This is a genomic window from Nocardia exalbida NBRC 100660 (assembly GCF_000308575.1).
Lineage (GTDB): Bacteria > Actinomycetota > Actinomycetes > Mycobacteriales > Mycobacteriaceae > Nocardia > Nocardia exalbida.
The window spans coordinates 112,070-167,547 of the sequence record NZ_BAFZ01000100.1 but is presented as its reverse complement, the minus strand read 5'-3'; the positions used below and the strand labels follow the sequence as shown (position 1 = coordinate 167,547).

Sequence of the window (55,478 nt, the reverse complement as noted above, 5' to 3'; positions counted from 1 at the left end):
TGGCCGGGCTGGGCGCCATGTTCAACCACTCGGCGCGCGGTTCCGCTGCCGACGGGCTCGATGCCCTGCCCGGAGCCGTCCCGCCGGCGCTGCGTGAGCAGTTCCTGGAGGCGGCGGGCTCCGGCGCCGGTCGTTCGGTGGCCGACGGGCTGCCCGCGCAGTTCCAGCCGATCGCGTCGGACCTGTCGCACATCGCGACCTCCGCGTCGATCGACGGGCTCAACTCGATGGTCGGCCTCGGCGCCGCGATCGGATGCGTCGCGGTGGTCGCCTCCGTGCTCGCTTTCGGCGTGGATCACCTGCGCGGCAAGCGGGCTCGTCCGGCCCGGGTGACGGAACCGGCCTGATCCGTCAGATCCGCACCGGATCGGCACCGCTCCCGCCGAAGTACGCGGCGGGTGTGGTGCCGATTTCGCGTCGGAACGCGGTGATGAACGCGCTCGCGGTGCCGTAGCCGACCGCGTGCGCCACCCGAGAGATCGGCTCTCCCGCACCGAGCATCGGCAGCGCGGCGTTGATTCGTGCGAAGGTGCGCCAATTCTCGAAGCTGACCCCGGTCTCGGCGCGGAACCGCCGCGACAGCGTGCGCGGCGAAGCGCCGACCTCCCGCCCCCATTCCTCCAGACCCCGCATGTCGCGGGGGTTGCGGCGCAGCGCCATGGCGACCTCGCGGGCCTGCGGATCGGTCGGCAGGATCGTCGGGATCGTGGTCACGGCCATCGGGGTGAGCAGATCCCACAGCACCGCTTGGGCGCGGCCGCGCCGCCCGGCCGTCTCGCCGGTCGCGCTCGGGTCCGCCGCGTTCGCGCCGAGCGAGGCCACTGAGCACACCGTCGGGTGCCCAGGTCAGCTGGTGCTGCGGATGGCTGTGCGTGACGATCCCGGAGGTGGCCACAAGGGGGACGACGATGCTCGGATAACTCGAATAATCCAACGCGGGATACGAATCCGCTACCACCGCGAAATGCTGGCAACAACATCGCGTGGACCGCCGCTAGGCTTGGTGATCGCGGAGTAGAACGCGCCGTTCAACTTCTCGACGAAAGCAGTGGCCCCTCCCGAATCGGGTGGGGCCACTGCGTTCAGCGGAAGATCTGTACCGCGGGAATCGCCGAGCCAGGGCAGTTGTCCGGCCCCTGGAATGACTACCGGTCGAGTCCGTGGCCCGGGTTCCGGTCCGGACTGCAATGATGTCCGCTATGAGCGCTCCCGACGAGCAAAAGGTGCTGCGTGTGACGGCCGAGCAGTTCGCCGACGGGGCGACCGCTGAGCTCGGTGACATCGAGATCGTCGACGGACGCGTGGTCCGGCTGATGGCCCAGAGCCCCGTGCACAGCCGGGTGGTCCGGCGGCTGGCCGGGATGCTGGAGGCCGCCCGGCGCGACGGCGGGCCGTGCATGGTCGTGGACTCCGACGTGGCCGCACGATTCGCTGACGCCGAATCCGCGGCGGCGGAGAGGCGGTTGAACATCCGCTACCCCGACATCTGGATCCGGGATTGCGAACCCTACGACGTCAACACCGTGCGTGAACACATTTTGCTGGTGGTCGAGGTCACTTCCGAATCGACTATCGATGCCGATATCAACGACAAACGAATCCAGTACGCGGCCGCAGGCATTCCCCGGTACCTGATCGTCCGGCTGGACCAGAAGGAAGAACGTATCGAAGAGATCGAGGAGTACCGTCTCGACTGGTCCGGCCGCCGCTATCTCGCCCACACCGTCCATCGACGTGTGTTGCTACTCGACGACCCGGTCGAAGCGACCATCCCATTCGACGTACTCGAACAGCCCTGACGACCTTCGGACGCCGTTCGTCGCGAGTGGCACAGGGTCGCGGCGAAGTGCGAGAGGACCTCTCGACCGTGTGCCACTCGCGCAGCGGTTTCAGTGGTCTTCGGTGACGGTGGTCAGGACGACGAGGAGGAAGGCCACCAGCGCGCAGGCCGTGCGGGCGAAGTGGAACGCTTCCCAGCGGCCGAGGAGGTCCGCGTAGTCGGCGGGCGGGCCGCTGACCGTCCACACCTTGATCTTCTGGTTGATCGGGACGTTGCCGAGGCGGGTGAGGAGGAACGCGGCGGCGGCGAGCACGCTCGCGGTACCGGCGAGCAGGCGTGACCGGCCGGTGGTACGGGCGGCGAGCACCAGCGTGCTCAGGATGGTCAGGCCCATCAGCGACTGCATCACCACACCGTTCACGCTCATCAGGGCGGTGTGGAAGGTGAAGCGCACATCAAGGGGGACCTCGCGGAACGCGTAGAGGACGTTGACCGCGCCATAGCCGAACGCACCGGCGAGCAATCCGCCGCAGAGCAGTGCGAATGCCCGCGCCGATGAGGGTCTTTCGGCAATCCTCACGATTCACGCCCCGCCGGGACGAGCGCGAGGAGTTCGTCGACCGACCATTGGTCGTAGACGTGCGTGCCGTGCTTGGCGGCGAGCACGCGGCCGTCGGGAGCGATCAGGAAATCGGCGGGCAGTCCGAGACTGCCGCCATCGGGTTTCGCGGGCGGGGCGACCTGCCTGCGGCGCAGGGTCGCGTAAGCGTCGTGGGCGACGCCGCGCAGGATTGCGGGCCAGCCGCGCGGGTCGAGCAGCGCGCGGGGCGAGGTCTCGACGCCGAATTCGCGGTACAGCTCGCGGTCCGGGTCGGCGACCACGTCCAGCGGCAATTCGGCGGTGTACTTGCGCAATTCCTCCGCGCCGGAATGGAAGACGACCACTTCGCGGATGCCGGCGGCGGCGATCTCGTCGCGGCGGTTGACGATCGAACGCAGGTGCAGGTTGCACACCGGGCATCCGGCGAAGCGGCGGAACTGGAGGTGGATCAGGTCATCGGGATCCGGTATCCCGACTCGAGCACCGGAGATGGTGACCAGGGTGCGACCGGAGACGGTGGTCGGCAGCGACATGGGGGCTCCTCTCGTAGGTGTACTTCGTACGCCTACGACAAGTATGCGCGTAGCTTGTACGCTGTCAATTCGTGCCCCGTCCTCGCTCGCTGACCACCGCCGATCTCGCGGCGGCGGCCCTCGCCGTGCTCGATCGCGACGGGCTGTCCGCGCTGACCATGCGCGCGGTGGCCCGGGAACTGGGCATGGCCACCATGGCCCTGTACCGCTATGTGCGCGACCGCGATGCGCTGGAGGTGCTGGTGGCCGACCACGTCTTCGCGTCGATCGACACGTCGCTCCCCGCCGGAAACGGCTGGAAAGTGCGGGTGACGGTGCTGCTCGAACACATCCGTGACGGATTCTCGGCCCATCCGGCCGCCGTGCCGATCGTGCTGCGGCATCGGCAGTCGTCGGTGGAATCGCTGCGTGTGATGGAAGCGATGCTCGCCGTGCTCACCGAAGGCGGATTCACCGGACGCGCCCGCGTCATCGCTCAGCGCACGCTGATCGCATTCCTGATCGGCTACCTCCAGAACAAGCACTACGCGCCGTTGCCCGGGCGGGGCACGATCGTGATGGCCGAGCTTCCCGCCGCGGACTATCCGCATCTGGCGCAGACCGCGGGCCAGGCCAAGGGTATGTCGGCCGACGACGAATTCCGTGGCGGCGTCGAGATCGTGCTGCGCGGCTTGGAGCCTTAGCGGGTGGCGCACCGACTCAGCCGAAAAGCGCTGCCACGTCCACTGTTTCGGCCATCGCGCGCGCACCGGCGTCATTGAGGTGCATGCCGTCGCCGCTGTCGAATTCGGGGCGGATGAAGTCGGGCCGTGCCGGATCCTCGACCGCGCGCGCCACGTCGAACACCGAATCGAAGACATCGGTGCCGCGCAGCCATTCGTTCACGCGCCGACGGGCGGGCTGCGCCTCGGCCACGTGCAGGCCTTCGTAGATGACGCCGGCGTAGGGGCCGATCGTGGCGGCGTGGACGGTGAGCCCCGCCGCGTGCGCCCGCCGCGCCAGGGCGGTGAAGCCCGCGATCAGTTCGTCCGCGGTCGCGGGCGGCTGCCCGGTCATGCCGCCGAGGGCGAGGTCGTTGATGCCGAAGTTGATCAGCACGCTGGTCACGCCGGGTACGCCGAGCGCGTCGCGGTCGAAGCGCGCCAGGCCCGCCTCGCCCACTCGATCGAGCAGCAGCCGGTTTCCCCCGATGCCCTGGTTGACCACCCAGCCTCGGTTCAGGCGCGTGTTGAGGACGTCCACCGACCGGCGATCGGCGCCCGGTGTGGTGCCGACGCCTTCGAACCAGGAATCGCCGAACGCCACGGCCACCGGCGTTTCCGCGGGCGCGAGCACGTCGACGCCGACCACGTAGAACCGTCCGGGAAACTCCTCGGCGGCCGCGAGCGCACTCTCGGAGACGACGTCGCCGTCCGCGATGTAGGCGGTTTCCCCTGATTGGTGTGAAAAGGTCGCCAGGCCGGTGGGCCCGGGCAGGTAGAGGCTCAATGCCAGGTCCGTGCCCGCCGAGACGGCGAGATCCACCGGATCGCTGAACACTTCGCCACCCACCGGCACCACTACTCGCTCGGCGCCGCCGAACCGCAGCGCGGTGTCGGTCTCGGCGACGATCTCGCGGCCCGTCTTGCGCAGGGCGACTCGCGCCGCGCCGATCGTCAGCGGCGTCTTCCCATAACGGTTGGTCAACCCGACCCGCACCCGCGCACCGCCGCCCGCCAGGTGCAGCACTTGGCGCACCGTCTGGTCGGCGAACGCGTACGAGTCCGCGAACTTGATCGGCTCGTCCGGGTCGATCACGGCGGTGCGGAATCCGGCGATCCAAGCGGTGGACGACATGGGTACCTCCATTAGTTGCTGCGAGGAATAATGCGCATGCATATTTCTACGGCTACTTATTCCTCGTGTCAACTATCCGCGGAGAAACAGTCGGGTAGGTTGCGGCCATGGACCTGAACGAGCTGTTCGACGACCCGCGCCTGACGACGATGGGTCTGCTGTTCGAGGCGCACAGCGGCGTGCTCGCCAAGTTGGAGCCGGTGTGGAACGCGCACGGCTTGTCCGGACTGGATCTGAACGCCCTGATGCGGCTGAGCCGTTCGCCGGGGCGCAGGCTGCGCATGTCGGAACTGGCGGTGCAGACCGCGCTGTCCACCAGTGGCGTCACCCGGCTGGTCGATCGCCTGGCGCGCGGCGAGCTGGTGGAGCGCGAGCTGGACCCGGGGGATCGGCGCAGTGCCTACGCGGTGCTCACCGAGGCGGGCGCGGCGCGGCTCGCGCAGGTGCTGCCGGACTATCTCGCCGCCGTCGACCGCTGGTTCGTCGGGTTGCTGACACCCGCGCAGCTGGCGGCGTTGTCCGAGGCGCTGCGCGTCATCCGGGACGTCTCGAATCCAGAGGCCACGTTCCGGATGGACTGAGCCTCACCGCGCGCTCGCGGCGAGCAGCCGTTCGAGGCCGGATCAGTTCCAGGCCGAAGCCGAAATCGGCGATGCCAGAGTGCTTTCCGTCGATCACGAGCCGGGGCAAGACGGTGATCGTCGTTTGATCCAGCGGCCGGGTCATCCGGCCAGGACCGCGCCCCGGCGCTCGGCGAGGTAGTCCGCCCAGGTCAGCTCGCCGACGTCGGCGCCATCGGTGACCAGGTTCGCGCCCGCGCGATAAACCCGGCCCGCTTTGCCCGGCACCGGCATGGTCAGCAGCGCGCGCCGCTTGCCGAGCACCGCCAGGTAGTCGCGGACCAGCTCGCGCATACCCAGCACTTCGGGTCCGACCAGGTCCGGCACCCGTCCGGCGGGCGCGCCGACCGTCAGCTCCGCCAGCCGGGCCGCCACCTCACGCACGTGCACCGGCTGGAGGCGCACCCCGCCCAGGACCGGCAGCACCGGCGATTTCAGCATCGTGTCCACCAGTTGGGGCACGAAATCGTGGAACTGAGCGGCGCGCAGGGTGGTCCAAGGGATACCCGATTCGGCGACAGCCTGTTCGGCGGCGAACTTCGCGCGGAAGTAGGTCAGCGGAAGCAGTTCGGCGGCGGTCACCGAGATGTAGACGATGTGCTCGACGCCAGCGGCGGCAGCGGCCCGCAACAGGTTCGCGGTGGCCGCCTCGTCGCTCTTGGCGTCGCCCGCCAGGTGCAGGATGGTGTCGACGCCCGCCACCGCGGCATCGATGCCCTTGTCGCGCAGCAGATCTCCGGTGACGAAGCGCACGCCGCCGTCCGGGCGATGTTCGGTGCGGCTCAGCACGCGCACGTCGGCGCCCCGCTCGCGCAGCAGCGGCAGCACCTCGCGGCCCAGGGTTCCGGTGCCACCGGTGACCAGGATCTTCGCGGTCATGACTGTCTCCGATCTCGTCGGTGCCGATGGGCGTTCCCATCGCTTCACCGAGACGACGGCGCGCGGGCCCGAACTGTGACATCGGTGGCCCGGATCACTTCCCGTGAAGGGTAGCGGCGCCTTTGCTGAAGCCGTCCCGGCCCGAGCCGGGTCAGCCGGCCGCCGCGCCGAGGCGGGCGGCGAGTTCGCGCAGGTGGGCGACGAGTTCCGGCGGTTCGTGCACCCGGAAGGGAAAGCCGAAGCCCGCGACGTAGATCGCGAGTTCGTCCAGCGAATCGGACCCGGTGCGGAGCACGCAGCTTTCGGCGTCCACCGCCTCGAGCACTCCCACCGTCGGGGCGATGCGCTCGGCGGCAACTTCCGCCGCGACCCGCAGGGTGATGCGGGCGGCGTAGCGGTACGGCGCGGTCGTCACGCCACGGGAGAGGTAACCGGTCAGGTCGGCGTCGGGCGCCTCGCGCGGGGTGAAGCGGGGGCCGGTCGGAATGCGGGGGAGCAGGCGATCCACGCGGTAGGTGCGCCAATCCGCGCGATCGACGTCCCAGCCGACGAGATACCACCGCCTGCCCGTGTGCACCAGGCGATGCGGCTCGGTGGCGCGCACGGACGTGGCACCGTCGTGGGCGCGGTAGTCGAAGCGCAGGCGGTGGTTGTCGCGGATGGCGGCCGCGACGGCGGTGAGAACGTCCGGGTCGACCGTCGGGCCGCCCGCGGGCACGGTGACCGTCGCCGCTTGGAGCATGCTCACGCGATAGCGCAGCCGTGCGGGCAGCACCTGCTCGAGTTTGGCGAGAGCGCGCAGCGAACTGTCCTCGATGCCCGCGATGGTGCCGCCCGCCGCGGTGCGCAGGCCGAGCGCCACGGCCACCGCCTCGTCGTCGTCCAGCAGCAGCGGCGGCAGCTTCGCGCCCGCGCCGAGCCGGTAACCCGCCACCCCGGGCGTCGCGTCCACCGGGTAACCCAGCGTGCGGAGCTTGTCGATATCCCGGCGGACGGTGCGCACGTCCACGTCGAGTCGTTCGGCCAGTTCCGCGCCGGTCCAGTCGCGGGGGGATTGCAGCAGCGACAGCAGACGCAGCAGGCGGGCCGACGTTTCCAACATGGGAGAAGTCTGCCCCACAGCTAGGGCAGCTTCTGTCCTGAGTCCGTCAACTCTCCCGTCGAGCGCCAGGAAGTCCGTTCGGCGGTGAAGGCTTCCGCCTGCTTCGCGCGGAATTCCTCGATGGACGCGGCGTTCTCGGCCAGGAACGCCCGGTAGTCCGCCAGACGGAACTCGCCGTCCTCGGCGCGCACCCGCGCATTGCCCGCGGCGAAATCGGCGCGCAGGTCGAGGAGTTCTTCCGCTTCGACCGGATACCACCGAATGCGATCGAAATAGCGCAACAGCCAGGGAGTTTCGTCTCCTGACGCGGTGCGGTCCGCGCCAGGGGAGACCGCGGGCGCCGCACCGGATCGGTGATTCCACACCTGCGTGGTGCGCCCGACGAACTGATAGCCGCCCGGCCCCTCCATTCCGTAGACGCACAGGTAGGCGCCGCCGATGCCGACCGCGTTCTCCGGCGTCCAGGTGCGGGCGGGATTGTATTTCGTGGTGACCAGCCGGTGCCGGGGATCGGTGGGTGTGGCGACCGGCGCGCCGAGGTAGACGTCGCCGAGGCCGAGCACCAGGTACTCGGCCCCGAACACGGTGTCGTAGACGTCGGAGACGGAAGCCAAGCCGTTCATGCGGCGAATGAACTCGATGTTCCACGGGCACCAGGGCGCGTCGGAGCGCACGCCGTGCATGTAGCGGGTGATCGCCTCGCGCGTGGACGGATCGTCCCAGGACAGCGGCAGATGGACGACCCGGCTCGGCACGACCAGCTGATCGGCGGCGGGCAACCGCGCTTCTGTCTCGGCGAGCAGGCCGAGCAGCGCGGGCACGGACAGGACGTGGGGATCGACCCGGATCTGCAACGAGCGGATGCCGGGGGTCAACTCGGTCACGCCGCGCACCCCGGCGGCGAGCAGGTGCTGGTGCAGGGCGTGCACGCGGGCGCGCAGGCCGAGATCCAAGGCCATGGCGCCGTATTCGACGAGCACGCCGTCGTCACCCGCGCGGCGGTAGGTCACCGCGGTCTCGTCGTCGACCTCGGCGCGGCGCAACACCCCGTCGTCGCCGTCGCCACCCGCCGACAGCACGGTGGGCCACGCGGCCCGGCGCGCGCGCCCGAGCTCCCGGAGGGGGGCCGCGTGGTCACCGCGCACCGGCACGAACCGCACGCTGTCGCCGGGCGACAGCTGACCCAACTTCCAGCGGTCGGCCGCCACGACGGTGACCGGGCAGACGAAACCGCCGAGACTCGGCCCGTCCGGACCCAACAGGATGGGAGTGTCGCCCGTGAAGTCCAGCGCGCCGACCGAATACGGGGTGTCGTGGATGTTCGACGGATGCAGTCCCGCCTCGCCGCCGTCGGCGCGGGCCCATTCCGGCTTCGGCCCGATCAGCCGGACGCCGGTGCGGTCGGAGTTGAAGTGCACTTCGTAGTCGGTGCCGACGATGGTCTCGAAGTCGGCACGGGTGAAGAATTCCGGCGCACCGTGCGGGCCCTCGGTGACCGCGAGTTCCCAGCGCCGGGTGAGCACGGGTTGTTCGTCCATCGCCACGCCCGCCGTGACCCGGCCGCCGTGCGCGCCCAGTGGCAGCGAGTCACCGGCACGCAACGCGCCGCCGGTGCCGCCGCCGAAGCGGCCGAGCGTGAACGTGGCCGCGCTGCCGAGGTATTCGGGTACGTCGATGCCGCCCGCGATCAGCACGTAGCAGCGCATGCCCGGTCCGCGCACCGAGCCGACGTCCAGTACGCCGCCCGCGGGCACCCGTAGAGTCCGCCACTGCGGCACGGCGACGCCGTCCACGGTCACCTCCGCCGGCGCGCCGGTGACGCAGACCCGGGCCGGTGCGCCGAACCGCAGCGCGGGGCCGCCGAGGGTGCATTCCAGTCCGGCGGCGCCCTCGTCGTTGCCGAGTGCTCGGTTCCCCAGCCGGAAGGACAGATCGTCCATCGGCCCCGACGGCGGCACGCCGACGTGCCAGTACCCGATCCGGCCCGGCCAGTCCTGCACGGTGGTGAGCATGCCGGGGCGAACCACGTCCACGCCGGGTCGCGAGGTCTCTGCCTGCGCCGACCCGGCCACCGGTAGCTCGGCGACGGTCATCGCGATACCACCATGCGCACCGGGGTCGGATCGAACCCGTTGCACGGGTTGTTGATCTGCGGGCAATTCGACACCAGCACCAGCGTGTCGATCTCCGCGCGCAGCGTGACCCGCTTGCCGGGCGCGGACAGTCCGTCCACGATGCCCAGCGTGCCGTCCGCCTCGACCGGAACGTTCATGAACCAGTTGATGTTCGACACCAGATCGCGTTTGCCCAGCCCCCAGCGCAAGGCCTCGGTGAGGAAGTTCTCCACGCAAGCGTGCTGGTGGCGGGTGTGCCTGCCGTAGCGCAGCGTGTTCGATTCCTGTGAGCAGGCGCCCGCGATGGTGTCGTGGTTGCCGACGTCGTCGGCCACGACGGTCATCAGCGTGGTGCCCGCGTCGGTGCGCAGTGCGCTGCCGGTGGTGAGGAAGATATTGCGCTGGGCGGCGACCGTGGCCTGCGCGCTGTAGCGGTCGGCGTGATCGGCCGCCGAGTACAGCAGGCAGTCCACCGCCTGGTTGCCGTGCAGATCGATGATCTCCAGGTGCTCGCCCGCGTGGACCACGGCCGACCACGGCGCGCGGGCGGGGACGGTCTCGTCGAGCACGATGGTGCGAGCCGTGGTCATGCGGTTGCCTCCAGGGTCAGGGCGGCCGTCCAGGCTTGTTCGGTGTTCTGCACCGCCCGTCGGTATTCCGGGTCGTCGTTGACGGGTGCGGCGAGGACGTCCGGCGCGGCCCAGGCGACGAAGTCGAGGTCCGTCGCGGGCCGGTCGTCCAGCGGGTGCGCGGAGTTGGCCACCAGCACGGTGACCGGCAGGTGCGTGAGCAGATCGACGGAGGAACCCGCGCCCGCACTGCCGGTGGCGGTGAGCGCGCCGTCGCGCTCCACCCGCACGCCGCGGAAGAACGAGACCGTCGGCCCGATGTCGCGCGGTGTCAGCCCGTGTTTGGCGCCCGCGAGTCGCAGCAGATGGCGTGCTTCCGCGGTCGGCCCGCAGAGCGTGTCGTGGTGGCCGGAGGTGTCGTCGAGCACGGTCGCAAGCACGCGGCCCTGGTCCGACAGCAGCGGGTGACCGCCGCCCAGATACGCCTGCCACGGCACCTTGACCGTGTCGGCGACGTTCAGGCGCTCCCACGGCGCGTCGGTGCGCACCAGCAGCAGGTGCGCGCAGGCCGCTCCGTCCGGATCGGACAGGCGCACGCGGGTGCCGCGCCCGAGGGCGATGTTCGCGTAGCCGCCCGGCGGAATTCGCTGCGCGAAGGTGAGCTCGGCGGCGGAGATGCCCGCGGGCAGCGCGGGCTCCGCGATCGTCGCCGCCGCGGCCTGCGCCCGTGCGTGCGCTCGCGCGCCGGAGGTGTCCGCAGTGGTTGTCACGATGAATTCCTCTCGGAGATCGGTTGTTCGAAACGGCGACCGGGTGGCGGCGGTGCCCGGCAGCGCACCGCCGCACCGGGGCGTTCAGGCCGGTTGCGGCGCGGGCTCGGCGGTCGCGAGACCGCGCGACCAACCGACCACGAAGCGATGCACCAACACGCCGACAGCGAGCACAAGCAGCACGAAAAGCGGTGCGGCCCAGAGCATCCACCAGCTGCCCCCGTCCGGGGCGTAGACCTCGGCGCGAGGCCAGGCGAGATTCACGACCATCGCGATGCCCCAGACCACCGCGAGCGCGTTGATCGGAATACCGAACCGGCCCAGGCCGAACAGTCGCGCGTCGGTGCCCGGGTCGGGCAGACCGGTGAACCGGCGGATCAGCAACGGCACGGTCACCAGCAAGTAGGCCAGATACAGCGTCACGATGCAGACGCTCGCCAGCGTCGCGAAGATCGCGGCGTTGCCGAGGTTGAGCGCCAGCAGGCCGATGCCGAGCGCGCCGATCACGACGGCGGGCAACACGGGCGTGCCGTACCGCGGGTGCACGGCGGCCAGTCGCGTGGCGAACGGCAGTTTCCCGTCCCGCGCCATGGAGAACATCAGCCGCGAGCCCGCGGTCTGAATCGCCAGGGTGCACACGGTGATCGCGACCGCCACGCAGCCCAGCAGCACCTTGCCCGCCGGGCTGTCCAGCTTGGCGGTGAGCACGTAGGCCAGACCCTCGGAGGACAGCGCGCCGTCGGAGAGGCTCGGTGCGGCCATCAGCGCGCCCAGCAGCATCAGCCCGCCGCCCAGCGCCGAGACCGACAGCGCGGTGAGGATGGTGCGCGGCGCGACCCGGCGCGGGTTCTTGGTCTCCTCGGAAAGCTCTCCCGCGGAATCGAACCCGACCATGACGTAAGCCGCCATGAGCCCCGACACCAGGAACGCGGCCCAGTAGGGACCCGGCGCGGCCTGATCGGTGCGCAGCACCACACCCGGTCCGCGCTCGGCGGTGGTGAAGAACAGCGCGATGATCGCGAGGACGCCGACGATCTCGACGGTGACGCCGATCGAATTGATCCGGGCCATCAGGTCGATGCCGAGAACGTTGATCAGCGTGGTCACCACGAGCAGGATGCTGCCGAGCAGTACGGCGTTGGTCGCGCCGGACGGCGAGGTGAGCGCGGTGTCGGTGCCGACGAGCTGGAATCCGCTCCAGATCGATGGCAGCACCACCTGTAGGGCGATCGCCGCCGCCGCGGCGGTGACGATCTGCGCGATGATCATCATCCAGCCCGCGAACCAGCCGACGAGTTCGCCGCCGAGCCGTCGGGACCATTGGTAGATACACCCCGAGATCGGGTAGCGCGCGGCCAGTTCGGCGAAGTTGAGCGCGACGAGGAACTGTCCGGCGAACACGATCGGCCAGGTCCAGAAGAAGGCGGCTCCGCCGAACGAATAGCCGAAGCCGAAGAACTGGAAGATCGTGGTCAGGATCGAGACGAAGGAGAAACCTGCCGCGAACGAGGCGTAGCGCCCGAGTTTGCGGTGCAGGACGGGCTGGTAACCGAACCGGGCGAGGTCGGCGCCGTCACCGGTGAGATCGGGCGGCGGGGGCGGGGCGAGCGTGGTGGCCATGGGCGGTCCTTCGGCGAGCGGCCAATAACTATCAGACGACAGTTTTGCGGCCGCGATCGCGCTTTCGGTGACCTGTGTGTATCGCTTCGGCGACCTCCGGTAACTTCTGCGTTGCCGTTATTTCTATCAAGTGACAGAAAACGCACCGGGCGCTGTTCCCGGCTCGTGCGTACCCCGGCCCGCACCGGAGCGTCCCCGCGCCGACCTGCCAGAATGGGCCGGTGGCAAACCTCGGTCCCGGACGGCCGCGCGTCGAACAGCGGCGCCGACGCGGATCGACGCCGCGCGCCGAGATCCTCGACGCCGCAGGCGAACTGTTCACCACCAACGGTTACGCCAACACCTCCACCCGCGCGATCGCCGACGCGGTCGGCATCCGCCAGGCTTCGCTGTACCACCATTTCGCGGCCAAGGACGACATCCTCGACGCGTTGCTCGCCGGAACCGTCGCGGCGCCGATCGAATTGGCCGAGCGGCTGCGCGCGGCGCCCGAGCCGGTGCCGGTCCGGCTGTACGCGCTGGCGCTGTTCGATGTGCGGCAACTGTGCGCCTCACGCTGGAACCTGGGTGCGCTGTACCTGCTTCCGGAGTTGCGCACCGAGCGCTTCGCCGCGTTCCGCCTGCGCCGCGACGAATTGCGCGGCCACTACGAGGCTTTGGCGGCCCAGGTGCTCGCCGAGGTAGGCGCTGTGAGCGTGCCGGGTACGCAGTCGCTGCCGTTCCGGTTGGTGGAGACGGTGATCAGCATTCGCTCCGACGAAGGAGTCGCGCCCAGGTACGCCGAGCGCACGATCCCCGGGGCGGTACTGCGCACACTCGGCTGGTCCGGCGATCTCGACCCGATCCGGGCCGAGGCGATCGTGCTGCTGGACCGCCTGGCAATGCCCACCTGATAACCGCGACGTCGCGGACGTGCGGCTATCGGTTGCGCTCGATCCCCCGACTCCGATCCTGGCTGTGCCAATAGCCCCGCACCGCTGGCGGCGCATGACCCGGCGACTCCCGCACCGCCGCCGACGGTGGTGCCGCTTGGCCGAGCCCGAGAATCTTCACCACCTCTGGTGGTATCGCCTGTGCTTGCAGCCGCGCCAGATGTTCCGCGCGTTCCTGCTCGGCTGCCGCGCGTTGCTTCTCCGCTGCCGCACGTGCCTCGGCCGCCTCTCGGGCCGCCCCTTCCCCAGTGTCGGCGGCCGGTCGTTCTTCCTGCTGGTTAGGCGCCGGGAATTCCTGTGCCACCCGTTCGGCGGCCTCACGGTCGACCCTTGCACGCTCATCGACCCCGCGCGCTTGTCTGGTTCGCTCGGCTTCTTCCCGCGCTTGTCGATCGCGCTCGGGGGCTTCCGCCCGACCACGCGTGGCACCATCGCGGAACCTCAGCATAATCCGGAACTTCTCGGCTCGCTCACGTGCTTGTCGGCTTTCTCGGGTTTCATCGCTGTAGCCAAGTCCGGGAACAGGTCGGCAATAATCGAATCGAGCCGCTCAACCTCCGCTGAGTCTTCCGGCCATGGCTCCGAAGGAATCTCACGGATGCCTGCATAGTCCATGAACTTCTGGACCTGCGCCGCGCGGCGGTCCGGGTCGACCCATTTCCCCCATGCGGTCTGCTCGACGGGTACGCCGAGATCCATGGTCAACTGCTCATCATTCCCCACGCCCATCCTTCTCGTCTTGGTCCGAACAGGTCAGTGTCGCGCGTGCATAGTCACCGGGCAAGGAGCCTTCATCGCTCCAGGTACAACCTCTCATTCGGTAATCTGGGCCAGCCCTCGGCATTATCAGGAAGCACGTGCACCGCGTCAACGTAGTGGCGTTTCCGGTGCTCTTCGATGAACGTCGACGCGGCAGTGCGGCATGCCGCGAAGTCGAGCCGGACGCCGTGTAGGAACACCGACAGATGCACATCCGGATCGTTCGGCAGCGGAGAAGTCATCGCGCTTTGCATCCGGGTCCTCGACTACCCGGAGCGCTACATGCCCGGATGGACTCGACCACAACCATTCCGGACGGACGAAACCGGTCCCGGGGTGTATGCGCCACGATCGGCCCTATCGCATCCCTGCGGCGCTGCATGACTTGCCTGACGGCTCGCCCTAACGGAGCGGGCATTGTCAACGCTCCGACGCGTGACGCGCGCATGATGATGCGCCCCAGCTCAGGTGGGTCGATCACAGCGGGCAAATCACACACGCGCCGGTAGAAGTGGCAGCGAGACCGGGGTGTGTCCCCGAAAGGTATGTGTGCCATCGATGTCGGGCCTCTTGGTCAGGTTGCTCGGCGTGGTGTGCGCCCGCCGCCGGTGAGCCGATCAAGGCATCGCATCGACCCGGCGGCGGGGCTCTTCCAGCTTGTCCGCGCTGAGCATGTGATCCCAGGCACAGAACTCGACTCGAGGTCGTACGCTTCTCGTACGGACCGTTGGAGGCACGGGCGAGGGGGGTAATGATCGTCAGCACATGGACACGGAAAGAAGTCCGAGCCCTGCGCGAAGTTGGTTTGCGCATGACACAAGAAGAGTTCGCGGAGAAAGTCGGATTTCAGACCGCGACTGTGCAGAAGTGGGAGCAGAAGGCCACAACTGAGCGTCCGGTCGAGGGGCGGTCGGCCGAAGCGCTCGACACGGTTTACGACTGCCTCGAACCGGCGCAGCGAGAGCGGTTCTGGCACCAGTTGGCAGGTATACCTTCGCAAACCGCAGGGCATCCTGTTCCGGGCAGCACAGAAACCATTCAGTCCGAACCGGCCAATGCTGGTGACGGTGCGGTCGGTCTGCATGTGCGGGAAGTCGAGGACGACGTGAAGCGGCGTGAGTTCAACAAGCTAGCTACGGTAGGCGCTGTCGCGGTGTTCATCCCGGACAGCTTCGGCCGAATCGGTATGAGTGACGTTCAGCGGCTGTCGGCCGATGTCGACGCACTCGATCAGGAGGATCAGCGCACAGGCGGAGCGCAATTGGTCGGTCTTGCCGTCGAAAAGCTGACGCACGCCTTGGACCGGCTGCAAACCGGTGTATTCGATTCCACTACTGGCAGTGCCTTCACCAAGGCGACCGGAGAACTTGCCGTGCTGGCCGGGTGGTTGGCCTACGACGCGGATCGGCACCGCCTCGCGCGCCGGTGCTTTGCTGATGCCATGGCGCTCGGCACCGAAGCCAATGATGATGATCTCATCGCACACACTTGCCTGTACGCGGCGAATCAATCCAGCTCCCTTGCACGCGCCGGTCGAGGAGGAAGCCCGCACAAAGCACTGCAACTGGCCGATCGTGCCCGCACTCTCATGCGTGGTCGGCCACCAGGTCGGATACATGCCTTGATCGCCGTTCGTGAGGCGCAGGCTTACGGAGTGCTCGGTGATCGAATGGCATTCGGGCGCGCTATCGCGACTGCCTGGCGAGAGTTGGATCAGGCCATGCAGTCCGAACCGCTGGAGGAAGTTCCGCAGTGGCTGCGATTCGTAACTTACTCGGAGATCGCCGACCACGAGGCCCGCGGCTATGCGGACATAGGCGACCTGCGCCTATCTGTCGAACTGTACGCGGCTGCCGTCGATCACCCTGCGGCGATGCGTAACGCCACAATCGTCCGCGCATGGTCGGCCGCTACCAGGGCTCGCCTCGGCGATATCACCGGCGCGCTCGAGCATGGGTTCCCGGCGTTGTCGGAACTGTCTGCCATCGCATCGACACGCACACTGCGCCGCCTCGAGCCGGTTCGAACAGCGGTCGATCGGTCGCCCGCCGGTGCGGAGTTCCGCGAGTTGTACGACTCCCTGACGCAGACGGCGGTGGTCACATGACCGGCTTGCCGGATGGCGTGAAATTCGAGCATTACACAGCGGCCGAAGCACGCGCGCGAAGAGAGATCGTCGAGTATGTCTACCGCCGTTCATACGTCGATGCCATCGCCTCTGGAGATCCGTTCGATTCGCCTTCGGAGTTCATGCGCCGGTTCGATTCCTACACCGGTCCCCGTGGCAGCGGGTTCGCGTATGTGCTTGCCCGAGTCGACGGCGAACCTGCCGGTCAAATCTGGGGATGGCCGCTACCCCCGAACGCGCGATGGTGGACAGGACTGCATCTCGACAGCGGCGAACTCGAGAAATTCACTACCGAAGACGGTGCGCGCACGTTCGGTCTCAGCGAAATCATGGTGTGCGCGGAATATGCCGGGCAGGGCATAGCGCGAGCGATGCACGACGAACTACTCGGTTCCCGAACCGAACAGCGCGCGACACTGCTCGTCGAAGCGGACAACGAGCGCGCCTACGAGCGCTATCTGCGTTGGGGCTGGGAAAGAGTCGGGTGGCTTCGCCCATCGTGGCCTGACGCCCCGCGTTTCGATGTGCTGATCCGAGAGTTGCGCTGAGCAGAAAGACCAAAGATCCGTCTCAGTGGGTCGGCGGCGCGATCTGCCAGTGCTCTTGGAGCGCGCCCGCGATCTGCGGGAGCACCGTCACCGGAATGCGCTTGCGCCGCAGGATCGCCCTGATCTCCGTGACCTGATCGCGTTTGCGCAGGTCGTACGCGCCCGCGACGGGGCGGACCACCGGCGGGATGGACAGCAGCACCAGCTCGCCGTGCGGCTCGTCGCCACCGGACAGATCCAGCGCCAGCGACCAGCGGGAGCGTTCGTCGAGGGTGAAGCGCCCGGCCACCACCCGGTCCCACGAGATGCTGGAGACCGTCCACGGCTTGCGCCGGTAGATGGCGTGGTCGGTGAGCACGATGGCGTCCCTGGTGAACAACGCGGCCAGCACCGCGATACCGACGACGGCTCCGGCCAGCAGTCCGGTGAACACCCGGTTCACCCCGAACGCGGCGACGAACGAGCCGCAGATCGTGACGGTCGCCAGGATGCCGAACACGCTGTAGAGCGCGGCGCGCTGGGTCGGGACCACACCTGCCCGCACCGTTGTCATCTCACCTACCTGCCTCGGGCGCATTTCCGGCTCACGCTACCGCGTCGCGCACCGGCGCACACCTGGCGGTTTCCCAGATGTGGCCGATGTGCCGCCGGATCTGGCCAACGCGATGGCCGCCGCCGAGCAGGAACGTGCCGCCGCGGCGCGGGTGCGCAAGGCCCAGGACCGCATGGTCGAACTCGTCGCCGCCGAACAGGGGCTGGAGCAGTCGGCGAAGGAAGAGCTGTACGCCGCGGTCGAGGCGTGGCGGGCCAACCCGACCGCCCGCCATCTCGACGCCCTCAACCGCACCCTCGCCGACAAGGGCGTGACCGGCCCGGTCCGTACCCGGGTGCGGTTCGTCGCCGCCTACCTCGGCAACCCGGGCGAGCTGGTGCCGATCGACGAGTTGGGCACGGTCGCCGCGGTGTCGGCCACTACCGAGCTCACGGTCGCACCCCTTGCCGTGTGGTCCGTCCGAACCGGGCGACCTCGACGTGAGCCGCCGGGGCGACGACATCCCGGTGGGCAGCGGGCGACCGCTCGACGCACTCTGGCACGAGGACGCACCCTGGTTCGGGGAGCTCAACGCCTGAGGCTCCCGAACACAACGAGAACCGGCCAGAGTATCTGGCCGGTTCTCACGTTCCAGGCTCACACGCTGCGCAGCGGTCCGGTGCGGACCGCTGCGGGCCGAGGACTATTCCTGAGTCAGAGTCAGGGTCCGGTTCTCGGTGGTGTCCTTATGGATCTCGACCTGGCTCATGTCCTCGGCGTCAGGCGGCAGGTAGGCGAACGCGGCGGTGATCTCGACCGCACGGTCATCGTAGTAATACGTCATGAGTTCAATGCCGTCGCCGTCGTGAGCATCTGCGCGATTCGGGCCCTCGCCGTAGTCGTAGCCCAATGGCACCCTGACCTTCGTCTGCCGAGATTCGCCGTCACAGGTCACCCGATCCAGCGCCTCGTCTTTCATACGGACGGGTTGGCCTTCCGGGCTTGTGAACCGTTCGGACTCGACCTTGACCCACAGGGCGTTGGCCTGGCCGGGTTCGCAGACGTAGGTGATCTCGGCGACGACCCACCAGCTGTAGTCGCCGTGTGCGTCTGGGAACGCTCTCCCGATCCATATGCTGGTCGTTGCGCTGGCCGGCCCGGCCACATTGACCAGTACAGCGGCGGTCAACGCGAGTATCGAAGCGAAAAGTCTTCCACGAACCACTATGTGTGCCTTTCGGTGTCGGCAGTCGGTGGGACAGATCCGTCGAGCAGACCGCAGCCTAGACCACGCCACACAGCAGTTATGTGTAAGCCCTATGAATAGTCCTGTAGGGATGCTGGACACCTGAAACCCAGGCAGAACGAGAAACCGGTCTGCGGTAACTGCTCGCGTGACTTTTCTCGGGGATGTTCCCGGACCAGCGAGTCCCACCCGCTCAGGAACGATGCCTACCGCCGGATCTCGCGGGTTTGGACCCCAGGGGCCCTTCCGTCCCGGACGGGGTGTCGAGAAATGATCGGTTCTTCGACACTCTGACCGTGGTAACGCTCGGCCAGCCATATCGGCTATGGCTTGGGGGCATGGCGACTGCCGTAGTGATCGGATCGAGTCGCCGGGTTCGGCACGAAAAAGTTGGGTTGGAGTGGAACTGATCGCGCGCCTCCTGCGTCCAACTCTGTCGACCGCTCTTTTAACGGTGTCGGGTGTCTCATGAGTCGGGAGCTCGGGGTGGCCACGCGAGATCCGATGCCGGCCAGGTGCAGTCGGTCGAAGGTGTTTTTGACGTGGTTACGAAAGGGTTCTCATAGTTGTTCAACGATTCCGCGCGCTTGTGGGTGCTGTGGCAGTCGCTCTGGCCGCCGGTGCCGTCTCGGTGGTAGGCGGAGCCGCCGGTGCCGGTGTGGCCGCGGCGGCAACTCCTCCAGGCGCGTTGGCCTGCGAACAGCACGATGGTGGGGGTGGCCGAACGATCAACATCTGCATGTGGGCCAACCTGTCGGACTGCCAGAACTGGGTATCGAAAGCGGTAGCGTCGAGGCAGTGGGTCCAGACCGGCGCTCCCTGCAAGTGGTACAACGCGAATGATCTCCACCCGTTTATGAACCCAGCCGGTTTCGGTGGGTCCATCGGCTCCAAATAAAAAGAGCGCGACACGGCGTGGACCGGAAGTGGCTACAGGGACACGCCGTGTTGTAGGTCGGTGTTCAGTTCTGGGTGGATTGGACCGGTGACTTCGCTGGGTGCGCGTCGGCGGACACGCCGTCGTGGGCGACCATGGCATCAGTGCGGGCCAGGCGTGGACCAGAGGCGAGCAGGCCGACCATCGCCCAAGGCGCGAGTTCGGGTTTGGCTTTCTCTGCGTCCATGCCCAGTGCCTTTTGTGCCTCGGCGTCCGCGATCCCATAGCGGACACCGGTGTCGGCGACGAAGAACATGCTGTCGCGGCGTTGGCTGTCCGGCTCGATACCAGTGGTCTGCACGAAAAATCCCGACCCAGGGGTGGCGTAGAACTGGGCAGCCTTGTCACTGCCGGGCGAATCAGCCTGAGCCAGCCGCACCGGTTGGGCGGTATCCGGGATCGGCAGCGCCTTCCCGGTGATCGACGTCAGCTCGGCGTGTTTGCTGCCATCGGAGACGTTCGCGCCGGCCAACGGTTGCCATGACAGACACGCCACCGGCGAATCCTTGGCGTCGATGATGGTCGGCGCGGTATCGGGGAAGCCGGCCACTGGGAGCAAGCTCACCATATCCGCCAGAGTGCGTTCGAACGGCTGGATCTCGTTGTTTCCGGCGGTGACCGGGTTGGCGTTGCGAACGATCGCGGCGGTCAGTGGCGAAATCGCCTGTAACCCCTCACGGAGTACTACGAAATATTGGTTCTCGGTCGACAGCTTCACAACGTCGCCGTTGTGGAACCTGTTCAGAACGGAAGCCAACGGGCTTCCGCCCGGGTCGGTGATCTTCGGTGCCACGATGGCAGGCACTTCGGGAATCGCGTTCAGCAGGCCCTCGCTGATTCGGCGCGGGGTCATGCCGCGGATGCCCAATGCGTCGGTCACCGCGCGGTCAGCCATGTCCACCCGGGCACGGCGGTTGTCGTAGATCAGATACGTCGAGTCGCGCCCTTGTACCAGCAGCGCGCGGCCGTGGGCGAGAGCGCCAGCTTTCTCTCCGAGGACCGGACTGCCAGCGATCACGGTGTTGGTTACCGTGTTCGTGCCGTCGTTGCGTAGTTCATCGCACACCGTCCACGCGCGGCCCTTGCCATCTGTGGCGAAGTTCAATGACGACGGGGCGCCCGGAATGCCGAGCAGAAGCCCGCGCGGCTTCTTCGACAGCTCCGACTCCTTGATGATCACTGGTTTCGCCGGATCTCCCACCGCCAACCGCGCCGACGCGAGATTGAGCGCCGGGTGCACCACGCCCCCGATCACCGCATACACCTGACCGGACTCTTTGCCGATGAGGATCTTGTTGTCGTCGATCTTGTTCTGCGGACGTATCAGCGCCAGAACACCACAGCCCGCAAGCACCACGCAAGCCAGAATCAACCCCGCCGCATAGGCGCGTGATTGTGAGCGCATCGGGTCATGCAACATACGCACATCCCGGCGCACCAAAGCGTGTTCCATCCGCCGAACCAGGAAGCGATAACCGCTGACCTGCCAACGAGTAGTGGGTTTTGAAGGCATACATACTCCCCCGACCGGTTCTCACAACTTGCCGATATACCGTAGCTCAGCCGAGACGTTGAACTTGTGGTGCTGTCACCAGAGGGCTTGAGCAGCGTGGCCGCTCCATGGTGTTCGTCCTGCGGCATTGCCGAGATCGGCAATGCCTGACTTGTGTGGCAAGGCGTGCGGAAACACTGCGGCTGGGCGTTTGATCGGCACCGGTGTCATCGCCTCGCCCTCTGCTCTCCGGTTTCGCCGCCCCCTTCTAACCCGAAGCCCACTTCAGGCGCATCCTCGCCACCTACAGCGGGTTTCGCCGCTGCGGACTCGCTGGTCTGGGCATGGCGCTGGTCGGTTACGGCCCGGCGCGCTCAAACGGCGTCGCCGTCCTCACGTACGCACCACCTGAGCAACACCCCAGTGTGTTGAAAATCGTTCGTTTCATCGACACTGGGTCGCCAGAACCGGAGTCGCTGGTCGCCCGCACTCACCGAGTGCTGTGACTCGCGGTGGAAAGTGGCGGTGTTCTCGCGCCGTTGAGTGGCGGTTCGGTGGGCACGGTCAGGTGGTGCCGACGACGAGGGTGCTACGGGCAGTTTCGACGACGTCGGCGGTGATGGTGTGGAGTTCGTTGATCTGCTTACGCAGCCGGTGCCGGTAGGCGCGGCGGGCGGCCTGGATGTCTTTGAGCCCGATGGTGTCTCCGGTGTGGTCGGGGCTGACGGCCTTGCACAGGAACCGGTTTTTGTGGAAGACGCGGATCTCGGTGATGTCGCGCGGGTCGTAGCGGACGGTGACCGGTTCACGGACATAGGCGGCCAGGGTGGGATGCAGGTAGCGCAGGCCCTGGAAGTGGATACCGTCACGGTGCACGACGCGCGGTGTAGCGACCGTGACCAGTAGCAGATCGAGCTGTTCCAGATCCTCGGGCATGCGCGGCAGCCACCCGTCGGCGACCCAGGCTTGCCGTGGTGAGACGCCGATCTCGGAGTGAACCCGCAGGTGGTAGACGCCTGTGATGTACTGGCCGATCGCCTCGTCGAGCTGGCGCAGCGACAGTGCCGGCGCGGTGACGGGTTTGCCGCGGACGAGGTGGCCGGGCAGTTCGGTGAGCAGTTCGGTGTTGATGCTGCCGAACAGCCGCTCCACCTTCCCGCGGCCCTGGGGCCGGGCCACGGTGGAATGCACGATCGCGAACTTCAGGTCGGCGGCGACCTGGGCGAGGTGGTCGCTGATGAAGTCGCTGCCGTGGTCGACATAGAGCATCTCGGGGATTCCGCACATCGGCCAGGCCGGATCGGATTTGGTCCAGATCGCCTGCCGCAAGGCGAGGGACGTGTTCAATGCCGATGGCGCGCCCAGGTTCACGGTGTAGCCGGGGACCGCGCGGGAGCAGTCGTCGAGTACCACGGTCGCCTGTGCTTGCCGGCCTCGACGACGAGGATATCGAGCTGGGTGTGATCGGCCTGCCACATCGCGTTCGGGCGCTCGGCGCGGCGCCGGTACACCAGCTCGTAGGTGTCGCGGAAGCCCGCGGCGCCCTCGTGGGCGAGGGTGAGCATGGCCGGGTCGAGAGCGGTGACGATCGCGCGAACAGTGGTGTAGGACACCGGAGCCCACCCCTGCTCGGCGGCGGCGCGGGCGGCGCGGCGGGTGATCGCCGCCAGCGACGGGCGCGGCCGGCGCAAAGCCATGCCCTCGATCAGCCGCACCAGCTCCGGGTCTGCGCGCCGACCAGTCGAGCTGCGGTGGGTTCGCGCGAGTCCGGCCAAGCCCGCGCTGCGGTAACGGTGCAGCCACCGTTGCGCGGTCCGCAGCGGAGTGCCGGCCGCGGCGGCGGCCCGGGGAAGCGGCACGCCGTCTTCCAGATACGGCCGCAGCACCTCGAACCGGTCCATCGCCTGCCGCCGCTCGGCCTCGGTCAGTCCGGTCAGCCCGCTATCTGTCACGGCTCGCCCCGCTTCCACGCACGCAGCGCCGAGTGCACTGGGTCACATTGTCGCGCCCGCAGCAGACAAATGCCGGTAGATCGTCGGACGGGTGACGCCGAACTCGGCGGCGATCTGCGCGACGGTGTAGCGACGTTTTCCGGCCTCGTCGAGTTCGTCGTACATCTGCCGCGCCAACTGCACCTGCCGCGGGCCGAGCTTGGGTTTCTGCCCGCCGGTACGGCCCCGGGCGCGGGCAGCGGCCAGCCCGTCGCGGGTGCGTTCACTCATCAGAGCGTGCTCGAATTCGGCGATGGCGCCCAGGATCTGGAAGAACATCCGCCCCCGCGCAGTGGAGGTGTCGATGCTCTGATCGAGCACCACCAGATCCACCCCACGACCCTCGAGGATTTTCGACAGCTCGATCAGGTGCTCGAGCGAACGGCCGAGCCGGTCCAGCTTGGTGACCACCAGCTGATCACCGGCACGGTTGGCCGACAACAGCGCCTTGTCCAGTTCCGGCCGGCTGGCGAGTTTCCCGGATGCCTTGTCCACGAAGATCTTCTCGCATCCGGCCACGGTCAACGCGTCGTGCTGTGCTTCGGGGTGCTGATCGCGCGTTGAGACGCGCCCGTAGCCGATTCGCATGAGCCGCAGCGTATCGCTAACCCCCGACAGGTTGACATTGCCGCGTACACGGCAACCTTTACAGAACCGGCCTGCGTAAACGTGTTGCCGCCGAGGATGTCTCGCGAACGTTCGTTCGTAAGACACCACGCCAGGGAGGTTCGTGGGCTCGGAGCGGTCGGTGAAGGCATTGAGTCGGTGACGTGGAGTTTCCAACAGCTGCGCAAACTCGATGATCTTCTTCATCGTTCGACTATCAATGCGGTGCGATTCAGAACCACCCAGACATACATATTGTTGACACGGTATGCATCGTAGCCTGCGATGGCAGCGTATCGTCCCACGTCCGACAGCACATTCATTTGCTCTTCCAGTTCCGTTCTTCTCGCAGATTTTTCGGGCTCCCTTTCCAGCTCTGCGCGGATCGATTCCAGTTCCTCATCTCGTTTTGCGGTCAGGGAGCGCAAATCGGTCCTCAGCGCGTCGGGGTGCATCGCCATACGAATCACACCGCCCGGGTCACCCCACGGGTCGCCTGCCCAGTGCTCGGCCATCTCGCGGAGCTGAGCCGAATCAGGTTCGCTCGAATCAGGTTCGCGGCCGTGAACATACGTACCGCTGCCGCTGGCGCCCTGTCCGGGAAAGAGGCTGCCGGTTTTGAATTCCTCTACATCCTGTAGCCTTCTCACGCCTCGGGACATTTCTATCCAACCCGCATCGATGGCCTCGCGCATACCCTCGGCATCCACGAGGCGAGGCAGGCCGTCGAACCCTTGGCGTCGGAGTATCTGCGCCAACGCGTGATCGCCACGCTCATAGCGCAGAGGACCCTCAATCGCGTGATTGAGCCGATGATAATCGGTATCACTGATCAGACTACGGTCCGTTTCCCGCGAATCGATCCCACGGATCCGCTGTGCAATCTCTTCGTCGGTTTGTCCGACCCCTGCGACCCGACGAAGTTCGTGACCGAACTCCCTCAATGGGCGCTCATGAACTTCGGCTACGCCCCTTGTTACCCCGCGGAGTCTTTGAATCAGCTCAGAGATCGCCTTACCCCACAGTGTGATCCTCCGGCCTCGACGAGCTGGGCGCCCTCAGTGCAGGTGTAGCGAAGAGAGCCTCAACAGCATACGAGAACCCTCTACCTCAGACCCAGATCCCAGATCAACGCGACTGCCTCAACCCCAACGAGAGACGAGGATGCCTGCCGCCGCACCCTGCTCATCTGCCGCCACCTAACACCGCGAAGATACCGCCACTTATCACTGCGAGTCACAATGACCGACACCCTCGACCGGCCGCCCGCGCTCGTCCTCGACGGCGATGCTCTCGATCCGATCGGCGGAGGCGGTGCGCTCCAACGCGGGCTTGGCCGCGGCACGCGCTCGTGGCCAACGCCTGGGCCGCCCGCCGGCCATGACTCCTGTCCTCGACGGTGGTGTCCCGCAGGCGGGCGAGGAGTTCGTCGGTGTCGGCCCGCAGCCCAAGGACGGGCTGGTGGGAACGAATGACGAGGACCCGCTCGCAATCGGTGAGGGCGGCGCTCAGACGGTGAGCGGGACCGCGGCCTCCGCGGTGTAGACCAGGAACGTCAGGCTCTGCTGGAAGTACAGCTGAACCGAGGTGCTGTCGTGCGAAAGGTAGCCGACGGACAGGTCCTGCCCGATGCGCAGATCGAAGTCGCCGCCGCGGGTGGTGAGCACGATCGCGCCGTCGATGGCGGGCGCCCAGATGATCTCGCCTTCCGGGATCAGGCGCTCGATGTGCGTGCGGATCATGTGGCCGTGATCGGAGGTCTCGCTCACCGCCGTGAACAGGTCGGCGCTGAGCAGCACCGAGTACGGTCCGTCGACGCCCGCCAGCCGCAGCGCGCTCAACGCTTGCGCGATCGCCTCGGGGACCAGCCGGGTGTCGCCGGGCAGCGTGATCGGCTCGTTGGACGCGCTCGCGCGGATGCCGGTGATGTGCGCGGCCGGATAGCCCTCGAAGATCGCCCGGTCCTCGGCGAACGCGATCTTCTTCGCGGCGTCCTTCACCGGATCCAGGTCGGCGTCCTGAGCGCCGCGCTCCACGTTGTCGAGTTCCTCGCGGGAGAGCGTGAACGGCACGCGCAGTTCGACCAGCGGCGCGACCACCCGCTGACGGGCGAACACTCCGGAGCCGGGGGAGTCGATGGGTGTGGTGTGCCCGGTGCCCACCGCGGAGTAATCGACGCCGTGCGGGCCGGAGAGGTCGACGACGCGCCGGCCCGCGATGTGCCGTTTGAAGGTACGCGTCGCCTCCTCCTCGATGGCCGCCCACGCCTCGGCGGTGATCGGCGCTAGTTCGCGATGGAGGTTGTTCATGACCGGGTGCTCCTTTTCAACGAGCCGATACCGAGGGCGCCGTCGCCCGAGGGCACGGCGATGCCGGACAGTTCTGCCGAACCGGCGGTGTCCACCGGCACCGCGGTTTCCGCCGTCTCCCGTGGTGCCGGTGGCAGATCGTCGAGGAAATCGACGGTGGGTGCGAAGAACGAGGTGCCGGTGCGGGCGACGGAGAAATCCAGGATGCGGTCGTAGGCGGCCTCGCCGGTGCCGAGGAACATGCGGGTGAGCATGCGCTCGGTGACGCTCGGCGTGGCCGCGTACGCGATGTAGTAGGTGCCGAACACGCCTTCGCGCACGCTGCCGAAGGGCATGTTGCCGCGCAGGATCTGGCGTTCGGTGCCGTCCGGATCGATCAGCGTGTTCATCTCGACGTGCGAGTCGGCCGGCTTGATCTCGTCGGGGAGTTCGAAGTCGTCCAGCTTGGTGCGGCCGATCACGCGCTCCTGCTCTTCGACCGGCAGCGCGCGCCAGTCCGCCAGCGGGTGGGTGTACTTCTGCACGATCACGTAGCTGCCGCCGGCGAATCGCGGGTCCTCGTCGCCCACCAGCGCGGCCGTGGCGGCGGCGCGGCCCTCCGGGTTCTCGGTGCCGTCCACGAAACCGAGCAGGTCGCGCTGCTCGAAATAGCGGAAGCCGACTGTCTCGTCCACGATCGTGCCCGCGCCCGCCAGCCGGTCGCCGATGGCCATGGCCAGTTCGAAACAGGCGTCCTGCACATCGGACTTGATGTGGAACAGCAGGTCGCCCGGTGTCGCGGGCGCGGTGTGGCGTGCGCCGACGTAACCGGGGAACGGATGTAGCTCAGCGGGTTTCGGCCCGGCGAAGAGACGGTCCCACGCGTCGGAGCCGATCGACGTGACGCAGGTCAGGTTCGCGCTCGGCAGGCGGAAGCCCACCGAGCGGCGCAAGCCGGTGATGTCGGCGAGCAGGTCGCGGACCGCCGCTTCGCCGCCCTCGTCGATCGTGGCGACCAGGAAGATCGCGGACGGCGTGAGCGGTTCGAGGATCGGCTGCGGCTCACCCATGATCGACACCCTAACGCCCGGCCGGTCCGGCCGCGGTGCGGACCCGCGCGGGTGGCTACATCGCTACGGTCAGCAGGAACGCGACGTCATCGATCGCCTTGACGCTGTGGCGCGCCTTGGGCACCACGATCAGGTCGCCTTCCGAGCCTTTCCATTCGTTGGCGCCGCTGAGCAGAACCAGGGTGCCGCTGAGCACCAGCAAGGTGGCTTCGCCCGTATTGTCGTGCTCGGCCAAGCTGTGCCCGGCCTTCAGGCCGACAACCGTCTGGCGCAGCGAATGCGTATGGCCGCCATAGAGTGTCTGGGAACTGCGCCCGCTCGTGGCGATGGTCGCCAGCTTCAGCTGCTGGCGCGCTACCGCAGTCAGCGATTTCTTTTCCATGGACCGCCTTTCGCAGATCACCACAGCCGATGCCGGGCTGGTGGCAACGGCTCGAGGCGTTCGGCCGGACACGCGTCCGGCCGCCGCATATCGAGGAGTATGCCCCAGTCGGCCGCGGGGCGGGCCGGGTTTCACCGGCCCCGGTCCTGACGTCGGCATTCACGGCCGCACGCGGCGTGGCGCCCGCCGGGTTCTCCGCTAGGCGGGCAGCCGCCGGGTGTAGTGCCGAATGCGGAAGCGCAGACCGGTGGCCGAGGTGCGCCAGGGCTCCGGGACGTCGGGCCGCCACTCCGGTCCGATCGACGGCGCGAAAGCGTCGCCATCGACCGCGGTGTCGATCTCGGTGACGCGCAGGTCGGTCGCGAACTCCAGCGCGGCGCGGTAGATCTCACCGCCGCCCGCGACCCACACCGCGTCCGGGGCGCAGGCGGCCAGCGCCTCGGGCACCGACGACATGCGCTCGGCGCCTTCGGCCGACCAGTCGGGCTGCCTGGTCACCACGATGTTGCGCCGACCGGCCAGCGGCCGGAACCGCGGCGGCAGCGAGTCCCAGGTCCTGCGGCCCATCACCACGGGATGACCCCAGGTCACGTCCTTGAAGTGCGCCATGTCCTCGGGCAGCCGCCAGGGAATGGTGTTGTGGAACCCGATCACCCCGTCCAGGGTCTGCGCCCAGATGAGCCCGATCGTGCGGCTTTCGCTCACACCGCCACCGGGGCCTTGATGGCCGGATGAGGGTCGTAGCCGACTACTTCCACATCCTCGTAGCGGTAGTCGAACAGCGTCGGGGCGGGATGCAGCCGCAGCGTGGGGAACGGGCGCGGGTCGCGGCGGAGCTGCTCGGTGACCTGGTCGAGGTGGTTGTCGTAGATGTGGCAGTCCCCGCCGGTCCAGATGAAGTCACCGGGAGCCAGCTCGGTCTGCTGGGCGACCATGTGGGTGAGCAGCGCGTAGCTGGCGATGTTGAACGGTACGCCGAGGAACAGGTCGGCGCTGCGCTGGTAGAGCTGGCAGGACAGTTTGCCGTCGGCCACGTGGAACTGGAAGAACGCGTGGCAGGGCGCCAGCGCCATCTTGTCCAGGTCGGCGACGTTCCACGCCGAGACGATGATGCGCCGGGAGTCCGGGGCGGTGCGCAGGGTTTGCAGCACCTGGGCGATCTGGTCGACGTGGGTGCCGTCGGGGGTCGGCCACGACCGCCACTGCACGCCGTAGACCGGGCCGAGCTCGCCGTCGGCGTCGGCCCATTCGTCCCAGATGGAGACGCCGTGGTCGCGCAGCCAGCCGACGTTGGAGTCGCCGCGCAGGAACCACAGCAACTCGTAGATGATCGACTTCAGATGCACCTTCTTCGTGGTGACCAGCGGGAAGCCCGCCGAGAGGTCGTAGCGCAACTGGTGGCCGAAGATACTGCGCGTTCCGGTGCCGGTGCGGTCGGCCTTCTTCGAGCCGGACGCCAGCACCAGCCGCAGCAGGTCCTCGTACTGGGTGTCGGGGGCGGAAGCCGGATCGAGCGCGTCGTGAGCCACGTTCGGCAACTCTAGTCTTCGCCGTCGCGCGCGCGGCGAGCCGATCGGGCGCGTCCTCGGCCGCGCCTGGCGACCGGGGTCCTCCGCCCGCCTGGCAAGCTCGAGCCCATGCGCAAGCTCTACGTGATCGGCATCGGCGCCGGTGATCCCGACCAGGTCACCGTGCAGGCGATCAAGGCGATGCGGCAGGTCGAGACGTTCTTCGTGATCGGTAAGGGCGAGGCGAAGCGGGAACTGGTCGACGTGCGGACGGCGATCCTGGACGCGCACACCGACCGGACCTACCGGATCGTCCCGATCGCCGATCCGCCGCGCGACCGGACGCCCGCCGACTACCTGGACGTGGTCGACGACTGGCACGATCGCCGGTCGGCGCTGCTGGAATCGGCGTTCGCCGCGTCCGACGGCGTCGGCGGCATCCTGGTCTGGGGTGATCCCGCGCTCTACGACAGTACGCTGCGGATGGTCGAGCGGGTGCTAGCCCGCGGCGTGGTGCGCTTCGACTACGAGGTGATTCCCGGCATCACCAGCGCGCAGGCGCTGGCCGCGCGGCATCGCGTCGTGCTGCACGGCATCGGCGAACCGGTGCGCATCACCACCGGCCGCCGCCTCCGCGAGGAGGGCCTCGGCGCCGAGAACGCGCTGGTGATGCTGGACGGCGACTGCTCGTTCACCGCGATTGCGGACGCTGACGTGCACATCTGGTGGGGCGCCTACCTCGGTATGCCGGACGAGACCCTGATCGAGGGCCCGCTGCCCGCGGTGCGGGACGAGATCGTCCGCCGCCGCGCCGAGCTGCGCGAGCGCAAGGGCTGGATCATGGACATCTACCTGCTGCGTCGCGGCGGGTGAGCTGCCCGCGCGAGAACCGGCGGATTGTCGGTGGGGGTCGGTAGTCTGGACCGCGTGCCAGAGCTACCGGAAGTGGAGGCGTTGGCTCAGTTCCTCCGGGAGCATGCGGTCGGCGCCGTAGTCGGCCGCGTCGACGTGGCCGCCCTCAGCGCCGTCAAGACGTTCGAGCCGCCGATCACCGCGCTGTCCGGTCGCGACGTCACCGGCGCGGGGCGCTGGGGCAAATTCCTCGGGATGGAGTGCGACGGGCTGTGGCTCGTCACCCACCTGTCGCGCGGTGGATGGCTGCGCTGGATCGACGAACCGAGCCAGACGCCGCCCAAGCCGGGCGGCAAGAGTCCACTGGCGCTGCGGGTGCATTTCTTCACCCCCGAAGGAGCGACGCCCGCCTTCGACCTGACCGAAGCGGGCACGAAGAAGCGGCTCGCGGCGTACGTCGTGGCGGACCCGAAGGCGGTGCCCGGCATCGCCCGGCTCGGCCCCGACGCGCTGGAGGTGACCGAGGCCCAGTTCGCCGACATCCTGCACAGCACCTCGCAGCGGATCAAGACCGCGATCGTGGACCAGGCGCTGCTGGCCGGCGTCGGCAACGCCTACTCCGACGAGATCCTGCACGCCGCGCGGATCTCGCCGTTCGCGAACACGAAGACCCTGCCCGCCGACAAGGTGGCCGAGCTCTACACCGCCATGCGCGCGGTGCTCACCGACGCGGTGCGGCGCTCGGTCGGCCAGGACGCCGCCCGCCTCAAAGGCGAGAAGCGTTCCGGCATGCGGGTGCACGCCAGGACCGGGCAGCCTTGCCCGGTCTGCGGCGATACCGTCCGCGAGGTCTCCTACGCCGAGCGGTCCTTCCAGTACTGCCCCACCTGTCAGACCGGCGGCAAGATCCTCGCGGACCGGCGGATGTCGCGCCTGCTGAAGTAGCGGCCCGGCTCAGGTCAGCGTGGGGACCCGCACGCCCTGCCAAGCGAGTCGTTTCGCCCGGTCCGGGTCGTGTTCCACACGCGTGGGGTAGTCGATGATCAACGTGGACCTGCGGGCCTCCGTGTACGCGGGCCAGGACGGCAGCGGAGCTCCGGTGCGGGCGAAAGCCAGCCAGTTGTCCTGGAACTGATCGGTGACCGCCCGCAGTCCGCGCCGCCCGCCCGCGGCGGTGAAGGCCCGGCCGACCGGGGTGTCGCCGATGCCGAAGACCGCGATGAGGTCGGTCGCGTGTGTGGCGCCGATCCCGGCCAGGTGCAGGGCGCGCGGGGCGAAGTCGTAGCGGTAGGCATAGGTCGGCGCGTGCCTGCTGTGCCCTTCCATGACGGTCAGCGAAGGACGCCAGAAGGTGTAGTCGCCGCCCGCCCGGATCGCGGCCTTCGGCTGGGGATAACCGGGATACGCCGCCGCGATCCGGGATTCGGCCTCGGCGTCGCGCCCGAGCGCGGTGCGCAGCCGGTCGGCGGTGGTGGGCAGTTCGTCGGCGAACCGGGCGAAGAGGGTGCCCTCGTCCCGGTTCGTGCCGATGATCAGCGGCACCCGGTGCGCGGAGCCCCCGGCGATCGCGTCGACCGGGGACAGCGGCAGGAACTCGCCGTCCACCACCGGACACACCGGAAAGGCGCCCGGTTGTTCCCGCACCACCGCGGCGATGGTGCGATCGACGGCGCGGCGGATGTCGTTGGCGCCGGCGGTGCGCAGCATGGTGTGCGCGGTGTCCGGCGTGGCGCCCAGCGCGGCGACACAGCGGCGCGCGAAGCCGCGGGACTCCTCGGGAGTGATCGTCCAGTCCGCGGGCGGGCTCTGCGAAATGGCCCGATGGAACAATCCCTCGGCCGCCGGGGTGGCCAGCAGACCGAGCACGGCGTGCGCGCCGGCCGATTCGCCGAAGATCGTCACGTTGCCGGGGTCGCCGCCGAAGGCCGCGATATTGGTGCGCACCCACTCCAGCGCGGCGAGCTGATCACGCAATCCGAGGTTCGAGTCGAAGGGATGCTCCGCGGTGCCGAATTCGCTGAAGTCGACATAGCCGAACGCGCCCAACCGGTAGTTCAGCGAGACCACCACCACGTCGCCGCGCAGCGCCAGCCGCGCGCCGGAGTACAGCCCGAGCGCGGAGGTCCCGATGAGGTAGCCGCCGCCGTGGATGAAGACCAGCACCGGCCGCGGGCTCGCCGCCCGCGTCGCGGGCGCGGTGACATTCAGTGTCAGCGCGTCCTCGCTGGTCACCTGGTAGGCGCGCGGCCCGATCCGCGCCCCTCCGCGGTGCTGCATCGCCGCGGAGGTGAATTCCGTCGCCGCCCGGACGCCGGACCACGGTTCGACCGGCTGTGGAGCGCGAAATCGCAGGTCCCCGACCGGAGGAGCCGCGTAGGGAATGGACCGCCAGCGCAGTACGCGGCGGCCCCGGCGGCCGCGGACGATTCCGTCGGCGGTCGCGATATCCGTTGTTGCCACCATCTGCAAATGGTAGCTACGGGCGGCGCGCCTCCAACAGGCGCAGCCAGAACTCGCTGACCGCGGGGAAGGCAGGCACGGCGTGCCAGAGGGTGGACAGCGGCACCCGGCCGACCACCGCGATCGTCGCCGCGTGCAATTGCTCGCCCACCTCGGGGCCGACGAAGGTGGCCCCGAGCAGCGTGTCGGTGGCGCTGTCGATCACCAGCTTGGCGTGACCGGCGTAGTCGTCGCGCGACAGCGCCGATCCGGCCACCGCGATGTCCAGTTCGACGGTCTCGACCGCGTGCCCGGCGTCGCGGGCCGCGGCTTCGGTCAAGCCGACGGAGGCGACCTCCGGCGCGGTGAACACCACCTGCGGCACCTTGCCGTGATCGGAGCTCGCGACGAATCGCGGGTCGTCCAGCGGCCTGCCCTCTGCCCGTGCCGCGATCACGTCGCCGCACACCCGGCCCTGGTATTTGCCCATATGCGTGAGCGCGGCGCGGTGGTTGAGGTCGCCCACCACATACAGCCACTCGCCGTCGACCTCGCGAGCGGTGAGGTGGTCGTCGACCGCGACGTATCCGGCGGGCAGACCCACCGCATCCAGGCCCAAGCCCTCGGTGGCGGGTGCGCGTCCGGCCGCCACCACGATCTCGTCCACCTCGAGCACCGACTCGCCTTCGGGACCGCGCAACCGGACCGTGGCCGGACCCCCGTGGATCCACCCTTCACCGGTGTCCTTCGAGGCCGGGCGCTCGACCGCGGCGGGCTGGGTGCCGAACCGCACCCGCACCCCGGCCTCGGACAGCGCCTCCGCGACCAGATCGCGCGCGAACGGCTCGGCCGCGGCCAGCAGTGCCGAGCCGCGCACCAGCAGGGTGACCTCGGCGCCGAGCGCGGCCAGCCAGGTGGCCGCCTCGGCGGCCACCACGCCACCGCCCACGACGGCGACCCGGCGCGGCACCTCGTGCAGGTTGGTGACGTCGCGGGAGGTCCACGGCCGCGCGGCGCGCAGGCCGGGCACGTCGGGAACGTTCGCGGTGGTGCCGGTGGCCAGCACCACGGCATGCCGGGCGCGCAACTGCCGCCCGGCGACCTCGACCGTGCGCGTGCCGGTCAGGCGGCCGGTGCCGCGCACGACGTCGATGCGGTTGCTCCGGGCCCAGTCGACCTGGGTGGAATCGTCATGGTCGTGCACGAAGGCGTCGCGTCGCCGCAGCACCGCCTCGACGTCCAGGCCGGTGGCCGAGACGCCCGGCATCGCCCGCGCGGCCGCCAGCACATGACCCGGCCGCAACAGCGCTTTACTCGGAACGCAGGCCCAGTAGGAGCATTCGCCGCCGACGAGTTCCCGCTCCACGATGGCGGCCGTGCGGTCGCTGCCCGCGACGGCGTAGGCGGCGGCGTTCTCACCCGCGGGCCCGCCACCGATCACGATGACGTCGTAGTCGGTCGCTGTGCTCGACATCGCCGCGCCTACTGCAGGTAGCCCTCGACCTGCGAGACCGTATTGGGCCGGACCCCGTCTGGGGACTCGCCCTGCTCGATCCGCGCCCGGCGATGGCGGAGCAGGTCCCAGGCCTGATCGAGCATCACTTCGAGTTCGGCCAAGCGCTGGCGCTCGGTCTTCGGGTCCAATTCGCCGCGGGTGGCCTGCGAGCGCAGCTGGTGCTCCTGGTCGACCAGTTCCTTGATACGCCCCAAGACGTCCTGTTCGCTCATGCGGACCATGCTACGGCCGGGCGAGGCATTCCGCGGCGATCGGTACGGCCGCGGTGAGCTGGGGCAAGGGCAGCGCCGTGTAACCGAGCGCGACGCCGAAGTGGTCACGGCGGGCTCCGAGGTGATACCTGGACAGCCCGTCGAGCGCGACGCCACGCGCCTGCCCCGCGGCGATCACGCGACGCTCGGCCTCGGCCGACTCCACCGGCACGACGACGTGCGAGCCCGCGTCGTCGCCGAGCACGCCGACGCCGCGGCGGCGCAACGCGGTCACCACCAGTGCCCGGCGCGGTGGCAGCGCGCGGCGCAGCCTGCGCAGGTGCGTGGCCAGATCGCCGTGCGCGGCGAAGGCGGCCAGCACGCGCTGTCCCGCCGGGCTCGGACCGGTGCCGGTGCGCTCCCGGTGGGCGAGCACCGCCCCGGCGATCTCCGGAGTGGCGAGCAACCAGCCGACACCGAGGCTGGGGGACAGGATCTTGCTCGTCGTGCCCAAGTGGACGACCACGTCGGGAGCCATGGTGGCCAGCAGCGGCAGTGGCGCGGTGTCGTAACGCAATTCGCCGTCGTAATCGTCCTCGATGACGAAGATCCCGGCCGCGCGCGCGTGCTCGACGAGCTCGACCCGCCGCGCCGCGGGCATCCGCGCACCGAGCGGAAATTGATGCGCCGGAGTGCAATACACCGCCTTGATCCGGGCGGGCAGCAGGTCCACGCGCAGGCCATGCGCGTCAACGGGGACCGGGACGACCTCGAGGCCTGCCGCCGCGAAGGCCCCCGCGGCGCGCTGATAGCCCGGATCCTCCATGGCGACGGCATCGCCCGGCCGCAGCAGCGCCGCGGCCAATTCGCTCACGGCGGAGCTGGTCCCGGCGGTGGCGAGCAGTACGGTGTCGCTGCCCGCGCCGATCCCGCGGTGACGCAGCAGATGCTCGGTGACCGCCGTGCGGAACTCCGGTTCGCCCGCGCGGTCCTTGCGCACGAGCGGGACGTGATCCGCGGCGGCGCGCCAGGCCCGTCGCCACGCGGCCGGGTCGATGGCGTCGACGCACGGCGCTCCCGGGGCGAGATCGAACAGCCGCGGCGCGGCGTCCGGGTCGTGGACGGAATCGGTGCGGGCGGGCGCGGCGGCCGGTGCGGTCGTCAGGTAGGTGCCGGAGCCGCGCCTGCCGCTGATCCAGCCTTCGGCGTGCAATTGGTCGTAGGCGGCGGCGACCACGGTCCGGCTGACGCCGAGCCGCCCGGCCAGCGCGCGGGTGGACGGCAGCCGATCGCCGCCGCGCAGCGGTCCGCCGGTCGCGGCGCGGCGCAGTTGTTCGGCGATCTGCACCGACAGCGGTTGCGCCAGGTCGCGGTCGAGATCGAGGGGAAGGTCCTCCAGCACCGTTCTGCTCCTCGAAGTGGACTGCTGAAAATCATTCGAATTGGCACTTTGATGATGCCATTCGCGGCCCGATGCTGGGTCCATGACCGAAACAGCCGCCCCACGCGCGCCGCTCTCTCCCACGCCGCGCAGCACGCCGACCCGGTTGACCGACCGCGCCAGGACCGATCGCGCCGACTTGGACGCGGTGCTCGACGCCGGGCTGATCTGCCACCTCGGCGTGCTGCTCGGCGGCACGCCGGTCGTGCTGCCGACCGCCTACGGCCGCGACGGCGACACGCTCTACCTGCACGGCTCGACCGGCGCGGGAAACATGCGCGCGGCCGTCGCCGCCGACATCTCGGTGACGGTGACCCTGGTAGACGGCGTGGTCTACGCGCGTTCGGCCATGCATTTCTCGATGAACTACCGCTCCGCGGTCGTGCTCGGACGGGCTCGCGAGGTGACCGATCACGACGAGCGCCTGCACGGGTTGCGCGTGATCGTCGACCACGCGGCGCCCGGCGCGTGGTCTCGCGTGCGGCCCCCGAGCAAGAAGGAACTCGCCGCCACGAAAGTGCTCGCCTTCGACCTCACCGAGGCCTCGGTGAAGGTCCGTGCCGGTGGCCCGAAGGACGACCCGTCGGACATCGACAACGGGGGCGTGTGGGCGGGCGTCCTCCCGCTGCGCCAGACCTGGGACACCCCGATCGACTCCGCGGACCTGGACCCCGGCGTTCGGGTTCCCTCGGATGTCCTGGAGCGCGCGGCCGGCTGATCCGGCGCGCGTAGCTCGCACGGCCACTCGCCTTTTCGCATTCGGCTGGGGTCTGCGCGCGCTGCCGGACGGATTGGTGCGGTGTGCGCCGGTCAGAACCAGAACGCTGTGCCGTAACCCGTCGTTTGCGCTGTGGCCCTTCTCGAATCGGCTCGTACGGTGACAAACGGCATGGCCGAGGCCGGTGAAAGGCAGCCGCTGATATTCAACGGGGTATTGGTATGTGCGAAGGTGTAAGGGAATTCGGATTCCCCGTCGATTTCCGCTGCGCCGATCACCGCCGCCGTGACCGAACCGGGGGCCAGATTCACCGCGAGTTCGGCGGCGAGGCCCGCGTCGACGTCGAAGCTGGGCTGGATGGCGACGGCGGCGCCGACGCTGACGCTCGGCGGCGCCATCAGTTGCAGAGAGGGCATCATCGTCTTCTGATCGGGCATGTTCATCTCCACGGACGGCGCATCGAAGGTGAGGGAGCCCTGCAGGCCGAAGGAGGGCGCGATCCCGACACCGGCGCCGATACTCGGTGAGATACCGATCGAGATGCCGTTGGCGATGTCGACCGCGCAGCCGACCAGATATCCGACGACGATCTCTCCACCGCGCAGCGCCGCGGGGCCGTCGAAAGCCACCGAGAAGTCGCCGGACATCTTCACCGCGTGCACGAAGGGAACTCCCGGCGCGATATCGCCGCCCGCGGGCACGACATTGTTGGCGTTCACCGACGCGATCAGATGCAGTCCACCGGCGTCGATCTCTCCTGGCGCGGCGCCCGCCACGGAATCGGAAACAGCGAAAGCGCCGGTGGCGGCCACAACCACCGCTACGATCGCGGCGAGAGTACGCGAATGCTTTCGGTTCATCATGCTCCAGTCGAGTATCGATGGAATCGGAACTTCATGCGCGAAAGGACTACACGGCGAATGGGGCGCGGCCCCCGGTCGGCCTACGCCGCAGACTTTATCGGGCGGTGCGGCCGAGGGCTATGATCACGCCGACACGGCGAGTCGGCCGACCCGACCGATCGCGGTCGTCGTCGGCATTCGCGCGAACCGCCGGTGACCGGCGAGCGAAACCATCCGATTTCATACCAGGTCACTGAAAGTTCCCGCTGTTCGCCGAAATATTGCGCGTGTCGTCGAATTCGCCGCGGAGACCCGCGGGCCGGGTGCGCCTGTGGATATGCCTGCGGCTCGGCGGGCGCGCCCGTGCGGATGACCGCGGCTCGGCGCGTCAGCCCGCGGGAATCACCACGCGTCGGCGTGCAAGCCCGCGCAGTTCGCCGCGCGCAGCGCCAGCTCACGCAACGCGCGGGCCGACGCGATCCGCGCCGGGTCCAGGCCGACCAGGCTCAGCACATAGTCGTCGCCGATTCGGCAGAGGTAGCCCGAGAGACGGGTGCGGGGCAGTCGCGCGGCGGCCAGGCCGGGATGGATGGCGCGGGCAGCGACGCCGGTGCAGCGGTGCGGGCCGAGTCGCAGCAGCGAGTCGGGGAGCGTTCCGATGTTGGAGCACAGGATGTCCCGTTCGCCCGCGCCCTCGGACAGCGCGTAGGCCCAGCGGTCCGGAATCACCTGGAGGAGTTCTTCGGGCATGCCGCTCGGTGCGGACATGCGGTGCGCGTATGCGGAACGGGCCAGTGCGCGGATCGTCGCCGGGGTGTCGGCGCGGGTGATCGCGATGCGCGTCATGGCGAGGTCGTTGTCGACCCGGGGTTCGTCGCGGGTGTCGACGGGCAGGCTGGCTTCGATCGTGTCGCCGGGAAATCCGCTGTCCCAGAGAACGGTCGCGACGAGGTGGATGAACAGGCTGTTGGCCGTGCCGCCGTCGCGCGCCGCCACGCGGTCCCACTCGGCGGCCGGGCATTGCAGGATCGCGCTGTGCGTCGCGTTGCCCGCCCGGCGCGGCTGCTCGTCCCGGTGCGGCACGGCGGGTTGCCGCGGTATCCCGTGCCGCAGCGCAGCCGCGGTGCCGCGCAGGACGATCGACCACTGGCGCCGGGCGTCGGCCCAATCCGATTCCCGCGCGGACGGATCCGCCGGACGCACCCGAGCGCCGCCCAGCGCGTCGTCCACCGCGAGCACCAGCGCGCGCCCGTCGGCCAGCGCATGCGAGCAGGTGAGGGAGACGACCGAACCGCCGTCGTCCAGCATCGCCGTCGACAGCAGCCACCCGGGACCGAATTCCGGATCGAGCCCGCCGCCCTGCGCGTCGGCCCAGTCGAGCAGCCGCGCGACCGGGAGAACGTCCTCGGCGCGGTCGATCGGGTACGCGCGCACATTCGGGCGCCAGGCCCGGCGAGCGCCCGGTACCCGCGAGCCGATCACTCTGCGGCCCAACGGTCCCGAGCGCAGGGCCGCGTGCACCCCTTCCAGCAGCGCCGGGTCCACTCGGTCGGCCGTCCGCCACAGCCCTTGCAGCGCGATCGGCGTGCCGAGCCCGCGGTGGCTACGCAGAAAGATCTCGTCGACGACGCTGAGGCGGCCCATCGGGCTCAAGCGTGAGCGCCGTGCCGGCCCGCACCCGAGGCGAAGCGCGCGGCCCCGTCCAGGGCGCCGCCGGCCAGTGCCGTCAGACCGTGGCGGAACTCGTTGCGCAGGGCCGACTCCTCGGTCATCCCCTCCTGCTCGAGCAGCGACATCCGGTCCGAGCGCAGGCAGGTCTGCGGCAGCGCGGCCAGTTCCGCGGCCAAGGCCTCCGCGGCGCGGCGGGCTTCGCCGGTGGGCACCACGCGGTTGACCAATCCCATCCGCAGCGCCTCGTCGGCGTCGACCGCGCGTCCGGTGAGCACCAGATCCATGGCGCGGCCCGCGCCCACGATCCGCGGCAGCCGGATGGTGCCGCCGTCGATCAGCGGGACGCCCCAGCGGCGGCAGAAGACGCCGAAGGTGCTGTCCTGCTCGGCGACCCGCAGGTCGCACCACAGGGCGAGTTCCAGACCACCGGCCACCGCGAAGCCGGAGACCGCCGCGATCACCGGCTTGGACAGTCGCATCCGGGTCGGGCCCATCGGGCCGTCACCGTCCTCGGCGGCGCGGTTGGAGCGCTCGGTGCCGAGCGCCTTGAGGTCGGCGCCCGCGCAGAACGTGCCGCCGTCGCCCCACAGCACCGCGACCGCCGCATCGGGGTCGGCGTCGAATTCCCGGAAGGCGTCGGCCAGCGCCGCGGCGGTCGGCCCGTCCACCGCGTTGCGCGCTTCGGGCCGGTGCAGGATCACGGTGGTCACGGGGCCGTTGCGTTCGACGAGTACGGTCACGCGCTCGACCATACGCCGTAAAAGCACCCTTGCGTGAAGAAATGAATCCATGCTTCACTTCTTGGGTGGCCTACCGCAGAACCCCTGCCGTGCAGGCCCGCCTGGACGCCCAGGCGGGGCTGATCGTGCACGCCGCGACCAAGGTGCTCTCCCGCGGCGGCTACGGCGCGCTGTCCATGGCGGCGGTCGCGGCCGAGGCGGGCGTGGCCACCGGCACCGTCTACAAGAACTTCGACGGCAAGTCCGCCCTGGTGCGGGCGGTGTTCCGGAAAGTGGTCGCCCGCGAGGTCGCCGCCGTGGCCGAGGCGGGTTCGCGCGGAACGGCCGTCGAGCGGGTGACCGCGGCGGTGGAGACCTTCGCGGGCCGCGCGCTGAAGAACCCGAACCTGGCCTACGTGCTGCTCGCCGAGCCGGTCGACGCCGCCGTGGACAGCGAACGCCTGCGCTTCCGGCGCGCCTTCGCCGAGACCTTCGAATCGGCGGTGGCCGAAGGTATCTCGCGGGGTGAACTGCCCCCGCAGGACCCGAGGATCAGCGCGGCCGCGTTGGTCGGCGCGATCGGCGAGGTCCTGGTCGGCCCGCTCGCCGACGCGCCACACGGCGAAGCCGTCGTCCCCGAACTCACCGCTTTCGCGATCCGCGCGCTCGGCGTGCGCGACGACCCGGGCGCGCTCGCCGCCCGACTGGAATCAGGAGTGTCAGATGCAGACGCATGAAGTCTTCAACCAGGTGCCCGAGATCGTGCCCTTCGACGCCTCGCGCAATCCGGCGCTGCTGGAGGGCCTGCACCGGGAAGGCGCGGGCTGGGCCGAAGCGGAGGTCCGGGAACTGGGTGCGCTCGCGGGTGGTGCGCAGGCGCAGGAGTGGGGCAGGCTGGCCAACGAATACCCGCCGGTGCTGCGCACCCACGACCGCTACGGCAACCGCGTCGACGAGGTCGAGTTCCACCCGCACTGGCACGACCTGATGCGCGTCGCCGTCGAGCACGGCCTGCACGGCGCACCGTGGCTGGACGACCGCCCGGGCGCGCACACGGCGCGCGCGGCGAAGTTCTACACCTGGGGCGTCGCCGACGCGGGCCACATGTGCCCGATCTCCATGACCTACGCGGTGGTCCCCGCCTTGCGGCACAACCCGGAACTCTCGGCGCGATTCGAGCCGCTGCTCGGCTCCCGCGTCTACGACTTCGGGCTGCGTGAACCGTCCGCCAAGGCCGGGCTCATCGCGGGCATGTCGATGACCGAGAAGCAGGGCGGCTCGGACGTCCGCGCCAACACCACCACCGCGACGCCGCAGCCGGACGGCACCTACCGGATCGTCGGCCACAAATGGTTCACCTCCGCGCCGATGTCGGACATGTTCCTCACCCTGGCGCAGGCTCCCGGCGGCCTGTCCTGTTTCCTGCTGCCCCGGGTGCTGCCGGACGGCACCCGAAACCCCATCCGCATCCAGCGGCTCAAGGACAAGTTGGGCAACAAGTCCAACGCCTCGTCGGAGATCGAATACGAGAACGCCGTCGGCCGGCTGGTCGGCGCGGAGGGCGCGGGCGTCAAAACCATCATCGAGATGGTGAACATGACCAGGCTGGACTGCGTGATCGGCTCGGCCACCGGCATGCGCGCGGGCGCGGTCTACGCGGTGCACCACGCCAGGCACCGCAAGGCGTTCGGGGCCGCGCTGATCGACCAGCCCGCGATGCGCAATGTGCTGGCCGATCTGGTGATCGAGTCCGACGCCGCGACCACCGTGATGATGCGGCTGGCCGGGGCCACCGACCGGGCAGGCCTGGATCCGGCCGAGGCGGCGCTGCGGCGCATCGCGCTGGCGGTCACCAAGTACTGGGTGTGCAAGCGTGCGCCCGCACACGCGGCCGAGGCGCTGGAATGCCTGGGCGGCAACGGGTACGCCGAGGAATCCGGCATGCCGCGGCTGTACCGGGAGGCGCCGCTGATGTCCATCTGGGAGGGGTCGGGCAACGTCGCCGCGCTGGACGCGTTGCGCGCCATGGGGCGTCAGCCGGAGACGGTCGAGGCGTACTTCGACGAAGTGTCGCGCGCCAAGGGCGAGAACCCGCGCCTGGACGACGCGATCGCCCGGGTCGGCAAGGAATTGTCGGATCTCGATGACATCGAATACCGCGCAAGGCGCGTCGTCGAGTTGATGGCGCTCGTGCTCCAGGGCGCTCAGCTCGTTCGCCACGGCCACCCCGCCGTCGCCGACGCCTTCTGCGCCACCCGGCTCGGCGACGACTGGGGCATCGCGTTCGGCACGCTGCCCACCGGCGTCGACACGGGCGCGATCGTCGAGCGCGCGTTCGTCTGAGCCTTTTGTGCCCTGGGGACCGGTTCGGGTTCCCGGGGCGCAGCGCGTCGTAACCGAGACTCCGGCCCCCCGTGGCTCGTCTGGTGCCGGTGTCAGGCGGGCCGGGTCAGTACCCGCTCGACCAACGCCGTATTGCAGTACTCGACCACCTCGCGCAATTTCCCGTCGGCGACCTGGAAGACGAAGCAGTACGTCTGGTCGTAGTTCTCCCCGCGTGTGGTCACGCCCTCGGCGCGGGCCCGCACGACGACGCGGTCGCCCTCGGCGATGATCGTCTCGGCGGCGAGGCGGTACCCGGTGAACTGAGTCATCAGTGGACGCAGGAGCCGTTCCAGTACCGCGCTTTTCGGTTCCCAAGTGCCGCTCCAGGACCAGTCGCCGGGGAACACCCAGCGGAAATCGTCGGCCATCGCGTCGCTCAGCGCGCGGGTATTGCCGGAGGACATCTGCTCGAAGATGTCCGCGAGCAGCTTCTTGTTCTCGATCGCAGTCATGACGACGACGCTAAGGTCGCGCCATCTATGCGACAAGCGATTGTCTCGCATATCTGGTATGAGCAATGAGCATGGATGAATTCAGCGTGTCAGGCCTGCGCGTGGTGCGAGAGGCAGCCGCCTGCGGCTCGTTCTCCACCGCCGCGGAGAACCTCGGCTACACGCAGTCCGCGGTGTCCCGGCAGATCGCGCTCATGGAGCGGGCGGCAGGTCGCGCGCTGTTCGAGCGGCACGCCCGCGGCGTGCGGCCCACCGCGGCGGGGCGCGTCGTCCTGCGCCACGCGGACGTGATCCTCGCCGAGCTGGAGCAGGCCCGGCACGACATCCGTCATCTCGCGGCGCGCCCGGCGGGCCGCCTGCGCCTCGGGGCGTTCTCGACCGCCATGGCCGCCTTGGTGCCCCGTGCGATCGCCGCCACCGCCGCCCGCGACCGGCAGTTGCGGATCTCGCTGCGTGAGGGGCTCAGTCCCAGACTGATCACCGCCGTCGCGCGCGGACGCCTCGACCTCGCCGTGGTGACTTCGCCGGACACCGTGCCCTCCGGCGTCGAGATCGAGCCACTGGTGGACGATCCGTTGCTCGTCGCCGTCGCGTCCACGCATCCGCTCGCCCGCGCCACCAGCGCGACGCCCGACCTGCTGCGCGACGAACGATGGATCGCGGGCAGCCAGGAGCCGTCCGCCACTCTCCTCGGTGCGTGGCGCGACCCGGTCCGGGAGCCGGAGATCGCGTTCGTCGCCCGCGACTGGTTCGCCAAACTCGGCCTCGTCGCGGCCGGACTGGGCGTCACGGTGGTCCCCGGCATCGCCGTCCCCGTGCTGCCGCCGACCATCGCGCTGCTGCGGATCGATCATCCTGCCGCGGTCCGGCGCACCGTCCTCGCGCATCGCGGCGATCGCGAGACCGTCGAATCCCGCGGAATGTTCGCCGAGGCGCTGCGCGACCGAGCGGCCGAACTGTCGGCCGAGGTGCGCCAGCGCCTTCGCGGTGGTGCCTGAGCGGCGGAGTTGTCGGTCGAGGTGCGCCTGCGCCTTCGTGGTGGTGCCTGAGCGGCGCAGCTGGGGGCCGAGGTGCGCCCGCGCCTTCGTGGTGGTGCCTGAGCGCGGCATCCCGTCGGGTGGGATGAACAGCCATGCGCAGTCCACCGCACGGGTGTGGACACCTGCGGCGACGCGTCGGTGGCGGGCGGCGACGGTAGTGTGGCGGCGGTGGCAGGGGAGTTCGTCGAGAGACCGCTGGGCTGGTTGGTCCGGCGGGTGCGGGAGCGAGCCGGGCGGGGACGGTATCTGCTCGGCATCGCGGGGCCGCCGGGCGCGGGGAAATCCACCCTGTCGGTCGCGCTGCGCGACACGATCAACCGCGAGGCGGGCGGCATGGTCGCCGAGATCGCACCCATGGACGGTTTTCACCTGGGCAACGACATCCTCCGGGCCACGGGAAGTCTCGCCCGCAAGGGGGAGCCGGACACCTTCGATGTCGATGGTTACGTAGCGGGGCTGCGACGCCTGCGGACCACACCGGTGGGCGAGCCGGTGGCATGGCCCACGTTCGACCGGTCCGTCGACGCCCCGGTGCCCGGCGGCGTGGTGTTCGACCGGCAGTCCATTGTCCTCACCGAGGGCAACTATCTGCTGCTCGACGACTTCGGCACGCGCCGCTGGTCGGCGGTCCGGGCACTCCTGGACGAGTGCTGGTACCTGGACGCGGCGCGCGATGTGATCGAGGATCGCCTGCTGCGCAGACACATTCGCGGTGGTCGCCCGCCCGCGGTAGCGCACGACAAGGTGCGCGACAGCGACTTGCGCAACGCGGATCTCGTCGCGGCCACCGAGCAGCGCGCCGACCTCGTGCTGCGCGTGGAGGCGGGAAACTACGCGGTGGCTGTCCCGCCCCCGGGATTCAGCGCAGGGTGAGCGAGGTCTCGGACTCGACGCGGGTCAGCTTCTCCGGGTTGCGGACGTAGTACAGGCCGGTGATGCGCCCGTCCTCGACACGGGCCGCCATGACACCGTCGATCTCGCCGTCGAGGCGCAAGAGCAGTGCCGGGCTGCCGTTGACCACGCTTCGGCCGACGGTGAGCGTGGCGTCGACCTTGCGCAGGCCGACCGTCACGAAGCGGACCACCCTCTCGGCGCCGATGACCGGCCGCAGCGCGGCCTGCTTGACGCCGCCGCCGTCGCTGACCACGACGACATCGGGAGCGAGCACCTCCAGCAAGCCCTGGAGGTCCCTGGTCTCCAGCGCCCGCTGGAACGACTCCAGAACCGCCCGGGTCTCGCTCACCGAGACCACCGAGCGAGGGCGGCGGGCATCCACGTGCTTGCGGGCGCGGTGCGCGATCTGCCGGACCGCCGCCGGGGTCTTGTCCACGGCGGCCGCGATCTCCTCGTAGCCGATGTCGAAGGCCTCGCGCAGCACGAAGACGGCGCGCTCGGTCGGCGACAGTGTTTCCAGCACGAGCATCAGCGCCATCGACATGCTCTCGGCGAGCTCGACGTCCTCGGCCACATCCGGTGCGGTGAGCAGCGGTTCGGGCAGCCACGGACCGACGTACGCCTCCTTGCGGCGTTTCATCGTGCGCAACCGGTTGAGCGACTGCCGGGTTGCGATCCGCACCAGATAGGCGCGCTCGTCGCGCACCTGCTCCGCGTCGACCTCGACCCACCGCAGCCAGGTCTCCTGCAAGACGTCCTCGGCGTCGGCCGCCGATCCCAGCATCTCGTACGCGACGGTGAACAGCAGGTTGCGGTGGGCGACGAAGGCCTCGGTCGCCCGATCGGTGGTGTGCTCGCTCATCTCTCGCGCCTCTCCTTCGCGACCGGTCCCGGCCGTCGGCATTCTCCTGGTAGCCATCCACCCGCGCCCATCGCCCGGCGCATCACGCGCCGAGATGACGACGATCCGATGCCCAGCGCAGCGTATGTGTCCGGCGGCGTCCCGCGCGAGCGCCGCCGCCCGGTTACGCTGACGCTCGACGGCTCTGCCACCGGTACCCGCATCGGTCGGTCCGCTCAGCGAGCGGTCATGGCCTCGCTCCGCCGGGCCTGAAGCAGTTCCCTTCGCTTGTCGTTCTTGAACCCCCAGGTGAACGACCCGGGCTCGCGCGCCTCGTTCGCCAGTTCCTCGACGACGTTGGTGCAGGCGAGTTCCTTGATCTTCGCGGCCAGGCGACCGCCGATGTAGAACCTGTTCGCGACGTCGTCCCTGGAGGCGACCTGCACGGTGGCGGCGCGCCGGCCCAGGCCGATGCACTGCCCGAAGAAGCCCACGTCGATGGCCGCGGGCTGCGCGCCCGCGATCCGGGCCAGTACCGTGTCGGCGGCGTGCGCGCCCAGCGGACGCGCGGTCTGGCAGCTCATTCGCAACGGCAGATTCGACGGTGCCGCCGAATCCCCGGCCGCGACGATGCGCTCGTCGTCCACACTCGTCAACGTCTCGTCGGTGAGCAGGCGACCTACGGCGTCGGTGCTCAGTCCACTGCGGGCGGCCAGATCCGGCACACCGAATCCGGCGGTCCAGATGGTCACCGTGCTCGACAACGTGTGGCCGCCACGGAGGCGCACGGCATGCGGGGTCACCGCCGTCACCTTGCTCTCGGGACCTTCGAGCACGGTCACGCCGAGCTTCGCCAGCCGCGCGGCCACCGAGCGCCTGCCCTTGGGGTGCAGGTACGGGCCGAGCGTCCCGCCGCACAGCAGCGTGATCCTGCGGCCCTGCTCCGCCAGCTCGGCGGCCGTTTCGATGCCGGTCGCGCCGGCTCCCACGACCCCCACGGGGGCCGTCGCGGGCGCGGCGTCGAGCACCGGCCGCAGCCGCTGCGCCTCCTCCAGGGTGGCGATCGGGAAGGCGAAGTCGGCAGCTCCGGGCACGCTCGGGTCGGCGCTGCCACTGCCCACCGCGTACACCAGATAGTCGTAGCCGACCCGGCCGCCGGACGCCAAGCTCACGCGGCGTTCGGTCGCGTCGATTCGCGTCGCGGAGTCGACCACCAGCCGTACACGCTCGCCCAGGATCTCCCGGTAGTCGACGACCGCCTCATGGGACCCGCCCACCAGTTGGTGCAGGCGGACGCGCTCGACGAAACCCGGGCGCGGGTTGATCAGGGTGACTGTGACGTCGGCACGCTGCGTCAGGCGATTGGCGGCCAACACGCCGGCGTATCCGCCGCCGACCACGACCACATCGGTGTTCCCAGTCATGGTGTCTCCTTCGTTTCGGGGGTCGGCCACAAGACACCGCGGGAGCGGCCCACGTGACATGAAGTGACGCAGATCACTACGGAGGGTGTGTGCCGCGGAAGCGCGCCGCGCACCGGCCCCGACCCGCGGCATTCGGAGAGACGGACCGAGTATCGGCGCGTGCAGCGGCTCACGCGCTCTACCTGGCCCGATGATGAATCAATGACGGAGAATCGCGCACGCGGCAGAGTGCCGGGTGTCCTGTTCAACGCGCTGGCCGTGGTGTGCGCTCTGCTGTTCTATTACTTTCTGCCGCTGGAGGGCCGGGCGTTCGGCCGCCCCGCCGGGGTGCTCGGGCTCGTCGCCTTCGTCTTCGGAGTCGCCGGCCTGATCTGGCTGGCGCGGTGGCGCATCCGGCGCTACTTCCGCGATCCGCCCACCACCGCAGGACGGATCAACGACGTACTGCTCGTGGTCTGCGTCGTGGTGACGTTCTTCGCCCTGTACTACTACGTGCTCGAACAGCAGGCGCCCGGCCAGTTCGACGGCTTGCGCACCCGAACCGACTCGCTCTACTACACGATCGTCACCCTCGGGACCGTCGGCTACGGCGACGTGCACGCGGTCGGGCCCGCGGCGAAAGTGGCCACGATGGTCCAAGTGGTCTTCGACCTGGGCGTCATCGGTACCTTGATCGCGATCTCCACCTCGCGCGTCGTCCAGCGACTCGACGAGGCGCGACGCGAACCCCCGCCCGGCGGGGCCGCCTAGCGCGCGGACGAACTCAGCGGTGCGCGCGATACCAGCGAATGAGCGAATCCGTCGACGAATCGTCCTGCGGCCGCGGTTCTTCGGCCGCCGTGAGCAGCGGAGCCAAGGCGAGCGCCTGCTGCTTGCCCAGTTCGACACCCCACTGGTCGAAACTGTCGATGCCCCAGATGGTGCCCTCCACGAAGACCTGGTGCTCGTAGAGCGCGATGAGCTGACCGACGACCGACGGGGTGAGGCGCGGCGCGAGAATGGTAGTGGACGGGCGGTTGCCGGGCATCACCTTGTGCGGCACGAGCTCGGGATCTGTTCCCTCGGCCGCGATCTCCTCGGCGGTCTTGCCGAACGCGAGCACCTTGGTCTGCGCGAACAGGTTGCTCATCAGGATGTCGTGCATGCTGCCGGTGCCGTCGATGGTGGCCAGATCGTCGGTGGGCTGCGCGAATCCGATGAAATCCGCGGGAATGAGCCTGGTGCCCTGGTGCAGCAGTTGATAGAAGGCGTGCTGCCCGTTGGTGCCCGGTTCGCCCCAGAAGATCTCGCCGGTGGAGGTCGTGACCGGTGTGCCGTCGGCACGGACCGACTTTCCGTTGGACTCCATGGTCAATTGCTGCAAGTACGCGGGGAAGCGGGCCAGATCATTCGAATAGGGCAGCACGGCATGGGATTCCGCCCCGAAGAAGTTCGAGTACCAGACGCCGAGCAGGCCGAGCAGTACCGGAGCGTTCGCCTCCAGCGGCGCCTCGGCGAAATGCCGGTCCACGGCGTGCATGCCCGCGAGGAATTCCGCGAAGCGCTCCTTGCCGATGGTCGCCATCACCGAGAGGCCGATCGCCGAGGCCACCGAGTACCGGCCGCCGACCCAATCCCAGAACCCGAACATGTTCTCGGTGTCGATACCGAATTTCGCGACCCGTTCGGCATTGGTGGACACCGCGACGAAGTGCTTGGCCACCGCGTCCTCACCGAGCGCGGCGACCAGCCAGCGCCGGGCCGCGGTCGCGTTCGTGAGCGTCTCCAGGGTGGAGAAGGTCTTGGACGCGACGATGAACAGCGTGGTGGCCGGGTCGAGCCCGTGCAGTTTCGCGACCAGGTCGGCGGGATCGACGTTCGAGACGAATCTGGCGCCGATACCGGCGTCCTCGTAGTGCCGCAGCGCCTGATGCACCATGACCGGCCCCAGGTCCGACCCGCCGATGCCGATGTTGACCACCGTCGTGATGCGCTCGCCGGTCGCCCCGCGCCACGCGCCGGAGCGCAGCGCGTCGGTGAACTCGCCCATCCGCCGCAGCACCCGGTGCACCTCGGCGCCCGCGTCGACGCCGTCGATGATCATCGTCTCGCCTTCGGGCAGCCGCAGCGCGATGTGGCCGACCGCGCGGTCCTCGGAGGTGTTGATGTGCGCACCGCGGTACATCGCGTCGCGCCGCTCGGGCACGCCCGCCTCGCGCGCCAATTCGACCAGCAGATGCAGGGTTTCCCGGTTCACGCGGTGCTTGCTGTAGTCGATGTGCAGGTCCGCCACCTGGACGGTCAGCTCGCTGCCCCGGGCCGGATCGTCGGCGAAGAACTCCCTGAGGTGTCGTCCGGCGACGGTGCCGTGGTGATCGTGCAGTTTCCGCCATGCCGCCGTCGCGGTGATGTCGCTGCTCACGTTCGCCGAGGGTACAAGCAGGCAGCGCCGCGCGCACGGGTGCCTGCGTGGAGAGTCGGCCGAACCGGCGCGCGTTCTCGTTTGCGCTTCCGTCCTGAGGCTTAGGCTGGCGTCATGGTGTCCGAACGTGAACTTCTCGCATCCGTACCGAAACAGCTGTGGATCGCAGGGCGGCCCGTCGACGCCACCGGCGCGGGCACCTTCCCGGTGCACAATCCGGCGACCGGCGAGGTGCTGACGAACGTCGCCGACGCGACGCCGGAGGACGCGATGCGCGCGCTCGACGCGGCCGTCGCGGCCCAGGACGGATGGGCGGCCACGCCCGCCCGCGAGCGCGGGGAGGTGCTGCGCGAGGTGTTCGAACAGATCACCGCCCGCGCGGAGGAGTTCGCCCTGCTGATGACCCTGGAGATGGGCAAGGCGCTGCCGGAGAGCCGCAACGAGGTGCGCTACGGCGCCGAGTTCTTCCGCTGGTTCAGCGAGGAGGCCGCCCGGGTGCACGGGCGCTACCTGCACGCGCCTTCCGGCACCGGCAGGATCGTGGTGCACAAGCAACCGGTCGGCCCTTGCCTGGCGATCACCCCGTGGAACTTCCCGCTCGCCATGGGCACGCGCAAGATCGGCCCCGCGCTGGCCGCGGGCTGCACGATGATCGTCAAGCCCGCCTCGGCGACGCCGCTGACCATGCTGCTGCTGGCGAAGCTGTGCAGCGAGGCGGGGTTGCCCGACGGCGTCCTGTCCGTGCTCACCTCCAGCCACTCCGGCGCGGTGACCCAGCCGCTGCTCGACGATCCCCGGCTGCGCAAGCTCACCTTCACCGGCTCCACCGAGGTGGGCAAGAAGCTGGTGGAGAAATCCGCGAACCGGCTGCTGCGCACCTCGATGGAACTCGGCGGGAACGCGCCGTTCGTGGTGTTCGACGACGCCGACATCGATGCCGCCGTACAGGGCGCGATGCTGGCGAAACTGCGCAACGGCGGCGAGGCGTGCACCGCCGCCAACCGTTTCCACGTGCACAACAGCGTGCTCGAGGAGTTCACCACCAAGTTGGTCGAGGCGATGGAGAGCAGCGTGCGGCTCGGGCCGGGTGCCGATCCGGACACCACGCTGGGCCCGCTGATCAACGAGGAGCAACTGCGCACCGTCGGCGAACTCGTGGACGACGCCGTCGCGGCGGGCGCGCGGGTCCTGATCGGTGGTAAGGCGCCTGGGGGCCCCGGCTGGTTCTATCCGGCCACTGTGCTGGCCGACGTCCCGCCGCAGGCCAGGATCCTGCGTGAGGAGGTGTTCGGCCCGGTCGCCCCGATCGTCGGCTTCGACACCGAGGAGCAGGGGCTGGCCGCCGCCAACGACACGGAATTCGGACTGGTCAGCTACGTCTACACCCGCGACCTCGACCGTGCGCTGCGGATTGCCGAGGGTCTGGAATCCGGCATGGTGGGCGTCAACCGCGGCGTCATCTCCGACCCCGCTGCTCCTTTCGGCGGCGTCAAGGAGTCCGGCTTCGGCAGGGAGGGCGGCACGGAGGGGATCGAGGAGTACCTGTCCACGAAGTACATCGCGCTCACGTGAGAGAGTGCCGCGGGCTCCGCGCTACCGAAGGCGATCGGTCGCGCACCTGAGGGTCGAATCCTGCCTGTCGGCGGCGCTTATCCGTGGGGTTCGGCCGAGCCGAGATCGGCGTCGGTCGGTCCGGTGCGGACCGGACGGCCCAGGTGGGCTCAGCATGCTCGGCGCGGGCGGGTCTGCTTCTGAACCCAACTGTCTGTGCCCCGTGCTTTCGGGGCGCGACTTGATGCATCATCGACACTAGCCTCGGCCTTGGTTCCGCCAAGTGGGCTGATTGCGAGGGGGCGCGGGTGCTGGTGATGCTCGATTGAGCAACGGCGTGGTCAGAGCCGCTTTGCAGGTCGTGGACGCTTTGAAACGGCTGACCAAGAGGGAAGCCGAGGGCGTCGCGGGCATGAAAACGGGCGCAGCCCGCGCTTCCCGCCGAGTCATCGATGCGCACACGCACGGCGACGCCGACGGTGGGCTCGCGATCCGACGTGCGGCAGGTGGCGATGCCGGTCCCGGGCGGGATTTGTGCCCCCCGCCGCCGGACCGATCGTCGCTGGACAAGGCCAGACGGCGACTCGACGCCGAATTGAGGCGACGTTTCGGCGAGAAGGGACCGAGCGACGATGAATGGTCCGACTTCATAGCCCACCGTCGGCTGTCCCGGCTGGAGCAATACGCTCTCATCGACCGGAGAATCGAGAAATCAGCGGCTTCTCTCGGCCGGGACAGCGCCGAGTTACGTGAGCAGATGCGGCGAGAGCTGAAGGAAGCGCTCGACGGAAAACCCCTCGCTATCCGGGTCCGCGACGCCGAACTCGTGGCCATCCTCGAGGAAGGGCGAATTCGGGGCGCTCGCAACCCCGTCGGCGATCGCGCCCATGCCGAAGGAGAGTGGTTCGGCCCGCACGTCCACGACAACCCACCCGTCTACGGCTACGTTGCCGTGGACGGAGTGCGCCCATCACAAGACGGCATGATCGATGCGTTGTCGGAGCTGAACTACGGCGACAATCAGATCTATCTGAAGCCGGAGGTCCGGTCACGAACGACCATCACGTTCGGTGACTCGCTGGTGGAGAGGGACCTGGCGATACGCTCCCCCGTGGACAACCCGTCGGAATACTCCTATGGCGCCGGAGTGAACGGCATCGCTCCGATCGGGCGCGACTATCTCGGAGCAGACTTTCGCGGCAACCATTTCATCGAAGCCCAGATGTTCGACCTCACCACCGCGGACATAGATTTCATCGGATTGCACCAGCCACCCGGTGCGGCATTGCGACAGGCGCTGGACCAATCCGGGGTGGATTGGCGTGTTCTGACCAATCGCACGATCGCGGCGGAGGGCACCCCCGCAGAACGAGCGGCCGCGATCGAACGGACGAGTCAGGACTTGGAGCATCTTCGCCATGTGCATCCCACTATCCGCTCGCATGCCGAACCGCTGGAAGCCGAGCTGAGGGACGACCTGCGTGTCCTGAGCGATTCCACCGCAGGTGAGGGACCGGCCGCGGCCCCCGGATAGCGTCGGTGGACCTGCGCGGGCACGGGGCGGACATGAGGCGACCGCCCCGGGGTGCATGTACACCCGGGGCGGCCAGGGGAAGCGACGGTCTCGGCGAGCGCGCCGCGTGCTCTCAGTTCAGTGGCCGAGACGACCGCGGCCGAGGCGAAGCAGCAGCATGGCGAGGGTGTGGCCTTCCTGGCCGAGCTCGCTGAAGCGCTCCAGCACCTTCATCTCGCGACTGTGCACAAGGCGCGGCCCGCCCGACGCCATGCGCGTCCGGCCGATGATCCGGGAGATCTCCGTCCGGCGCTTGATCGCGGCCAGGATCTCGGCGTCGAGACGATCGATCTCCTTGCGGAGCTTGTCGATCTCGGCCTCGGTCTGCGGCAGCGCCGATTCGGACCCGGTCGTCGTGGCAGGGGTGCTCATCATTCATCTCCTCGTGTCAGAACATGGATCGGCGCGTGCTCGCGGCTCGTTACCGATCGGTTCTTTCACCGTGAAACAGACCTGGTGGGGCCTCGTATTGTCCCCCCAGAAAGGTGTGCTCAGGTACAGGCTCCGCGATCCCGGCGTTCGGCTGGCAGCCGAATCGGATGTCTGGCGAAGGCGCTGAGCATGTCGCCAGTGTGCCACGGGCTGGGGGGTATGCAAAACATATACGTTTGGGAATCGCGTGAGATTCGCAGGTTGTTTCACTCGCCTTCCCACCAGCGGGAGTTCACTCGCCGTTCAGCCATCCGGCGCCGAACCGATACCGATCTCACCCGGGGCTTCATCTGTGTCGGTGGCCGCCGGTAGCGTGGATGGACGATGGACATCACGGTGGCTCCCAAGACGCAGGCCGGTCGGATCGTGCACCCGGATCCGGCATCGAAACCGCAGTTCGCCGGCGGTAACGCGGCGGAGGGGTCGCAGCCCGCCGCCGTCGGCGCGGCGCCGCCGACCGACGCGGAGCGCGAGCGGCAGCGCGCCGAGCGGGAACAGCGGCGCGCCGAGGAGGCCGAGCGGCTGCTCGACGGCTTGAATCCGCCGCAGCGCGCGGCGGTCGTGCACACCGGATCCCCGCTGCTCATCGTGGCGGGCGCGGGCTCGGGCAAGACGGCGGTGCTCACCCGCCGCATCGCCTACCTGCTGGCCGCCCGTGGCGTCACGCCGGGCCAGGTGCTGGCCATCACGTTCACCAACAAAGCCGCCGCGGAGATGCGGGAGCGGGTGACCGGACTGGTCGGCCCGCGGGCGAACGCCATGTGGGTGTCGACGTTCCACTCCAGTTGCGTCCGCATCCTGCGCACCCAGGCGGCGCTGCTGTCCGGGCTGAACTCCAACTTCTCGATCTACGACGCGGACGATTCGCGGCGCCTGCTCACCATGATCAGCCGCGACCTCGACATCGACACCAAGAAGTACTCCGCACGCCTGCTGGCGACGGCGATCTCCAATCTGAAGAACGAACTCATCGATCCGGCCCGCGCCACCGCCGACGCGGAATCCGACGACACCGAGCTGCCCGGCCTGGTCGCGCGGGTCTACACCGAATACCAGCGCAGGCTGCGCTCGGCGAACGCGCTGGACTTCGACGACCTCATCGGTGAGACGGTGGCGTTGCTCCAGAATCACCCGCAGGTCGCCGAGTACTACCGCCGCCGGTTCCGGCACGTGCTGGTGGACGAGTACCAGGACACCAACCACGCGCAGTACGTTCTGGTCCGCGAGCTGGTCGGCCACCACGTGGAAGACGGCGCCGAGGACCGGGTCCCGCCGAGTGAACTGTGCGTCGTCGGCGACGCCGACCAGTCCATCTACGCCTTCCGCGGCGCGACGATCCGCAATATCGAGGAGTTCGAGCGCGACTTCCCCGACGCCGAAACCATTCTGCTGGAGCAGAACTACCGCTCCACCCAGCACATCCTGTCCGCCGCCAACGCGGTGATCTCGCGCAACGAGAACCGGCGCGACAAGAAGCTGTGGACCGATTCCGGCGAAGGCGATCTGATCACCGGCTACGTCGCCGACAACGAACACGACGAGGCGTCGTTCGTCGCGCGCGAGATCGACCGGCTGGTCGACCAGGGCGAGGCCAACTACGGCGACGTCGCCGTGTTCTACCGCACCAACAACAACTCCCGCGCGCTGGAAGAGATCTTCATCCGGATGGGCCTGCCCTACAAGGTGGTCGGCGGCGTCCGCTTCTACGAGCGCAAAGAGGTGCGCGACATCGTCGCCTACCTGCGGGTGCTGGAGAACCCGGAGGACGCGGTGAGCATGCGCCGCATCCTGAACACGCCGCGCCGCGGCATCGGCGACCGCGCCGAAGCCTGCGTGGCGGTCCATGCCGAACAGCGCGGCATCGGTTTCGCCGCCGCGCTGCGCGACGCCGCCGAAGGCAAGGTGGCGCTGCTGAACACGCGCGCGCAGCGAGCCATCGCGGGCTTCCTGGAGCTGCTCGACGACATCCGGGCCGCAGGCGAACGCGCGGAGTCCGACTTCCCCGATGTCGGCAACGTCGTCGAAGCGGTGCTCGAGCGCACCGGTTATCGCGCCGAACTGGAGGCATCCGACGACCCCCAGGACGGCGCCCGGCTGGACAACCTCAACGAGCTGGTCAGCGTCGCACGAGAGTTCAGCTCGGAGGCGCAGAACAACGCGGAGGCGGCCCGGCAGGAGGGGCTGCTGCCCGAGGTGGGCGAAGGGGAGCCGGATCCCGGTTCGCTCGCCGCGTTCCTGGAGCGGGTCTCGCTGGTGGCCGACACCGACCAGATCCCGGACGAGGGCTCCGGCGTGGTCACGATGATGACGCTGCACACCGCCAAAGGCCTGGAATTCCCGGTGGTGTTCGTGACCGGTTGGGAGGATGGGCAGTTCCCGCACATGCGGGCGCTCGGCGATCCGACCGAGCTGGCCGAGGAACGCCGCCTCGCCTACGTCGGCATCACCAGGGCCCGGCAGCGCCTGTACCTGACGCGGGCGGTGGTGCGGTCCGGCTGGGGGCAACCGGTGTCGAACCCGGAATCGCGTTTCCTGCAAGAGATCCCCGGCCACCTCATCGACTGGCGCAGACTCGAGCCCGCCGGATCGCCCGGAACGAGGGGGCTGCGGCGTCGCGGCGGTGACGACGACGGGCTGGAACGGGATTGGACGCGCGGCGACGGGTGGTCGGAGCCACGGCCCGGCCTGCGCGATCGCGGCCCGCGCAGGCCCGCCCCCGGCGGCGCGACCCGCAACAACACGAACTTGGTGCTCGCCGTGGGCGATCGGGTCAGCGACGACAAATACGGTCTCGGCCGGGTGATCGCCGCGGAGGGCTTCGGGCCGCTGGCCACGGTGACCATCGACTTCGGCACCGCGGGCAAGATCCGGTTGATCCCGCAGTACAGCCGGACGCTGGTCAAGCTCTGAGCTACCGGGCCCGGGCCTTCGGACCCTGCCGCGCGGACTCGTTCCGCCGGTAAGGTCCGCGCTATGGACACGGTCGCGCGGCACATCCTGTGGTTTCTGCCCATGCTGTGGCTCGGCATGGTGCTGGCCATCTCGTTCTTGGAAGCGCCGCTGAAGTTCCGTGCCCCGGGGGTCACACTGCCGCTGGGACTCGGCATCGGCCGCTTGGTGTTCCGTGCCCTGAACGCCGTAGAGACCGTGCTCGCCGTGCTGCTGGTGGTCGCCGCACTGATCACCGGGCCCGGCAAGCCGACTTGGTTGTGGCTGGGCGTGGCCGTGGTGTTGCTGGCCGTCCAGATCCTCG

Annotated in this window: 57 protein-coding genes (2 of these 57 running past the window's edge); 20 read left to right on the top strand and 37 right to left on the bottom strand. The window is 69.1% G+C overall.

Annotated features, from left to right (window positions below; translation table 11 throughout):
• Positions 1 to 347 carry the 3' portion of an MFS transporter gene (locus ON29_RS24965; protein WP_157172891.1) on the top strand. 1,264 nt of this gene lie to the left of the window's left edge, so 347 of the gene's 1,611 nt are visible here — the last part of the coding sequence; the start codon falls outside the window, past its left edge; it ends in the stop codon at positions 345 to 347.
• A 4-nt stretch (positions 348 to 351) separates the two neighbouring features.
• Here ON29_RS24965 and ON29_RS24960 read toward each other — a convergent pair whose 3' ends face one another.
• A complete protein-coding gene (locus ON29_RS24960) occupies positions 352 to 822 on the bottom strand; it encodes a helix-turn-helix domain-containing protein (protein ID WP_051175559.1) in 471 nt (156 codons plus the stop codon).
• A gap of 377 nt (positions 823 to 1,199) precedes the next feature.
• On the opposite strand from ON29_RS24960, the gene ON29_RS24955 reads away from it, so the two are divergent.
• Positions 1,200 to 1,799, top strand: coding sequence for a Uma2 family endonuclease (locus ON29_RS24955; RefSeq protein ID WP_040869969.1), 600 nt, complete (start codon positions 1,200 to 1,202; stop codon positions 1,797 to 1,799).
• 90 nt (positions 1,800 to 1,889) lie between these two features.
• Here the strand turns inward: ON29_RS24955 and ON29_RS24950 are convergent, their stop codons facing one another.
• Both ON29_RS24950 and ON29_RS24945 read right to left on the bottom strand, forming a co-directional pair.
• Positions 1,890 to 2,360 carry an anthrone oxygenase family protein gene (locus ON29_RS24950; RefSeq protein WP_245549090.1) on the bottom strand — a complete coding sequence of 157 codons (471 nt, stop codon included), beginning with the start codon at positions 2,358 to 2,360 and terminating at the stop codon, positions 1,890 to 1,892.
• On the bottom strand, positions 2,357 to 2,914 hold the full coding sequence (locus ON29_RS24945; RefSeq protein WP_040869967.1) for a peroxiredoxin-like family protein: 558 nt from the start codon (positions 2,912 to 2,914) through the stop codon (positions 2,357 to 2,359). Before ON29_RS24945 ends, ON29_RS24950 begins: the two co-directional genes overlap by 4 nt.
• Before the next feature lie 71 nt (positions 2,915 to 2,985).
• Between ON29_RS24945 and ON29_RS24940 the strand changes: the two genes are divergently transcribed.
• On the top strand, positions 2,986 to 3,597 hold the full coding sequence (locus tag ON29_RS24940; protein ID WP_040869965.1) for a TetR/AcrR family transcriptional regulator: 612 nt from the start codon (positions 2,986 to 2,988) through the stop codon (positions 3,595 to 3,597).
• A gap of 16 nt (positions 3,598 to 3,613) precedes the next feature.
• On the opposite strand, the gene ON29_RS24935 is transcribed toward ON29_RS24940, so the two are convergent.
• On the bottom strand, positions 3,614 to 4,750 hold the full coding sequence (locus ON29_RS24935; protein ID WP_040869964.1) for a GDSL-type esterase/lipase family protein: 1,137 nt from the start codon (positions 4,748 to 4,750) through the stop codon (positions 3,614 to 3,616).
• Between the two features lie 107 nt (positions 4,751 to 4,857).
• On the opposite strand from ON29_RS24935, the gene ON29_RS24930 reads away from it, so the two are divergent.
• Complete coding sequence (locus tag ON29_RS24930) at positions 4,858 to 5,331, top strand: MarR family winged helix-turn-helix transcriptional regulator (protein WP_040869963.1); 474 nt, start codon at positions 4,858 to 4,860, stop codon at positions 5,329 to 5,331.
• Positions 5,332 to 5,472: 141 nt separating this feature from the next.
• Here the strand turns inward: ON29_RS24930 and ON29_RS24925 are convergent, their stop codons facing one another.
• From ON29_RS24925 to ON29_RS24900, 6 genes are all read right to left on the bottom strand, one after another.
• The gene (locus ON29_RS24925) at positions 5,473 to 6,249 is read right to left on the bottom strand and encodes an SDR family oxidoreductase (RefSeq protein ID WP_040869962.1); all 777 of its coding nucleotides are present in this window, start codon (positions 6,247 to 6,249) and stop codon (positions 5,473 to 5,475) included.
• A gap of 151 nt (positions 6,250 to 6,400) precedes the next feature.
• Complete coding sequence (locus tag ON29_RS24920) at positions 6,401 to 7,351, bottom strand: helix-turn-helix transcriptional regulator (protein WP_040869960.1); 951 nt, start codon at positions 7,349 to 7,351, stop codon at positions 6,401 to 6,403.
• 20 nt (positions 7,352 to 7,371) lie between these two features.
• Positions 7,372 to 9,444: a 5-oxoprolinase/urea amidolyase family protein gene (locus tag ON29_RS24915; protein ID WP_083864052.1), complete on the bottom strand. Its 2,073-nt coding sequence runs from the start codon at positions 9,442 to 9,444 to the stop codon at positions 7,372 to 7,374.
• Positions 9,441 to 10,055 (bottom strand): urea amidolyase associated protein UAAP2, encoded by a 615-nt coding sequence (locus ON29_RS24910; RefSeq protein ID WP_040869958.1) that lies wholly within the window; start codon positions 10,053 to 10,055, stop codon positions 9,441 to 9,443. Before ON29_RS24910 ends, ON29_RS24915 begins: the two co-directional genes overlap by 4 nt.
• Positions 10,052 to 10,804, bottom strand: a complete 753-nt coding sequence (locus tag ON29_RS24905; protein WP_040869956.1) for a DUF1989 domain-containing protein — start codon at positions 10,802 to 10,804, stop codon at positions 10,052 to 10,054. Before ON29_RS24905 ends, ON29_RS24910 begins: the two co-directional genes overlap by 4 nt.
• An 84-nt stretch (positions 10,805 to 10,888) precedes the next feature.
• Positions 10,889 to 12,424: an amino acid permease gene (locus ON29_RS24900; protein WP_040869954.1), complete on the bottom strand. Its 1,536-nt coding sequence runs from the start codon at positions 12,422 to 12,424 to the stop codon at positions 10,889 to 10,891.
• A gap of 221 nt (positions 12,425 to 12,645) precedes the next feature.
• Between ON29_RS24900 and ON29_RS24895 the strand changes: the two genes are divergently transcribed.
• Positions 12,646 to 13,317 (top strand): TetR/AcrR family transcriptional regulator, encoded by a 672-nt coding sequence (locus ON29_RS24895; RefSeq protein WP_040869952.1) that lies wholly within the window; start codon positions 12,646 to 12,648, stop codon positions 13,315 to 13,317.
• Between the two features lie 480 nt (positions 13,318 to 13,797).
• Here ON29_RS24895 and ON29_RS24885 read toward each other — a convergent pair whose 3' ends face one another.
• Both ON29_RS24885 and ON29_RS36095 read right to left on the bottom strand, forming a co-directional pair.
• A complete protein-coding gene (locus ON29_RS24885) occupies positions 13,798 to 14,079 on the bottom strand; it encodes a hypothetical protein (RefSeq protein ID WP_157172890.1) in 282 nt (93 codons plus the stop codon).
• Between the two features lie 68 nt (positions 14,080 to 14,147).
• Positions 14,148 to 14,357: a hypothetical protein gene (locus ON29_RS36095; protein WP_040869948.1), complete on the bottom strand. Its 210-nt coding sequence runs from the start codon at positions 14,355 to 14,357 to the stop codon at positions 14,148 to 14,150.
• 509 nt (positions 14,358 to 14,866) lie between these two features.
• Here ON29_RS36095 and ON29_RS24875 point away from each other — a divergent pair.
• Together ON29_RS24875 and ON29_RS24870 are read left to right on the top strand one after the other, a co-directional pair.
• The gene (locus ON29_RS24875; protein WP_157172889.1) at positions 14,867 to 16,222 is read left to right on the top strand and encodes a helix-turn-helix domain-containing protein; all 1,356 of its coding nucleotides are present in this window, start codon (positions 14,867 to 14,869) and stop codon (positions 16,220 to 16,222) included.
• Positions 16,219 to 16,791 carry a GNAT family N-acetyltransferase gene (locus ON29_RS24870; RefSeq protein ID WP_040869944.1) on the top strand — a complete coding sequence of 191 codons (573 nt, stop codon included), beginning with the start codon at positions 16,219 to 16,221 and terminating at the stop codon, positions 16,789 to 16,791. Before ON29_RS24875 ends, ON29_RS24870 begins: the two co-directional genes overlap by 4 nt.
• A gap of 22 nt (positions 16,792 to 16,813) precedes the next feature.
• Here the strand turns inward: ON29_RS24870 and ON29_RS24865 are convergent, their stop codons facing one another.
• The 8 genes from ON29_RS24865 to ON29_RS36085 form a co-directional block, all read right to left on the bottom strand.
• Complete coding sequence (locus ON29_RS24865; protein WP_040869942.1) at positions 16,814 to 17,344, bottom strand: hypothetical protein; 531 nt, start codon at positions 17,342 to 17,344, stop codon at positions 16,814 to 16,816.
• A 31-nt stretch (positions 17,345 to 17,375) separates the two neighbouring features.
• A complete protein-coding gene (locus ON29_RS36090) occupies positions 17,376 to 17,618 on the bottom strand; it encodes a hypothetical protein (RefSeq protein ID WP_157172888.1) in 243 nt (80 codons plus the stop codon).
• Positions 17,619 to 18,026: 408 nt separating this feature from the next.
• Complete coding sequence (locus ON29_RS24855; RefSeq protein WP_040869938.1) at positions 18,027 to 18,512, bottom strand: hypothetical protein; 486 nt, start codon at positions 18,510 to 18,512, stop codon at positions 18,027 to 18,029.
• A 1,019-nt stretch (positions 18,513 to 19,531) separates the two neighbouring features.
• Positions 19,532 to 21,019, bottom strand: coding sequence for a type VII secretion protein EccB (gene eccB, locus ON29_RS24850; RefSeq protein WP_083864050.1), 1,488 nt, complete (start codon positions 21,017 to 21,019; stop codon positions 19,532 to 19,534).
• Between the two features lie 543 nt (positions 21,020 to 21,562).
• Positions 21,563 to 22,411, bottom strand: coding sequence for a Mu transposase C-terminal domain-containing protein (locus ON29_RS36745; protein ID WP_063825369.1), 849 nt, complete (start codon positions 22,409 to 22,411; stop codon positions 21,563 to 21,565).
• Positions 22,366 to 22,950 carry a helix-turn-helix domain-containing protein gene (locus ON29_RS36740; RefSeq protein WP_217999284.1) on the bottom strand — a complete coding sequence of 195 codons (585 nt, stop codon included), beginning with the start codon at positions 22,948 to 22,950 and terminating at the stop codon, positions 22,366 to 22,368. The genes ON29_RS36745 and ON29_RS36740 overlap by 46 nt, the downstream gene beginning before the upstream one ends.
• Before the next feature lie 42 nt (positions 22,951 to 22,992).
• Entirely contained in the window at positions 22,993 to 23,802 is an 810-nt protein-coding gene (locus ON29_RS24840; RefSeq protein ID WP_281032566.1) for a recombinase family protein, read from the bottom strand.
• On the bottom strand, positions 23,799 to 24,539 hold the full coding sequence (locus ON29_RS36085; RefSeq protein ID WP_157172887.1) for a hypothetical protein: 741 nt from the start codon (positions 24,537 to 24,539) through the stop codon (positions 23,799 to 23,801). Before ON29_RS36085 ends, ON29_RS24840 begins: the two co-directional genes overlap by 4 nt.
• 343 nt (positions 24,540 to 24,882) lie before the next feature.
• Between ON29_RS36085 and ON29_RS24825 the strand changes: the two genes are divergently transcribed.
• The gene (locus ON29_RS24825) at positions 24,883 to 25,140 is read left to right on the top strand and encodes a hypothetical protein (RefSeq protein WP_040869931.1); all 258 of its coding nucleotides are present in this window, start codon (positions 24,883 to 24,885) and stop codon (positions 25,138 to 25,140) included.
• Here the strand turns inward: ON29_RS24825 and ON29_RS24820 are convergent.
• From ON29_RS24820 to ON29_RS24800, 5 genes are all read right to left on the bottom strand, one after another.
• Complete coding sequence (locus tag ON29_RS24820) at positions 25,104 to 25,904, bottom strand: family 1 encapsulin nanocompartment shell protein (protein ID WP_040869929.1); 801 nt, start codon at positions 25,902 to 25,904, stop codon at positions 25,104 to 25,106. The two genes, ON29_RS24825 and ON29_RS24820, sit on opposite strands and share 37 nt — an antisense overlap.
• Positions 25,901 to 26,953, bottom strand: coding sequence for a Dyp-type peroxidase (locus ON29_RS24815; RefSeq protein ID WP_040869927.1), 1,053 nt, complete (start codon positions 26,951 to 26,953; stop codon positions 25,901 to 25,903). The genes ON29_RS24820 and ON29_RS24815 overlap by 4 nt, the downstream gene beginning before the upstream one ends.
• 55 nt (positions 26,954 to 27,008) lie before the next feature.
• Entirely contained in the window at positions 27,009 to 27,335 is a 327-nt protein-coding gene (locus ON29_RS24810; protein ID WP_040869925.1) for a cupin domain-containing protein, read from the bottom strand.
• A 198-nt stretch (positions 27,336 to 27,533) separates the two neighbouring features.
• Positions 27,534 to 28,040, bottom strand: coding sequence for a dihydrofolate reductase (locus tag ON29_RS24805; protein ID WP_083864049.1), 507 nt, complete (start codon positions 28,038 to 28,040; stop codon positions 27,534 to 27,536).
• On the bottom strand, positions 28,037 to 28,864 hold the full coding sequence (locus tag ON29_RS24800) for a thymidylate synthase (RefSeq protein ID WP_051175568.1): 828 nt from the start codon (positions 28,862 to 28,864) through the stop codon (positions 28,037 to 28,039). Before ON29_RS24800 ends, ON29_RS24805 begins: the two co-directional genes overlap by 4 nt.
• Positions 28,865 to 28,972: 108 nt before the next feature.
• On the opposite strand from ON29_RS24800, the gene cobF reads away from it, so the two are divergent.
• Both cobF and ON29_RS24790 read left to right on the top strand, forming a co-directional pair.
• A complete protein-coding gene (gene cobF, locus ON29_RS24795) occupies positions 28,973 to 29,716 on the top strand; it encodes a precorrin-6A synthase (deacetylating) (protein WP_040869922.1) in 744 nt (247 codons plus the stop codon).
• Positions 29,717 to 29,770: 54 nt separating this feature from the next.
• Positions 29,771 to 30,640 (top strand): Fpg/Nei family DNA glycosylase, encoded by an 870-nt coding sequence (locus ON29_RS24790; protein WP_040869920.1) that lies wholly within the window; start codon positions 29,771 to 29,773, stop codon positions 30,638 to 30,640.
• A 9-nt stretch (positions 30,641 to 30,649) separates the two neighbouring features.
• Here ON29_RS24790 and ON29_RS24785 read toward each other — a convergent pair whose 3' ends face one another.
• From ON29_RS24785 to pdxR, 4 genes are read right to left on the bottom strand one after another with little or no spacing between them, the layout of a single operon-like run.
• Positions 30,650 to 32,158, bottom strand: a complete 1,509-nt coding sequence (locus ON29_RS24785; RefSeq protein WP_040869919.1) for a carboxylesterase/lipase family protein — start codon at positions 32,156 to 32,158, stop codon at positions 30,650 to 30,652.
• A gap of 13 nt (positions 32,159 to 32,171) precedes the next feature.
• On the bottom strand, positions 32,172 to 33,608 hold the full coding sequence (locus ON29_RS24780; protein ID WP_040869917.1) for a dihydrolipoyl dehydrogenase family protein: 1,437 nt from the start codon (positions 33,606 to 33,608) through the stop codon (positions 32,172 to 32,174).
• An 8-nt stretch (positions 33,609 to 33,616) separates the two neighbouring features.
• The gene (locus ON29_RS24775; RefSeq protein WP_040870021.1) at positions 33,617 to 33,862 is read right to left on the bottom strand and encodes a DUF2630 family protein; all 246 of its coding nucleotides are present in this window, start codon (positions 33,860 to 33,862) and stop codon (positions 33,617 to 33,619) included.
• 10 nt (positions 33,863 to 33,872) lie between these two features.
• Entirely contained in the window at positions 33,873 to 35,243 is a 1,371-nt protein-coding gene (gene pdxR, locus ON29_RS24770; protein ID WP_040869915.1) for a MocR-like pyridoxine biosynthesis transcription factor PdxR, read from the bottom strand.
• A gap of 82 nt (positions 35,244 to 35,325) precedes the next feature.
• Between pdxR and ON29_RS24765 the strand changes: the two genes are divergently transcribed.
• Positions 35,326 to 36,000, top strand: coding sequence for a pyridoxamine 5'-phosphate oxidase family protein (locus ON29_RS24765; protein ID WP_040869914.1), 675 nt, complete (start codon positions 35,326 to 35,328; stop codon positions 35,998 to 36,000).
• A 92-nt stretch (positions 36,001 to 36,092) separates the two neighbouring features.
• On the opposite strand, the gene ON29_RS24760 is transcribed toward ON29_RS24765, so the two are convergent.
• The 3 genes from ON29_RS24760 to ON29_RS24750 all read right to left on the bottom strand — a co-directional run bounded on the left by ON29_RS24760 (position 36,093) and on the right by ON29_RS24750 (position 39,265).
• Positions 36,093 to 36,860, bottom strand: coding sequence for an MspA family porin (locus ON29_RS24760; RefSeq protein ID WP_157172886.1), 768 nt, complete (start codon positions 36,858 to 36,860; stop codon positions 36,093 to 36,095).
• Between the two features lie 384 nt (positions 36,861 to 37,244).
• The gene (locus ON29_RS24755) at positions 37,245 to 38,486 is read right to left on the bottom strand and encodes a hypothetical protein (protein ID WP_040869912.1); all 1,242 of its coding nucleotides are present in this window, start codon (positions 38,484 to 38,486) and stop codon (positions 37,245 to 37,247) included.
• A 5-nt stretch (positions 38,487 to 38,491) separates the two neighbouring features.
• Positions 38,492 to 39,265, bottom strand: a complete 774-nt coding sequence (locus ON29_RS24750) for a crotonase/enoyl-CoA hydratase family protein (RefSeq protein WP_040869910.1) — start codon at positions 39,263 to 39,265, stop codon at positions 38,492 to 38,494.
• Positions 39,266 to 39,318: 53 nt separating this feature from the next.
• On the opposite strand from ON29_RS24750, the gene ON29_RS24745 reads away from it, so the two are divergent.
• Both ON29_RS24745 and ON29_RS24740 read left to right on the top strand, forming a co-directional pair.
• Positions 39,319 to 39,969: a TetR/AcrR family transcriptional regulator gene (locus ON29_RS24745; RefSeq protein WP_040870020.1), complete on the top strand. Its 651-nt coding sequence runs from the start codon at positions 39,319 to 39,321 to the stop codon at positions 39,967 to 39,969.
• A complete protein-coding gene (locus ON29_RS24740; protein ID WP_040869908.1) occupies positions 39,956 to 41,575 on the top strand; it encodes an acyl-CoA dehydrogenase family protein in 1,620 nt (539 codons plus the stop codon). Before ON29_RS24745 ends, ON29_RS24740 begins: the two co-directional genes overlap by 14 nt.
• Before the next feature lie 92 nt (positions 41,576 to 41,667).
• Here ON29_RS24740 and ON29_RS24735 read toward each other — a convergent pair whose 3' ends face one another.
• On the bottom strand, positions 41,668 to 42,069 hold the full coding sequence (locus ON29_RS24735) for a nuclear transport factor 2 family protein (protein ID WP_040869905.1): 402 nt from the start codon (positions 42,067 to 42,069) through the stop codon (positions 41,668 to 41,670).
• A 65-nt stretch (positions 42,070 to 42,134) separates the two neighbouring features.
• Between ON29_RS24735 and ON29_RS24730 the strand changes: the two genes are divergently transcribed.
• Positions 42,135 to 43,067, top strand: coding sequence for a LysR family transcriptional regulator (locus ON29_RS24730; RefSeq protein ID WP_051175558.1), 933 nt, complete (start codon positions 42,135 to 42,137; stop codon positions 43,065 to 43,067).
• 156 nt (positions 43,068 to 43,223) lie between these two features.
• Entirely contained in the window at positions 43,224 to 43,982 is a 759-nt protein-coding gene (locus ON29_RS24725) for a nucleoside/nucleotide kinase family protein (protein ID WP_281032565.1), read from the top strand.
• On the opposite strand, the gene ON29_RS24720 is transcribed toward ON29_RS24725, so the two are convergent.
• Both ON29_RS24720 and ON29_RS24715 read right to left on the bottom strand, forming a co-directional pair.
• Positions 43,969 to 44,865: an RNA polymerase sigma-70 factor gene (locus ON29_RS24720; protein ID WP_040869903.1), complete on the bottom strand. Its 897-nt coding sequence runs from the start codon at positions 44,863 to 44,865 to the stop codon at positions 43,969 to 43,971. The genes ON29_RS24725 and ON29_RS24720 overlap by 14 nt on opposite strands.
• 215 nt (positions 44,866 to 45,080) lie before the next feature.
• A complete protein-coding gene (locus ON29_RS24715) occupies positions 45,081 to 46,268 on the bottom strand; it encodes an NAD(P)/FAD-dependent oxidoreductase (protein ID WP_040869902.1) in 1,188 nt (395 codons plus the stop codon).
• A gap of 201 nt (positions 46,269 to 46,469) precedes the next feature.
• On the opposite strand from ON29_RS24715, the gene ON29_RS24710 reads away from it, so the two are divergent.
• Positions 46,470 to 47,018, top strand: a complete 549-nt coding sequence (locus ON29_RS24710; RefSeq protein ID WP_040869900.1) for a potassium channel family protein — start codon at positions 46,470 to 46,472, stop codon at positions 47,016 to 47,018.
• A 13-nt stretch (positions 47,019 to 47,031) separates the two neighbouring features.
• Here the strand turns inward: ON29_RS24710 and pgi are convergent, their stop codons facing one another.
• Positions 47,032 to 48,669 carry a glucose-6-phosphate isomerase gene (pgi, locus tag ON29_RS24705; RefSeq protein WP_040869898.1) on the bottom strand — a complete coding sequence of 546 codons (1,638 nt, stop codon included), beginning with the start codon at positions 48,667 to 48,669 and terminating at the stop codon, positions 47,032 to 47,034.
• A 114-nt stretch (positions 48,670 to 48,783) separates the two neighbouring features.
• On the opposite strand from pgi, the gene ON29_RS24700 reads away from it, so the two are divergent.
• Both ON29_RS24700 and ON29_RS24695 read left to right on the top strand, forming a co-directional pair.
• A complete protein-coding gene (locus ON29_RS24700; RefSeq protein WP_040869897.1) occupies positions 48,784 to 50,241 on the top strand; it encodes an NAD-dependent succinate-semialdehyde dehydrogenase in 1,458 nt (485 codons plus the stop codon).
• A 316-nt stretch (positions 50,242 to 50,557) separates the two neighbouring features.
• Positions 50,558 to 51,754 (top strand): hypothetical protein, encoded by a 1,197-nt coding sequence (locus ON29_RS24695; RefSeq protein WP_157172885.1) that lies wholly within the window; start codon positions 50,558 to 50,560, stop codon positions 51,752 to 51,754.
• Between the two features lie 117 nt (positions 51,755 to 51,871).
• Here ON29_RS24695 and ON29_RS24690 read toward each other — a convergent pair whose 3' ends face one another.
• Positions 51,872 to 52,165, bottom strand: a complete 294-nt coding sequence (locus ON29_RS24690) for a chorismate mutase (protein WP_062977356.1) — start codon at positions 52,163 to 52,165, stop codon at positions 51,872 to 51,874.
• A 384-nt stretch (positions 52,166 to 52,549) separates the two neighbouring features.
• Here ON29_RS24690 and pcrA point away from each other — a divergent pair, with 384 nt between their 5' ends.
• Positions 52,550 to 55,135, top strand: coding sequence for a DNA helicase PcrA (gene pcrA / locus ON29_RS24685; protein WP_040869893.1), 2,586 nt, complete (start codon positions 52,550 to 52,552; stop codon positions 55,133 to 55,135).
• Positions 55,136 to 55,198: 63 nt separating this feature from the next.
• Positions 55,199 to 55,478, top strand: partial view of a hypothetical protein gene (locus ON29_RS24680; protein ID WP_040869892.1) — the 5' portion only. It continues 146 nt past the right edge of the window; 280 of the gene's 426 nt are visible here — the first part of the coding sequence; its start codon is at positions 55,199 to 55,201; the stop codon falls past the right edge of the window.

Excerpts from the sequence above, each read along its gene's own strand:
- ON29_RS24775 (WP_040870021.1), bottom strand. The coding sequence starts at position 33,862 with ATGAGCGAACAGGACGTCTTGGGGCGTATCAAGGAACTGGTCGACCAG.
- ON29_RS36090 (WP_157172888.1), bottom strand. The coding sequence starts at position 17,618 with ATGGCGGGCGGTCGGGTTGGCCCGCCACGCCTCGACCGCGGCGTACAG.
- cobF (WP_040869922.1), top strand. The coding sequence starts at position 28,973 with ATGCGCAAGCTCTACGTGATCGGCATCGGCGCCGGTGATCCCGACCAG.
- ON29_RS24945 (WP_040869967.1), bottom strand. The coding sequence starts at position 2,914 with ATGTCGCTGCCGACCACCGTCTCCGGTCGCACCCTGGTCACCATCTCC.
- ON29_RS24955 (WP_040869969.1), top strand. The coding sequence starts at position 1,200 with ATGAGCGCTCCCGACGAGCAAAAGGTGCTGCGTGTGACGGCCGAGCAG.
- ON29_RS24930 (WP_040869963.1), top strand. The coding sequence starts at position 4,858 with ATGGACCTGAACGAGCTGTTCGACGACCCGCGCCTGACGACGATGGGT.
- ON29_RS24865 (WP_040869942.1), bottom strand. The coding sequence starts at position 17,344 with ATGACAACGGTGCGGGCAGGTGTGGTCCCGACCCAGCGCGCCGCGCTC.
- pcrA (WP_040869893.1), top strand. The coding sequence starts at position 52,550 with ATGGACATCACGGTGGCTCCCAAGACGCAGGCCGGTCGGATCGTGCAC.
- ON29_RS24810 (WP_040869925.1), bottom strand. The coding sequence starts at position 27,335 with ATGGAAAAGAAATCGCTGACTGCGGTAGCGCGCCAGCAGCTGAAGCTG.
- ON29_RS24925 (WP_040869962.1), bottom strand. The coding sequence starts at position 6,249 with ATGACCGCGAAGATCCTGGTCACCGGTGGCACCGGAACCCTGGGCCGC.
- ON29_RS24715 (WP_040869902.1), bottom strand. The coding sequence starts at position 46,268 with ATGACTGGGAACACCGATGTGGTCGTGGTCGGCGGCGGATACGCCGGC.
- ON29_RS24765 (WP_040869914.1), top strand. The coding sequence starts at position 35,326 with ATGACCGAAACAGCCGCCCCACGCGCGCCGCTCTCTCCCACGCCGCGC.
- ON29_RS24750 (WP_040869910.1), bottom strand. The coding sequence starts at position 39,265 with ATGGTCGAGCGCGTGACCGTACTCGTCGAACGCAACGGCCCCGTGACC.
- ON29_RS24825 (WP_040869931.1), top strand. The coding sequence starts at position 24,883 with ATGCTCTCGATCCGATCGGCGGAGGCGGTGCGCTCCAACGCGGGCTTG.
- eccB (WP_083864050.1), bottom strand. The coding sequence starts at position 21,019 with ATGCCTTCAAAACCCACTACTCGTTGGCAGGTCAGCGGTTATCGCTTC.
- ON29_RS36095 (WP_040869948.1), bottom strand. The coding sequence starts at position 14,357 with ATGACTTCTCCGCTGCCGAACGATCCGGATGTGCATCTGTCGGTGTTC.
- ON29_RS24935 (WP_040869964.1), bottom strand. The coding sequence starts at position 4,750 with ATGTCGTCCACCGCTTGGATCGCCGGATTCCGCACCGCCGTGATCGAC.
- ON29_RS24785 (WP_040869919.1), bottom strand. The coding sequence starts at position 32,158 with ATGGTGGCAACAACGGATATCGCGACCGCCGACGGAATCGTCCGCGGC.
- ON29_RS24820 (WP_040869929.1), bottom strand. The coding sequence starts at position 25,904 with ATGAACAACCTCCATCGCGAACTAGCGCCGATCACCGCCGAGGCGTGG.
- ON29_RS24900 (WP_040869954.1), bottom strand. The coding sequence starts at position 12,424 with ATGGCCACCACGCTCGCCCCGCCCCCGCCGCCCGATCTCACCGGTGAC.
- ON29_RS24875 (WP_157172889.1), top strand. The coding sequence starts at position 14,867 with ATGATCGTCAGCACATGGACACGGAAAGAAGTCCGAGCCCTGCGCGAA.
- ON29_RS24915 (WP_083864052.1), bottom strand. The coding sequence starts at position 9,444 with ATGACCGTCGCCGAGCTACCGGTGGCCGGGTCGGCGCAGGCAGAGACC.
- ON29_RS24870 (WP_040869944.1), top strand. The coding sequence starts at position 16,219 with ATGACCGGCTTGCCGGATGGCGTGAAATTCGAGCATTACACAGCGGCC.
- ON29_RS24710 (WP_040869900.1), top strand. The coding sequence starts at position 46,470 with ATGACGGAGAATCGCGCACGCGGCAGAGTGCCGGGTGTCCTGTTCAAC.
- ON29_RS24840 (WP_281032566.1), bottom strand. The coding sequence starts at position 23,802 with ATGAAGAAGATCATCGAGTTTGCGCAGCTGTTGGAAACTCCACGTCAC.
- ON29_RS24730 (WP_051175558.1), top strand. The coding sequence starts at position 42,135 with ATGAGCATGGATGAATTCAGCGTGTCAGGCCTGCGCGTGGTGCGAGAG.
- ON29_RS24780 (WP_040869917.1), bottom strand. The coding sequence starts at position 33,608 with ATGTCGAGCACAGCGACCGACTACGACGTCATCGTGATCGGTGGCGGG.
- ON29_RS24760 (WP_157172886.1), bottom strand. The coding sequence starts at position 36,860 with ATGAACCGAAAGCATTCGCGTACTCTCGCCGCGATCGTAGCGGTGGTT.
- ON29_RS24690 (WP_062977356.1), bottom strand. The coding sequence starts at position 52,165 with ATGAGCACCCCTGCCACGACGACCGGGTCCGAATCGGCGCTGCCGCAG.
- ON29_RS24920 (WP_040869960.1), bottom strand. The coding sequence starts at position 7,351 with ATGTTGGAAACGTCGGCCCGCCTGCTGCGTCTGCTGTCGCTGCTGCAA.
- ON29_RS24720 (WP_040869903.1), bottom strand. The coding sequence starts at position 44,865 with ATGAGCGAGCACACCACCGATCGGGCGACCGAGGCCTTCGTCGCCCAC.
- ON29_RS24910 (WP_040869958.1), bottom strand. The coding sequence starts at position 10,055 with ATGACCACGGCTCGCACCATCGTGCTCGACGAGACCGTCCCCGCCCGC.
- ON29_RS24735 (WP_040869905.1), bottom strand. The coding sequence starts at position 42,069 with ATGACTGCGATCGAGAACAAGAAGCTGCTCGCGGACATCTTCGAGCAG.
- ON29_RS24700 (WP_040869897.1), top strand. The coding sequence starts at position 48,784 with ATGGTGTCCGAACGTGAACTTCTCGCATCCGTACCGAAACAGCTGTGG.
- ON29_RS24740 (WP_040869908.1), top strand. The coding sequence starts at position 39,956 with ATGCAGACGCATGAAGTCTTCAACCAGGTGCCCGAGATCGTGCCCTTC.
- ON29_RS24815 (WP_040869927.1), bottom strand. The coding sequence starts at position 26,953 with ATGGGTGAGCCGCAGCCGATCCTCGAACCGCTCACGCCGTCCGCGATC.
- ON29_RS24755 (WP_040869912.1), bottom strand. The coding sequence starts at position 38,486 with ATGGGCCGCCTCAGCGTCGTCGACGAGATCTTTCTGCGTAGCCACCGC.